52 protein-coding genes (2 of these 52 cut by a window edge) are annotated in these 57671 nt (G+C 32.8%); 11 read left to right on the forward strand and 41 right to left on the reverse strand.

Annotated elements, in window-relative coordinates:
- From HNV10_RS10255 to HNV10_RS10315, 13 genes are all read right to left on the reverse strand, one after another.
- Positions 1-85, reverse strand: the 5' portion of a protein-coding gene (locus tag HNV10_RS10255) for a sugar porter family MFS transporter (RefSeq protein WP_173301259.1). It extends 1475 nt beyond the left edge of the window; 85 of the gene's 1560 nt are visible here — the first part of the coding sequence; its start codon is at positions 83-85; its stop codon lies beyond the left edge, outside the window.
- Positions 86-148: 63 nt separating this feature from the next.
- Positions 149-1018, reverse strand: a complete 870-nt coding sequence (locus tag HNV10_RS10260) for a glycoside hydrolase family 16 protein (protein ID WP_173301260.1) — start codon at positions 1016-1018, stop codon at positions 149-151.
- Positions 1019-1065: 47 nt separating this feature from the next.
- Positions 1066-2121: a glycoside hydrolase family 16 protein gene (locus HNV10_RS10265; RefSeq protein ID WP_173301261.1), complete on the reverse strand. Its 1056-nt coding sequence runs from the start codon at positions 2119-2121 to the stop codon at positions 1066-1068.
- Between the two features lie 65 nt (positions 2122-2186).
- Complete coding sequence (locus HNV10_RS10270) at positions 2187-3671, reverse strand: glycoside hydrolase family 30 protein (RefSeq protein ID WP_173301262.1); 1485 nt, start codon at positions 3669-3671, stop codon at positions 2187-2189.
- Between the two features lie 17 nt (positions 3672-3688).
- Entirely contained in the window at positions 3689-5119 is a 1431-nt protein-coding gene (locus HNV10_RS10275) for a glycoside hydrolase family 30 protein (RefSeq protein ID WP_173301263.1), read from the reverse strand.
- A 163-nt stretch (positions 5120-5282) separates the two neighbouring features.
- Positions 5283-6161 carry a PKD domain-containing protein gene (locus HNV10_RS10280; protein ID WP_173301264.1) on the reverse strand — a complete coding sequence of 293 codons (879 nt, stop codon included), beginning with the start codon at positions 6159-6161 and terminating at the stop codon, positions 5283-5285.
- 17 nt (positions 6162-6178) lie between these two features.
- Entirely contained in the window at positions 6179-7699 is a 1521-nt protein-coding gene (locus tag HNV10_RS10285; RefSeq protein ID WP_241695496.1) for a RagB/SusD family nutrient uptake outer membrane protein, read from the reverse strand.
- A gap of 13 nt (positions 7700-7712) precedes the next feature.
- Positions 7713-10820 carry a SusC/RagA family TonB-linked outer membrane protein gene (locus HNV10_RS10290; protein ID WP_173301265.1) on the reverse strand — a complete coding sequence of 1036 codons (3108 nt, stop codon included), beginning with the start codon at positions 10818-10820 and terminating at the stop codon, positions 7713-7715.
- A gap of 106 nt (positions 10821-10926) precedes the next feature.
- Positions 10927-12543 carry a T9SS type A sorting domain-containing protein gene (locus HNV10_RS10295; protein ID WP_173301266.1) on the reverse strand — a complete coding sequence of 539 codons (1617 nt, stop codon included), beginning with the start codon at positions 12541-12543 and terminating at the stop codon, positions 10927-10929.
- A 247-nt stretch (positions 12544-12790) separates the two neighbouring features.
- A complete protein-coding gene (locus HNV10_RS10300; RefSeq protein ID WP_173301267.1) occupies positions 12791-14461 on the reverse strand; it encodes a DUF6377 domain-containing protein in 1671 nt (556 codons plus the stop codon).
- A gap of 212 nt (positions 14462-14673) precedes the next feature.
- Entirely contained in the window at positions 14674-15729 is a 1056-nt protein-coding gene (locus HNV10_RS10305; protein ID WP_173301268.1) for a serine hydrolase domain-containing protein, read from the reverse strand.
- Positions 15730-15898: 169 nt separating this feature from the next.
- Positions 15899-16384, reverse strand: a complete 486-nt coding sequence (locus HNV10_RS10310; protein ID WP_173301269.1) for an Mpo1 family 2-hydroxy fatty acid dioxygenase — start codon at positions 16382-16384, stop codon at positions 15899-15901.
- A gap of 11 nt (positions 16385-16395) precedes the next feature.
- On the reverse strand, positions 16396-17022 hold the full coding sequence (locus HNV10_RS10315; protein ID WP_173301270.1) for a TetR/AcrR family transcriptional regulator: 627 nt from the start codon (positions 17020-17022) through the stop codon (positions 16396-16398).
- A gap of 220 nt (positions 17023-17242) precedes the next feature.
- Between HNV10_RS10315 and HNV10_RS10320 the strand changes: the two genes are divergently transcribed.
- The 3 genes from HNV10_RS10320 (at position 17243) to HNV10_RS10330 (ending at position 21109) form a co-directional block, all read left to right on the forward strand.
- On the forward strand, positions 17243-19063 hold the full coding sequence (locus tag HNV10_RS10320) for a collagen-binding domain-containing protein (RefSeq protein WP_173301271.1): 1821 nt from the start codon (positions 17243-17245) through the stop codon (positions 19061-19063).
- A gap of 273 nt (positions 19064-19336) precedes the next feature.
- Complete coding sequence (gene meaB / locus HNV10_RS10325; RefSeq protein ID WP_173301272.1) at positions 19337-20341, forward strand: methylmalonyl Co-A mutase-associated GTPase MeaB; 1005 nt, start codon at positions 19337-19339, stop codon at positions 20339-20341.
- Between the two features lie 15 nt (positions 20342-20356).
- Complete coding sequence (locus tag HNV10_RS10330) at positions 20357-21109, forward strand: acyl-[acyl-carrier-protein] thioesterase (protein ID WP_173301273.1); 753 nt, start codon at positions 20357-20359, stop codon at positions 21107-21109.
- 134 nt (positions 21110-21243) lie between these two features.
- Here HNV10_RS10330 and scpA read toward each other — a convergent pair whose 3' ends face one another.
- From scpA to nfsB, 24 genes are all read right to left on the reverse strand, one after another.
- On the reverse strand, positions 21244-23376 hold the full coding sequence (gene scpA / locus HNV10_RS10335) for a methylmalonyl-CoA mutase (protein ID WP_173301274.1): 2133 nt from the start codon (positions 23374-23376) through the stop codon (positions 21244-21246).
- 5 nt (positions 23377-23381) lie between these two features.
- Positions 23382-25172, reverse strand: coding sequence for a methylmalonyl-CoA mutase family protein (locus HNV10_RS10340; RefSeq protein WP_173301275.1), 1791 nt, complete (start codon positions 25170-25172; stop codon positions 23382-23384).
- 31 nt (positions 25173-25203) lie between these two features.
- On the reverse strand, positions 25204-26484 hold the full coding sequence (locus HNV10_RS10345; protein ID WP_173301276.1) for an acetyl-CoA hydrolase/transferase family protein: 1281 nt from the start codon (positions 26482-26484) through the stop codon (positions 25204-25206).
- Positions 26485-26530: 46 nt separating this feature from the next.
- A complete protein-coding gene (locus HNV10_RS10350; protein WP_206675995.1) occupies positions 26531-27850 on the reverse strand; it encodes a sodium ion-translocating decarboxylase subunit beta in 1320 nt (439 codons plus the stop codon).
- 59 nt (positions 27851-27909) lie between these two features.
- Positions 27910-28329, reverse strand: coding sequence for a biotin/lipoyl-containing protein (locus HNV10_RS10355; RefSeq protein WP_173301277.1), 420 nt, complete (start codon positions 28327-28329; stop codon positions 27910-27912).
- Between the two features lie 92 nt (positions 28330-28421).
- The gene (locus tag HNV10_RS10360) at positions 28422-28781 is read right to left on the reverse strand and encodes an OadG family protein (protein ID WP_173301278.1); all 360 of its coding nucleotides are present in this window, start codon (positions 28779-28781) and stop codon (positions 28422-28424) included.
- Positions 28781-30340, reverse strand: a complete 1560-nt coding sequence (locus HNV10_RS10365; protein ID WP_173301279.1) for an acyl-CoA carboxylase subunit beta — start codon at positions 30338-30340, stop codon at positions 28781-28783. Before HNV10_RS10365 ends, HNV10_RS10360 begins: the two co-directional genes overlap by 1 nt.
- A 34-nt stretch (positions 30341-30374) precedes the next feature.
- Positions 30375-30782 (reverse strand): methylmalonyl-CoA epimerase, encoded by a 408-nt coding sequence (mce, locus tag HNV10_RS10370; RefSeq protein WP_173301280.1) that lies wholly within the window; start codon positions 30780-30782, stop codon positions 30375-30377.
- Positions 30783-31332: 550 nt separating this feature from the next.
- The gene (locus tag HNV10_RS10375) at positions 31333-31944 is read right to left on the reverse strand and encodes a ferric reductase-like transmembrane domain-containing protein (RefSeq protein ID WP_173301281.1); all 612 of its coding nucleotides are present in this window, start codon (positions 31942-31944) and stop codon (positions 31333-31335) included.
- Between the two features lie 40 nt (positions 31945-31984).
- Entirely contained in the window at positions 31985-32641 is a 657-nt protein-coding gene (locus HNV10_RS10380) for an aspartate/glutamate racemase family protein (protein WP_173301282.1), read from the reverse strand.
- A complete protein-coding gene (locus HNV10_RS10385) occupies positions 32638-33585 on the reverse strand; it encodes an L-histidine N(alpha)-methyltransferase (protein ID WP_173301283.1) in 948 nt (315 codons plus the stop codon). The genes HNV10_RS10380 and HNV10_RS10385 overlap by 4 nt, the downstream gene beginning before the upstream one ends.
- Before the next feature lie 3 nt (positions 33586-33588).
- A complete protein-coding gene (gene egtB, locus HNV10_RS10390; protein ID WP_173301284.1) occupies positions 33589-34737 on the reverse strand; it encodes an ergothioneine biosynthesis protein EgtB in 1149 nt (382 codons plus the stop codon).
- 4 nt (positions 34738-34741) lie between these two features.
- Positions 34742-35593, reverse strand: a complete 852-nt coding sequence (locus HNV10_RS10395; RefSeq protein WP_173301285.1) for an SDR family oxidoreductase — start codon at positions 35591-35593, stop codon at positions 34742-34744.
- A gap of 4 nt (positions 35594-35597) precedes the next feature.
- Entirely contained in the window at positions 35598-35795 is a 198-nt protein-coding gene (locus HNV10_RS10400) for a hypothetical protein (protein ID WP_173301286.1), read from the reverse strand.
- A 258-nt stretch (positions 35796-36053) separates the two neighbouring features.
- Positions 36054-36935, reverse strand: coding sequence for a nuclear transport factor 2 family protein (locus tag HNV10_RS10405; protein WP_173301287.1), 882 nt, complete (start codon positions 36933-36935; stop codon positions 36054-36056).
- 98 nt (positions 36936-37033) lie between these two features.
- Complete coding sequence (locus tag HNV10_RS10410; protein WP_173301288.1) at positions 37034-37915, reverse strand: helix-turn-helix domain-containing protein; 882 nt, start codon at positions 37913-37915, stop codon at positions 37034-37036.
- Positions 37916-37923: 8 nt separating this feature from the next.
- Positions 37924-38991, reverse strand: coding sequence for an MBL fold metallo-hydrolase (locus tag HNV10_RS10415; RefSeq protein ID WP_241695497.1), 1068 nt, complete (start codon positions 38989-38991; stop codon positions 37924-37926).
- Between the two features lie 55 nt (positions 38992-39046).
- A complete protein-coding gene (locus tag HNV10_RS10420) occupies positions 39047-40936 on the reverse strand; it encodes a monovalent cation:proton antiporter-2 (CPA2) family protein (protein WP_173301289.1) in 1890 nt (629 codons plus the stop codon).
- Between the two features lie 4 nt (positions 40937-40940).
- Positions 40941-41534, reverse strand: a complete 594-nt coding sequence (locus HNV10_RS10425; protein WP_173301290.1) for an NAD(P)H-dependent oxidoreductase — start codon at positions 41532-41534, stop codon at positions 40941-40943.
- Positions 41535-41561: 27 nt separating this feature from the next.
- Positions 41562-42359, reverse strand: coding sequence for an SDR family NAD(P)-dependent oxidoreductase (locus HNV10_RS10430; protein WP_173301291.1), 798 nt, complete (start codon positions 42357-42359; stop codon positions 41562-41564).
- Positions 42360-42452: 93 nt separating this feature from the next.
- Entirely contained in the window at positions 42453-43415 is a 963-nt protein-coding gene (locus HNV10_RS10435) for a 2OG-Fe(II) oxygenase (protein ID WP_173301292.1), read from the reverse strand.
- Positions 43416-43543: 128 nt separating this feature from the next.
- Complete coding sequence (locus HNV10_RS10440; protein ID WP_173301293.1) at positions 43544-44407, reverse strand: helix-turn-helix domain-containing protein; 864 nt, start codon at positions 44405-44407, stop codon at positions 43544-43546.
- A 101-nt stretch (positions 44408-44508) separates the two neighbouring features.
- Complete coding sequence (locus HNV10_RS10445) at positions 44509-45351, reverse strand: DUF4437 domain-containing protein (RefSeq protein ID WP_173301294.1); 843 nt, start codon at positions 45349-45351, stop codon at positions 44509-44511.
- A gap of 20 nt (positions 45352-45371) precedes the next feature.
- Positions 45372-46031 (reverse strand): oxygen-insensitive NAD(P)H nitroreductase, encoded by a 660-nt coding sequence (nfsB, locus tag HNV10_RS10450; protein WP_173301295.1) that lies wholly within the window; start codon positions 46029-46031, stop codon positions 45372-45374.
- Between the two features lie 238 nt (positions 46032-46269).
- Between nfsB and HNV10_RS10455 the strand changes: the two genes are divergently transcribed.
- On the forward strand, positions 46270-46620 hold the full coding sequence (locus HNV10_RS10455) for a winged helix-turn-helix transcriptional regulator (protein ID WP_173301296.1): 351 nt from the start codon (positions 46270-46272) through the stop codon (positions 46618-46620).
- A gap of 9 nt (positions 46621-46629) precedes the next feature.
- On the opposite strand, the gene HNV10_RS10460 is transcribed toward HNV10_RS10455, so the two are convergent.
- Complete coding sequence (locus HNV10_RS10460; protein ID WP_173301297.1) at positions 46630-47973, reverse strand: sensor histidine kinase; 1344 nt, start codon at positions 47971-47973, stop codon at positions 46630-46632.
- Between the two features lie 195 nt (positions 47974-48168).
- Here HNV10_RS10460 and HNV10_RS10465 point away from each other — a divergent pair, with 195 nt between their 5' ends.
- The 5 genes from HNV10_RS10465 (at position 48169) to HNV10_RS10485 (ending at position 52079) form a co-directional block, all read left to right on the forward strand.
- Positions 48169-48753, forward strand: coding sequence for a TetR/AcrR family transcriptional regulator (locus HNV10_RS10465; protein ID WP_173301298.1), 585 nt, complete (start codon positions 48169-48171; stop codon positions 48751-48753).
- Position 48754: 1 nt separating this feature from the next.
- Positions 48755-49420, forward strand: a complete 666-nt coding sequence (locus HNV10_RS10470) for an NAD(P)H-binding protein (protein WP_173301299.1) — start codon at positions 48755-48757, stop codon at positions 49418-49420.
- A 7-nt stretch (positions 49421-49427) separates the two neighbouring features.
- Positions 49428-50060, forward strand: a complete 633-nt coding sequence (locus HNV10_RS10475; protein ID WP_173301300.1) for an NAD(P)H-dependent oxidoreductase — start codon at positions 49428-49430, stop codon at positions 50058-50060.
- A 44-nt stretch (positions 50061-50104) separates the two neighbouring features.
- Positions 50105-51265, forward strand: a complete 1161-nt coding sequence (locus HNV10_RS10480; protein WP_173301301.1) for an iron-containing alcohol dehydrogenase — start codon at positions 50105-50107, stop codon at positions 51263-51265.
- A 136-nt stretch (positions 51266-51401) separates the two neighbouring features.
- Entirely contained in the window at positions 51402-52079 is a 678-nt protein-coding gene (locus HNV10_RS10485; RefSeq protein ID WP_173301302.1) for a type 1 glutamine amidotransferase domain-containing protein, read from the forward strand.
- Between the two features lie 102 nt (positions 52080-52181).
- Here HNV10_RS10485 and HNV10_RS10490 read toward each other — a convergent pair whose 3' ends face one another.
- Positions 52182-54674 carry an ABC transporter permease gene (locus HNV10_RS10490; protein WP_173301528.1) on the reverse strand — a complete coding sequence of 831 codons (2493 nt, stop codon included), beginning with the start codon at positions 54672-54674 and terminating at the stop codon, positions 52182-52184.
- 45 nt (positions 54675-54719) lie between these two features.
- Positions 54720-55409: an ABC transporter ATP-binding protein gene (locus HNV10_RS10495; protein ID WP_173301303.1), complete on the reverse strand. Its 690-nt coding sequence runs from the start codon at positions 55407-55409 to the stop codon at positions 54720-54722.
- Positions 55410-55435: 26 nt separating this feature from the next.
- Here HNV10_RS10495 and HNV10_RS10500 point away from each other — a divergent pair, with 26 nt between their 5' ends.
- Positions 55436-56179, forward strand: a complete 744-nt coding sequence (locus HNV10_RS10500) for an arylesterase (protein ID WP_173301304.1) — start codon at positions 55436-55438, stop codon at positions 56177-56179.
- A 15-nt stretch (positions 56180-56194) separates the two neighbouring features.
- Here the strand turns inward: HNV10_RS10500 and HNV10_RS10505 are convergent, their stop codons facing one another.
- Positions 56195-57055, reverse strand: coding sequence for a hypothetical protein (locus tag HNV10_RS10505; protein WP_173301305.1), 861 nt, complete (start codon positions 57053-57055; stop codon positions 56195-56197).
- A 97-nt stretch (positions 57056-57152) separates the two neighbouring features.
- Here HNV10_RS10505 and HNV10_RS10510 point away from each other — a divergent pair, with 97 nt between their 5' ends.
- On the forward strand, positions 57153-57671 hold the 5' portion of the coding sequence (locus HNV10_RS10510; RefSeq protein ID WP_173301306.1) for a hypothetical protein. 156 nt of this gene lie beyond the right edge of the window; the window shows 519 of its 675 coding nt (coding positions 1-519); the start codon lies at positions 57153-57155; the stop codon falls past the right edge of the window.

The following is a 57671-nucleotide window of genomic DNA, read 5'->3' on the forward strand; positions in this document are numbered from 1 at the left end:
CCGAAATAATACCGGCATCAAAACCAAAAAGAAAACCACCTAAGGCTACAATAAAACTTACAAAAATAGTGTATGCTTTGTTCATTATCTATTTGTTGAAATTCATAGAATGATTAGCGGATAAGGATACAGACCAAATACGATTGTATTAGGATTGCTTTTTAGATTCATGTTTCACCCAGTCTACCTCCATCACCCATTCGCCTTTCATTGCAAAATCGGTAATTTTAGCATAGTTTAAGATAGCAAACATAGGTTCTGGGTATTTATCACCCTCTCCAATATTGCGGTATACTTCTTTACCGTCTAATCTATAAATAAGGTCGCTTCCGTCCCACTCCACACTGTAGTCATGAAATTCATTGAGTGTTGAAGGAAAATTTCTTCGTTTGCTTTGCCAATCACCTTCGCCACATCCACCTAAATTTACAATGGCACCTGTAGTAAATTCATCCTTCATATGGTCTCCATGATGCTCAAAGATATCTATTTCTCCAGAGCCAGTTGTTGGCCAGCATACGTTCTCATTGTCTTCTTGTACAGGTGGTTCATTATTTTGAGCACCCAATAACCACCAAGCAGGAAACATACTAGGTTCTCCATTACTCGATAATTTTAGACGAGCAGTCCATTTACCTTTTATAAATTCTTTGCGGTTTTTAGAACAGATTCGTCCAGCAACATATTCGGTTTCGGGATGTTGGTTTCCTTGTTTGTCAAAATTGTCACAGGTTAACTTTGTTTCTATATTTTTTACTTTCAGTTTTAACGTACCATCGCTGACTTCTCTTGTGCCATATTCTCCATCAGGCACGTAGCATTGCGTTTCATCGTTAACCCAAATACGCTGGTCTTGCCAATTTTCTGGGTTAAATGTGTCAAACTCATCAAGGAAATCTACTTCCCACAAATCGGTTGATGCGACTTTTTGCAAATCTTCTTTACCGTTTGTTTTACAGGATACCGATAAAACTCCTATTAATAAAAATAATAAATAATAATGCGCTGTGTGTTTCATAATTTATTCTTTAAAACATTGATTATAATCCTTTATTTGTTTTATGATTATTGATATACTCTTACATAATCTATCTCCATAGTATCTTGAGTAAAATTAGGGTCTATATCACCACCTAGATTACCACCCATTGCGATATTTAAAATAATAAAGAAATCAGCATTAAAGGGTAAATTACTATGGTTTGAGAACGTTACATAAGTAACATCGTCATATAAAACATTTATTACGTCTGAGGACCATTCTAGTGTATATAAATGAAATTCAGATGTCGATGTAGCTGCTGCAGTACTTTCGCCATAGTGAGAATAAGAGTCACTTGAGCTATCTTGATAATGGAAAGTTCCTAAAACACTATTTTTATCCCAACCGGTTTGCTCCATAATATCCATCTCTCCACAGTGCGGCCAACCCACACTAGAAAAGTTAGAACCCAACATCCAAATAGCTGGCCATGTACCTTGAGAAGAAGGTAATTTAGCGCGTACTTCAATTTTTCCATAGGTAAAAGATTGCAAGCCTTGTGATTTTAGCCTTGCAGATGTATAACCAGTTCCATCAGATTTCGCAACTATTTTTAGTACACCATTTTCTACCTTTGCATTTTCTAAATTGTTTGTATAATTCTGTAACTCATTATTTCCCCAGCCATGGTCACCTAGATCATATCCCCAATTTGATGAATTTGGCGCACCATTGCCGTCAAATTCGTCTGACCAAACAAGCTGTAATTCACCACTATTAGATACATAGACAGTAATTGAATATGTAGTACTGATAAACCCTTCAGAATTATATGCCGAAACAATTACTGAATAATCATTGGTTCCGTTCTCTGTAAAGGTGTAACTAAAGGTGTTTTCTGTAAGTTCTAAAGTTTCATTGTTAATTAAAACACCATAAGAGGTAGCATTGGTAGCTGTAATTGTAAAGTCTACAACACCACTTCCATCACCATTAGGATGACTACCATCTGCTCCAAATTTTACTCCACTTATAGATAAGTCTGTAGGAAGAATAGGGGCGTTATCATTACTATCACTGCTACAAGATAGAAATGCTGATAATATTACAGTGAGAATTAGGAAAATTTTAATTTTCATTGCTTAATTTTTTTAAGATTCGTATTGTTTTATTCTTTGGATTAAGTATTATACTTTTTTATCAATTAGTAAAGTACAGATTGCATTGCATGTGGTTCAATTTTGAGTGAAATTTCACTGTCACCCACAATTAAATTATAGTCAATTGTATCATCGGTTTTGTTCATTACAACGGTAACGATACTACCATCAGGATTTTGGAAAGATGTACTTTCTAAAGTACTTCTGCTTGTGGTTGTACTTACTCTTAAAGCTCCTTTTTTTATGAATTTTGAAAAATGACCGATATAGTAATACGTAGGTGTATAAATCAATTCATTGGTTTTAGTATCGGCATGTATTGGTGCAAAACAAAAATTATTAACATGGTTTGGACCTCCTTTTTCATTTAATAAAATATTCCAATCGGTCCAACCTACAGTACCACTGTTAAAATCATTAATCATTGAATTACCATAGCGTTCTGCATTAGACCAACGCTGATATTGAGTTGCATCGAAGCCTTCTTGGCAGCCTTCAGTGAATAGTAAATTCATTTCAGGGAAAGATGCTTTAATATTCTGTAAGTTGTCATATTTTGGTTCGCCACCAGCCCAGGTTTCGTACCAGTGAAATCCAATTCCCCAAGCATATTTTAAAGCTTCTGGATCTTCAAAAATAGTATTTGCTCTATGCGATATTAAATCTCTGTTATGATCCCATACCACAATGTTCTTATCGCCTAACTCATTGTTTTGGAAAGTAGGTCCTAAATAATTTTTTAAGAAATCTCTTTCTTCTTCTGCCGTATAAATACAAGATTCCCAACGTTGAACTGCCATTGGCTCATTCTGAACGGTAACTCCCCAAACAGGAATACCCTCTGCTTCATAGGCTTCAATAAATTTTACATAATAGTTGGCCCAAGCTTGATTGAATTCTGGTAACAATTTACCGCCTTGTAGCATATTGTTATTGGTTTTCATAAAGGCAGGAGGACTCCAAGGACTAGCATAAAAAACCATATCCTCTTTAATGATTGCCTGAGCTCGCTTAATCATTGGGATGCGCTTTGCCTTGTCTTTTTCTATTGAAAAGGTTTTAAGTTCCTTATCGCCTTCTTCTATATATGTATGACTGCCTAGTCCGAAATCACTGCTGTGAATACTGGTTCTTATAATGTTGTAATTGATACCGTCATCAGAATAATAGGCGCTTAATAATTCCTCTTGTTTGTCTTTACTAAGGGTTGAAAATACCTCTGCTGCTGCATCTGTAATAGCACCACCTATTCCTAAAAACTCTTGAAATTGTTTTGCAGGATTTACAAAAACTGAAATTTCACCTTCAGAAGGTTGCTTTGATTGTTTAAATGTTTTTTTTTGATCTAAAGTTAGCTTTTTATCTGTGTTTTCTGCGGTTGTATATACTTGTACTTCTTTTCCTAATAATGCCACTGCTTCTTCTGTTTTAGGGCTATCTATATCAACTTTGTCATTACTTTTTTTGTCCTTATTACAAGAACAAATTAAAAGTGAAATTGTAAGGGTGAATATTATTTTTTTAATCATCTTAATTTAAATATTAGTTACCAGACATAAGTACCAACTGCACCTGCTTTTAAAGAGGTCGAAATGGATTCGCCTGGCGTTTTTATGTTAAATGCTTTATCTATGGCCGTATTATTAACAACAATAACTACTATAGTACCTTCTGGTGTTTCAAAGGCAACATTTGGTAAGTCTGTTGAATAATTAGAAGCTATTCTATGCGATCCTGGTCGTACAAATTTGGATGCATGCGCAATGATATAATAACCTACATTTCTTTGTACCGTATTTCCATTTATAGTTATTCCACCTAAACACTCTGTACAACCACCAGGTGTATGCGGCTCTAAACTAGCGTTAGAGGATAAATTCCACTCTAATACCGTTTTACTCCAGTTACGGGTTGCTCCTATAATTAATTCTCTAGTGTGCCACAATAAGTTATCTTCAAACGCACTATTTACACCAACCCATTGCTCTGTAAAGTATAAGTTCTTATCAGGATGTAGATTGTGCACAGTAGTAAGATTATTTATAGTACCACTGTATAAATGAAATGCAGAACCATCAATGTATGAATTTGCTTGAGGATCATCTAAAATACTCGTTGCATACCAAGGATTATCTGCGTTATGATCCCATATTATAATTTTAGTATCGATGTTAGCGGCATTAAAAGCTGGGCCTAAATGCGTTTTAATAAATAAAGCCTGATCCGTAGGTTCCATATACATACTAGGATTATTCCCATCATGATGTGGTTCATTTTGTACTGTTATAGCATCGATGGTAATACCTGCTGCTGCATAGGCCTGAATGTACTTTACAAAGTAATTGGCATAGGTTGAAAAATATTCGGGCTTAAGACTTCCGCCAATAGAATTGTTATTAGTTTTCATCCATGATGGTGCAGACCATGGTGATCCCAATATTTTTATGTCTGGATTTATGGCGAGAATTTCATTTAATACAGGGATAAGATGTTCTTCATCTCTCGCTATAGAGAATTGTTCTAAATTCTCATCTGTTTCTCCAGTAGATAAATCATTGTATGTAAATGGTTCTGCATCCAAATCAGATGCTCCAATGCTTACTCGTAAGTAACTTATACCTATATGCTCTTCATTAAATAATTCATCTAAAATTGTTGCCCTTTCGGCAGAGTCCATGTTATTTAAATGCAATGCACTGCCACCCGTTAAAGAAAATCCAAATCCATCCATTTCCTGATATATTACCTCAGGATTAACTGTTATCGAGAAATTTATATTTTCTGAAAACAAAGGCGGATTTGTAGATTGTAAACTTAATAACGCCGATTTATCTGCTTCTGTTACATATAAATCTACATTGCTGTAGGTAATCGTTGATTCTGGGTCTGTTGGATTAGAATCATTAGAGTCAGAATCGTTGGAAGAACAATTTATAAAAATCGTAATTGAAGATATTAGTATTAGGAACTTGCTCATTCTGAATATTTTAAACTTTTCATTTATACGGTCTAACATACTATTTATAATATATAGGTTAATTAAAGTGATTATTTAATTACAGATTAATTAAAGCCCACATCCATAACAGAACATGGGCCTTAAAATCTAAATAAATAAACAAATTCAAATAATTTTCTTCTTAATTTGATGCTCGCATTTCTACATTATCTATAGAAATACCATCTAATAAATTTTCGCCACCACATTTAATAACTAAATAAATAGTACCTGTCGCTTCTGCAATAAATTTTCCTGGCTCGCCTGGGTAAACCGTGTCTCCACATCCTACTTCCGATAATAAACCACTGAATGGCGTATCACCACAACCAGACCAGTAATTTATTGAGGCTAATATGCCTCCTGCAGAATAATCGTTTCCATCAACCGGTTGTGTTGCTGAAGCAAAAACTTCAAACCAGGTATTAATAATTCCTGAAGTAGAACTCGCTAACATATCAATGTTATATGTTTGTCCTTCTACAACCTCAATAGCTTGGTAGATGGCCTTTTGATTCCATCCACCACCTTGTATGGTTGCTTTTCCATCGGCGAAGGTCCATTCTGCACCAGATGCACTTATATTAAGAACCGTCCATTCAGCAATATCATCTGCAGTGTCAAATTTTCCTCCTCTTACAATGTTCCCAAATAATGGGTCCGAAGTTTCAACTTCTATGATTTGAGATACTGTTGACTCGGCACCACCAATACCGGAAACTTTATGTTGAACGGTATAGGTCCCTGCATCCGGATAAAATACTTCTTCACTATTTCCGCCTGTAAAAAAACCAGCGCCAATGCCAAGATTCCAACTTGAAGTAATATAGCTGTTGTTAGATTCTAACATATAAGTATTATTTACTCCTGATACTTCCGTAACAGAAAAACTTGCATCCATATCTGTCGCTGTGAGTCCATTACCATTTCCAATTTCATCTGGTTGACAGGAAAAAGTGACCGTTATTAAAGCAACAGCAATTAGCTTAATAGCCCATTTTAATTTCATATTTAATATCATAATAAATTTTTTAAATATTAATAATTAGGATTTTGTTCCAATAAGGTGTTTTCCAATTCAGCAAGTGGTATAGGTAATATTTCATTTTTACCAGGTGTAAATCCTTTAAACGCCAAAGCTGTTGCTGCATTACCGGTTCTAACTAAATCGTACCATCTGTGCCCTTCTCCTGCGAGTTCTAAACGTCGTTCTTGCATTATGGCGTCTAAAGAAACTGGCACAGAAGGCAATCCTACTCTAGCTCTAACCGCATCTAATAATGCTTGAGCACGTGTACCTGTTCCTCCTAATGCTTCTGCTTCCATTAAATAGGTGTCTGCCAAACGCATCATATAGGTGTGTTGTTTGTAATTTAGTACACTTGCTCCACCTCCTGTAGATACATCTGAGTTAAAAGGCATAAACTTTTTAAGATAATAGCCAGTATATTGATAGCTTTCTTCTAATTGAACTTCACCAGAATCAACATAAGCCTGTAGGTTTTCAATGGTATCGTCAAACCTAGGGTCGCCATCTAACGCATCATATAGGCTTTGAGTAATTATGTTAAATCCCCAACCTGCTGCATAATCAGGGGCTGTTGATCCAGCTGTGCGTACATAGCCTCTTGGACCGCACATTACGTTTAAGCTATTACCTTCATCTGCACCTGATCCCCAAAACCACCAGTCTGCATTACTCTGATCAGAGTGTGCTATTTCAATGATTGATTCCGTATTATAAATATTACTTATGTTCCATAAATCTGAAAAATCATCTAATAATTTATAACCAAATGCACTTGTAGAACCTGGTGTACCATTCACTTCTGCAAATTGAGCTGCTGCTTCACTGTTTTTACCTTGATATAAGTAAACTTTTCCTAAAAGTGCTTTAACTGCACCTTGTGTAAGTCGTCCTGCTTCATTTTCTAAATCTAAGGATACCGGTAATCCAGAAATTGCTTCAGATAAATCCGTCTCTATTTGAGCATATACATCATTTGGGTCGGCTTGCGTTACACTATATATATCATCAGTCCCTAGAGGAGATGTAATTAATGGAATGTTTCTAAACAGTCTTACCAATTCAAAATAATAAATGGCTCGTAACGCTTTTGTTTCGGCTGTAAATCTTGCTTTGGTTGTCGTCGCCATATCAACGCCTGGAAGTTTTAATAGTAACGTATTCGCTCTAAAAATACCTTGGTAAAAATCATTCCAATAACTGGTCGCAATGGTAGATTCGCTAATCGTATAATTAGAAAATGCTTGCAATTGTGAGCCATCTGATGAACTTCCTCCTCCCGTATAATGATCATCAGAACCAGAGTTTAACAGCGAAATCATATTTTCAAAACCTCGAGATTGTTTGCCAATTACATCGTAAACAGCGATTAATCCAGAATAGGCTTCAGATTCATTTCTATAGTAATTATCTTCTAACAATGTACCTGTAGTATCTACTTCAATATAATCAGTATTACAAGAAATAGTAAGAAGCATTATTGGTAAACCAATAAAGAAATACATTTTTCTACTTAATTTGTTTGCTTTCATAATTTTTCTTTTTTTAAAACTGTAGATTAACACCTAATTGGTTTGTAATGGCTTGTGGATAATAACCACGGTCAATTCCAAATATTCCACCTCCTATTTCTGGGTCGTACCCGCTATAATTGGTGAATGTTAATAGGTTTTCTGAGGTTATATATATTCTTAATCTGTCAATACCAAATTTCTTTAAAGTTTCTGACGGTAATGAATATCCAATTTGAATGGTTTTAAATCTTAAATAATCGCCATCTTCTAAATAAAAATCCGATGGATTCGAAAAGTTATTATTAGTATCATTGGTGGTTAATCTCGGATACGTATTTGATGTCCCTTCTCCTACCCATCTTCCCAATGCGGCAGTTTGATAATTAGCATTTTCTATATCAAGTCTTCTTAAACCTTGGAAGATTTTGTTGCCAGTAGCCCCTTGACAAAAGACCATAAAATCAAAATTTTTATAATCTAAATTTAATGTAAATCCGAAAGTAGCTTTAGGTATGGAGCTTCCTAAGAAATCCCTGTCATCAGCGTCAATATTACCATCATCATCTAAATCTTGCCATTTAAAGTCACCTGGCTGTGCATTAGGTTGTATTACTGTCCCTTCCGAATTAACATAATTATCAATTTCTGATTGGTTTTGAAAGATGCCATTAGTTCTAAAACCATAGAAAGAATTTATCGCCTCACCAACTTCTGTTCTTGTAATTGGATATGTACTTGATTGAAAAGATCCATCAGAATAAAAATCAACCGTTCCTAAATTTGTAACCGTATTTTTTAAGAATGAAACATTTCCGTTTAACGACAATCTAAAATCATTAAATGTCTTACTGTAACCAAGCTCTATATCAACTCCCGTATTTTCCATATCACCTACATTCCCTGTTGGACTACCAACAGACCCTACATAACCTGGTAATGGCACTGCGCGTAATATTCCTGAGGTTTCTTTTTTAAACCAATCAAATCCAACCGTTATATTATTTAAAACGCGTGCATCAAAACCAATATTTAGCTGACTAGTTTCTTCCCATTTTAAATCTGGATTTGATGGAGCGTTTGGACTACTACCAATTACAACAGAACCAGAGGTGCCTATCGTATAGTTTCTTCCGTCGCCAATGGTAGCTAAATAAGCATAATCTGCAGAACTATCATTACCTGAGACGCCATAACCACCTCGTATTTTAAGTTGGTTAATAATGTCATTATTCTCTAAAAAACTTTCTTTGGTTGGTACCCAACCTAAAGATACGGATGGAAATACACCATATTTATTATTACTACCAAAACGTGTAGAGCCATCACGTCTTACAATGGCGGTTAATAAATATTTTTCATCATAATCGTAAGTTAATCTAGTAAACAAAGAAGTAACTCTATGCTCTACTCCTGTATATGCAGATGCTGTTATTTGGTCTTCAGGAACTGAGAAATTAAAAGATGCTTCTTGGTAATTATCTACAGGAATACCAAAATACGTAACAGTTTCACCAGAACTTTTATTATCAACATATACACCTTGGCCAAGTAACAAACTAAAGTTATGTTTATTTAAAGATTTTGTATAAGACAGTGTATTTTCAATATTCCAGCCAAAACCTTTATTGGTACTTCTAGAAATATTATTTTGTGTTGTGATAGAAGAGGCATTTAAATAAGATACTGGTGTATAACTCTCAGAGCCCCAATACGCTAATTTACCTGCCAGTGTAGTTCTAAATCTTAAACCTTCTATTGGTTCTACTTCTAAATAGGCATTTCCTACAAAATTATCGGCCCAACCATAATTTCCTAAAAGAGTTTGCTGGTATGCTAATGGATTAGACATTTCCTGTGCTACCAAACTCGAAATACCATAAGGATTTCCGTTAGAATCTCTCCAAATACCAGTATTGGTATATGGTGCTTGGTTGATAAGAACTGGATCGGTTTCTACTGCTGGTGTTAAAGGGTCTAAATTTATTGCAGATGATAACGGACCACCAAATTCACTATTGGTATTCCCTATTCCGATATTTTTTTCATGCGAATACCCAACCGTTTGCCCAAATCTAATTGACTTTGTTATGTTGTGTGTTGAGTTTAAACGAATATTTTTTCTTGTATAATTCGAAATATCGGTCATTACAATACCTTCTTGGTCATTATATCCAAAAGAAGCAAAAAATTTAGAAACCTCATTACCACCACTTAAACTCAATTCATGACTAGTTCTAATAGCACTATCATTAAAGATTTCAGATTGCCAATCCGTGCCTTCTCCATAAGACTCAGGATTAGAAAACAAAATACCACCACCACCATTTACAGATTTTTCATTTAATAAAGTGGCATATTCTGTGGCATTTAACAAATCTAATTTTCTTGCAGCAGTGGATATGCCAGTGTAACCATTGTAATTAACACTCAGTTTACCTGTTTTTCCTTTTTTCGTTGTAATAAGTATTACACCAGTTGCTGCTCTAGAACCATAAATAGCCTGAGAAGCACCATCTTTTAATACCTCTACAGATTCTATATCAGATTGATTTAAAAATCCAATACCACCAGAGTCTACTATTACACCATCAACTACCCATAAAGGTTCATTGTTATTTAAGGTAGTAATACCTCTAACGCGTACAGTTGATGAAGATCCTGGTTGACCTGCATTTGCTGCTATAGTAACACCAGACACTCTACCTTGTAAGGTTTGTTCTACTCTCGTAATTGGTAAATCTTCAAGTTCACTTTGTTTAATTCCAGAAATGGCACCTGTAACAACACTTTTCTTTTGAGTACCATAACCGATAACTACAACCTCGTCTAGTCTAGCAAGGTCCTCAATTAATTGTACAGTAATACTAGACTTGTTTAGTATAACAATGTCTTGTGTAATATATCCTACATAACTAAACGATAATGTAGAGCCGACTTCTGCACTAATGGTAAAAGCGCCATCAAAATCTGTTGTTGTACCAGTACTAGTACCTTTAATAATAATGTTTACGCCAGGAATTGGCAATCCTGTTTCGTCATTAACAACGCCACTTATTGAAATTTCTTGGGCAAAAGAAAACCACGAAGAAATAATAAATAAAATCGTTAATGATTTTAAGATTAATTTGTTGTTTTTCATATTAGTTTAGATTTAATTTTTCGTTTTTGTACCTCTTAAGAAACTTGTAATCTTGTACTGCTGATTTAACAACAAAACCAAATCATATCGTTTCTAGAAATACCGATTATCTTTTTATTAATTTTCGAGTTGCATTTCCTAATTCAGTTGTAATATTTGTAACATAAATTCCTGGTGCTAAACTTGAAGCATCAACATTGGCTTGCAATGCATCTGGTTTTAAAGTAATTACTTTATGTCCTAATAGGTTAAACACTTCTATTAATTTTATTGTTTCATTTTTAGTAGAAATATGCCAAGAATTATTTGTTGGATTTGGGCTGGTCTTAAGTTCAGATATGTCATAAGCATCTACACCCAAAGGTGCGCCTGTATAAAAATACAAGTTATCAACATAGAATGTAGCATTGGTGAATCCTAGAGAACTATTCCCTGTTCCTTGTCCATTGCCATCAAATGTTTCTGTATCAAATTTAAATTGATGAATATCTGCAAAAGAAAAACCAGCATTTATTCCTGTAAAATATGTTAATGGAATATCGACACTTACCCATTGATTTTGTGCCGCAGACGGAATAATATACGCTACTTCTCCTGTAGATGCGCTTATTGGTGAAACTCTAAATTGTGTGCCATCGCCTGTCCAATAATCAAAATGTAAATAGTCTCTGCCTGAAACATCCATTTGATCAAAAGTTATACCTTGGTAATTTAATCCTGCGTATTTTAAAGTATTGTTTGCATTAATGACTTCTTCTGTCATTACCGTAGTTTGTCCCCAACCTGGATTATAATTTGGATTAGCAGGTGGTGTATACATATCGCTGTAAATTGCATCCGCATCAATTTGAGGATATGTAGGGTCAGCTGCGTCTACATTTGGTATTGTAGCTGTGAAAGAAACCATGTAATCCATTGTAGTTGACAAATCTTGTGAAGTTACTGTCACCATAGTTGTTCCTGGGATTCCCGAGGCTGGTGTTATAACCGCATTAGCTCCAGCTGCTGCTGTAGTAACAGTAACCGTTGGAACTGTTGTGGTTCCATAAAGCATATCATAATTATAGTTTGTTGTGCCAGATGCAAAACCAGAAACAGTAATACCATCTACTTGTAAATCACTTAGAGTAGCATTTGTACCATCTGTTGGTGTAACATCCATTAAGGTTAAGTTATCTATAACAACATTTGTAGTTCCATAAGTTTCCCCACCTGATCTAAATATTAAATAATAGGTTCCAGTTGCGGTAACTTCGATTTGATTTGGAGGAGTGCCTGGATCACATCCCGCAGCAGAAGCCAAACCACTATATGTTAATGTACTTCCACAATCCCAAAAATGAAACGCTCTTATTAGTGAAGAAGCACCATCCTCTGCATTATAATCATCGTTTTGAACTGGCTCAGTTTGCCCAATCCAAACTTCACCCCAAGCATTTACAATATTTGTATATGCCATATCCATATCAAATTGATAGGTTTTACCAGCTTCTAAGCTTACTGAAGTATAAATACCCATATGCTTCCATTCTATATTTGAAGTCTCGCTAAAAGTAGCAACACCTCCTGCTATGGTTACAGCCCCAAACGTATTTGAAGCATCATTATGGTTAACAACAGTCCAACCTGTCGCGTCATCAAAAGATCCATTTGAAATTAAGTTTTGAGCGAAAAAATTTGTTGTCCCAAGCAACGCAATAACTAATAATGTAATTTTCCTCATGTTTATTTATTTAGAATTATTTAACAAATTAAACGAAGAGTCCTGGAAAGTACAATGGAAAGTAGACTTAAAGTAGATATTTATTTAAAGATTTTTTTTTTAAATATCTCGTTAAGAGTAATTTGTATTTTAAATACTTAATTAAAAAAGTAGTATTTTTATATGGAATTGGTAGGTTAAAATATCAATATAAGCAACTATTGAGTTAATTTATAGCATAAAATAGAGAAAAAATATGGGTATTTACTTATGTGATTTTCTTAACTTTTTCTTCAAACTCATCTCGGTTTATAGCTATATTTCTAATCTTTACACGATAGTTATATATAGTATTTACAGAATACCTTAATATTTTTGAAATTTGAGAACTGTTGGATATGCCTAATCTAATTAAAGCAAAAATTCGTAGTTCTACTGTTAACGAGTTATCTTCTTTTACAATAATTCTATTTTCTTCTTTTAAGAGCGCATTAAAGCTTTCAACAAAATTTGGATATATGTGGAGAAAGGATTTATCAAAATTATTGTAGAATAGTTTTAATTCCTCATCTACAATATTTTTCGACTTAATCAGTTCAAGTAAATCATTGGTTTTATTGGTTACTATATATTTTCGAACTGTTTTTCTGTAAACGTCTAGTTTATCTATATAATCCGAGTATAAATTTAAAAAAGTCCCTATATATTGTTCTTTTATTAAATCAATAGCTGAAAGTTCTTCATATAATCGTTTAAGGTCTTTATTTGTATAATTTAATTGTTCATTTAAATCCTTGAGCTTCAAATTAGCAGTTGCTAAATATTCTCTTCCTAATTTTATTTTTTTGTATTGTCTAATAATAAAAAACATTGCTATTAGTAATATTATTGATAAAAAACTAATAAACATCAGTTGTTTTTTTAGCTTATTACTTTGTTTAATACTTTCAGTTTCATAAGCTTTTGAAATAACAGGCAATACATTAGATATATCTAAAAATCTTAATTTAGAATTGTAAAATTTGGCGTCTTCAAATGAAAAATCGATATACTTATGAGCTCTTTCTACATCGCCTTCTTCAAATAGAATGACGGCTAAATTGGCCATGGAAGCATTATCTTTTACTGAAGACTGAATATCTGAAATGGCAGACAAAATAAGAAACTTCTTTTGGTTCAATCTGCTTCCATCCATTTCATAACTCATGTAAGACCTATTAAAGGTCACCATCGCATATTCTCGTGTACCCATTTTTGCTAAATCCAGTCGTTTAGCGTTTATATCTAGAGCACTTTTAGTATCTCTGCTATCTCTATAGTTTTGTTCTGTAACTTCTAAATACAACTTAGAATCTTCACCAAGTTGTGATATTTGAATATCTAAGGAGTCTTTATAAGCAAAATACAATTGGTTATATTTAGCACTTATACTATGCACTCTCGAAATGGATCGAAGTTCATAATAACACCTCTTATAAATGATATAATAATCTCTAATTAATTCTTGAGATAATGTTGATGTTTTTATTTCTTCAAGTAATTTTATGGATTCATCATAGCGTCCAGAAGTGGCTAAAAGTTTTGCTAGCCTTAATGTAGATTCTTGTATAAATTGGCTATTATCTAAATCATTAGCCAATTTTAAACTATGTTCTATATAATTTAAAGTAGAATCAAAGCTATAAAACTCATATTCTTCAATTAATCTATTAGTTATATAGTATTCGTTTTCTAAGCTAGCTTCTGGATCTTCAAGTAATTTTTGTAAATTATTAATTCTTTCTTCTTTAGAAGAATCATACGTACTTCGTTTTAACATGGTTTCTTCCAATGTAACAAGCAAAGAATCCATATTTTGACTGTAAGATACAAAGTGTGCAACCCAAAATAATATGGAAAAAAATGGTATAAATCGCGTTGCTGTGTTCTTTTGAATCATTTAAGACAATAATTTAATTTAGATAGGCCGTAAACAAATATCTAAAAAAGTTTAGGAATGATGATCTCTAATTTATAGAAATTGTTAATTGAATTAATAATCAGCATATAGCTTTACTTATAAATCACTTATTCAAAACGTAAGAGCATTTCTAAGAACTTTGTTATATACAAGTGAGGAGAAAGCGCAGAACTTGCTATATTATAATAGGTTTACAGCCCCTTAGATTTACGTAAGATTTTAACAACACGACTATGGGTTATTTGTAGCAGATTCCATTGGTAGCCTTCAAAATCTGTGGTATTCATAAATTGAACCACAACAGCATCAATATCCTTATGGTATTCTGCCAAACATTGGTAGCCAGGCGCTAATCCACCATGGTTAAACTCATAAAGAGATGAGTAAGTTTCCATTTCTTTTTTATTAAGCAATGAGCCATCATTTAAAGCCCTTAAAAATATGCCAACATCTTCTGCAGAAGCTATCATCATTCCGTTATTTTCGGTTTTAAAGTCCTTGTCTACTCCAACATAGTAACCACTCATAACATCATCTAGATTAACATCATTTAGAGAACCAAATGTATGCTCCAACCCAAGTGGATTTAAAATAACTTCCGTGAAATAGTCTTGTCTAGAACCTCCTGTAACTTGTTCAATGATTCTAGAGAGTAACAAATAGTTGGTGTTAGAATAGCCATAGTCTTCATTAGGCTCAAAGTTGGCAGGTAAATCTAGCGCATACTTTAAGACATCTATATTGGTGTTTGGTTGGTTTTTCCAATAATCAGCACTATCCGTGAAGTTTGGAATACCACTACGGTGTTGTACCATCATCCGCAACGTAATTTGGTTTGCATTTTCAATTCTATTAATGAGTTCAGGAAAGTAATCCGCAACTGTTTTATCTAAAGAAATGCGCTTGTCATTTGCTAATTTGGTGATAGCCACAGCAACGTATAACTTACTGATGCTAGCGATTTTAAATAAAGCCTGAGGATTAGCTGGTATTTTAAGTTCGCGGTTATGATATCCAGCTGAATAAAAAGCGGGCGGTTTACCAGCTTCATCTACATAAATAATGACACCATCAAATCCATAACTTTGCGTCTGGTTAACCTGTTCTTGAACCGTATCTGGTAATGGTAATATCCATGCCTTAACCAAAATCCAAGGTACAAACCATAAGGAAACAAAAGTACTTGTTAATAAGACTATTCTAAATATTTGTTTGCCCTTACTGGTGCTTTTTTTATGCGTTTTCATGAAGCCTTATATTTTGTTATTGATAAGGTAACAAAAATATGAAGGAATTTCAAGGGCTTGCCGTTTAACATCCTGAACTGTAAAATACTGTGGATGAATTGGTAAATCTCCACAATAAAGACCTCTTTTTAATTAAGATTTTCCAATACTATTGAGTAACATTTTGTTCTTAAAATTTAATTTTAAAAGCCTCAAATACATGACTCATTGTCCACGCAGGACCAATCATTAAAAACTGTAAATCTTTGAGGAATGAAGGTTTTTTGCCTTCATGATTATGTCCGATAAATTGGCCAATCCAAGCAACTACAAATATGCCAAGCATTATTACCCAAAGTGGTGCCATCTGCAATTGTGCAATTTGATGAATTGTAAAAAGCACCAACGCTGAAAACACCAGCATACCTATAAACAAAACCATAGACAAGCGTAAATAATAGATTAAGCCTAACACAATAACGAGCGTTCCAAAATGGATGTACGATGCAAAAGAATTGGGAAACACACTAACTATGGCCTCTGGCACAGGAATACAGCTTAGTAGACCAATAAGACTAAAAAAGATGAGTGGCACACAAATGTAATGTATAGCAATATTTAATTTGGTTTGATGGCTCTCTGCGTATTCGTTTAATAGTGCTTCAATTTTTCTCATGATTCTCTTATTTATTTAGTCGTTGTTTTAATAAATTTTCGAAGTTCTTGATATTCGCTCATCCCTTTTTCAGTTAAATATGGTAACAGCAGATTCCACTGAATTTCTATACACGGTCGTTTGTTAACCTCATACTGTTCTGTTTTCATTGTTTGTTTTTGGGCTTGCCAAAACGTACTAATCATCCAAATGGTATAAATCACCTGATCGTAATCAATCGTTTGGGTTTCTGGCACCATTCTACCCGATTCAACATAGTAATCAATCAGTTTTCTAGCATCTTTAAAGCGTACTAAATTAGACGCTTCGTATTGTTTTGAAATGCTAGGATAAACCGTAGAAATGTGTACAATGTCTTTAAAGAAAAAGGCATAACGTTGTTGTAGATTATCAAATTTCTGCATCATTTCTTCAAAATGAAACAATGTGATGTACGTGTTCTCAGGAAGAATGTAATCTAAGGTTTCATCATACATTTCTGTATAAATCACCTTTAATAAAGCTTCCTTGTTTAGGTAATGATACCTTAAATTTCCTGCGCTAATTCCAAGTTTATCGGCTATTTGCTTCATAGAAACTACCGAAAATCCCAAAGTATTAAATAAAGAAATTGCTTCTGTTTTAATTTTATGTTTCATTATGATGGTAACGAATATAGAACATTATTACTATAATATAAAAATAATTAGTAAGCACTGACTAAATTAATTTCGTTTCTCATCCATATTATAAAAAAAACAGTCTAGTTTCCTTCCGTTCATCGAAAAATTAGGCTAAACGGACACTTTTCGATGAGTGACATTCTTTTTTAGTTTAAATTATTAATTTTGATATAATTAACCTACAAACCCAAATGTTATGGAAATAAAAAAACTACTATTTAGTTTAGTTATTGGTTGCTCCTATCTTAATGTTACAAGTTATTTAGAAGCCCAATCTAACCCTGTTAATCCAACAGAAGCTGCAACCAATTTTAATATTTTTACCTCTGGTGACGCCATTGCTATTAAGACAGAAACAGAAGGTTCTTGGGCTGTTGGTGGTGATTTCATTTTAGATGGTACAATAAATATTTTTGGTGGCGTAAATTATTATAATCAAGATACGCAACCTACAGCTCTAGTTGTAGCCGGAAAGATTAATTATAATTCTGGACAACTACAAATTCTGCAAAACAACTTTATTAAAATTGGAGATTTATCAACGAGTTCTATTTTTGAAGTTGATCAAAACAATGTGGTGAGCAATACTAGAATTACTGCAAACGGCGCAAATTACGATAGCACACCTAGAATTGCCCTTGCAACTCAGCAAACTGCAAATTCTATTGCAGAAGATCCTCAGGTAGATTTTAGTTCTGCTTTTGTAGAATTTATATCTATTTCAAATTATTTAGGCACGCTAACAACCAATACAACTTGGACTGCAAGTGAATTTAATTATGGTAAATTATGGATTGACTTAACACCAAATGAAACTAATGTTATCAATTTAACTGTTGCGGAATTTAATGCGTTGAGTGAAATTAAATTTAATAATCAAGTGCCATCAACAGATATCCCTTTTGTAATTAACATCACAGATAGTAATGATAGTAGCGAGGTTATTATAGATAGCTGGCCAAATATTGTTGGTAATCCCTTAAGTTATGCACCATACATATTAATTAATTTTCCTGATATTACATCTACCATCAACTATGTTGGAGGTGCTCAAGTTTACGGTACCATCTATGCGCCAGAAGCACGTTTTAATAACAGAAGTAATTTTAATATAGATGGTCAAATTATTGTTGAAAAGTTTGAACAAAACTCCGGAGAAGTTCATCCTTATATTTTTGATTCTACTATAGATATACCTGATGACTCTACACCTGTAGAAATTTGCGACGGTATAGACAATAATGGTGATGGTGTTATAGATGAAGGATTTGCTGACACAGATGGTGATGGTGTTGCCGACTGTATAGATAATTGTGTAGACTCTTACAATCCTAACCAAGTTGATGAAGATGGAAATGGTATTGGTGATGCTTGTGAGATTCAAGAAGCAGTAGAAATTTGTGATGGTATAGATAATAATGGTGATGGTGTTATAGATGAAGGTTTTACAGATACAGATGGCGATGGTATAGCAGATTGTATAGATAATTGCGTAGATACTCACAATCCTGACCAAGTTGATGAAGATGGAAATGGTATTGGTGATAGTTGTGAGGCTCAAGAATTAGAGTGGTTTTGTGATGGTGTAGATAATGATGGAGATGGCCTTATAGATGAAGGTTATACAGATACAGATGGCGATGGTGTTGCAGATTGTATAGATAATTGTCTTGAAACTTTTAATCCTGATCAGTTAGACGAAAACAATAATTATATTGGTGATGTTTGCGAAGGTTTTTTTGAAGATGCTGGTAGAGCTGCTCTCAGCTTAGAGCTTTACCCTGTTCCCTTTAAAGGTATTATAAATTTAAGTTATACTTCTAATATAGATACTACCGCTACAATAGAGATATTTGATATTCACGGTAGTTTACTAAAGACGGTGGATAATTTTGTAGATAAAAATGCGAATATTATAAAATTAGATTTAACTGATATTGAATTAGGAAGTCAGGTTTTATTTGTACGTTTTAAGACAAGTGAAGGTACCATTTACAAAAAGATAATTTCAAAATAATATTTGATTATTTTAATAAAAAATTAATGCTAAAAAAGCCAGATAAATTAAAAAATATCTGGCTTTTTTATAGGGTTAAAACATCGTATTTAGATTTGATAAAGCTTAATTTATGACGTTTTGAAGACTTAAATTTTCAACCTCTAGATTTATTGAGTTTCTTCATTATTTTATTGGCTTTTTAACAGGTAAAAACAGCCTAATTTTATGGTATTATAAGTATCTTTGTTAGGAGCCAAACCTTAAAAAAAATTCAGCTTTTTTATCTCAAAAATGAAAAACTACAAACCAAAAAATAGACTTAGTAAACAGGCATACATCGATGGTATTTTGCGTGGCGATCGGGTTATTTTATCTAGAGCCATAACCGTGATTGAAAGTAATCTAGACAGTGATAAAGTATTAGCCAAAGAAATTGTTCAACAAATATTGCCCAACTCCGGAAACTCTATCCGCATTGGAATTACAGGTGTTCCAGGTGTTGGTAAAAGCACCTTTATTGAAGCCTTTGGATTGTATTTAGTTAAAGAAGGCCATAAAGTTGCAATTTTATCGATAGACCCAAGTAGTCAACGATCTAAAGGCAGTATTTTAGGTGATAAAACCCGAATGGAAGAGTTAGCTAATCTCCAAGAAGCGTATATTAGACCTTCGGCATCTGGTGATACTTTAGGCGGTGTGGCGAACAAAACTGGAGAAACCATGTTACTATGCGAAGCTGCAGGCTATGATGTTATTTTAATTGAAACGGTAGGTGTTGGACAGTCGGAAACAGCGGTTCACGGTATGACAGATTTCTTTCTTTTATTGATGCTTGCAGGTGCTGGTGACGAATTGCAAGGTATTAAAAAAGGTATTATGGAAATGGCAGATATGCTGGTTATCAATAAAGCCGATGGCGATAATATTACCAAGAGTAAAATTGCCAAACGACAATACCAAAATGCCCTTCATATTTTTCCATTAGCAGAATCTGGCTGGAGTCCTGTAGTAAGAACCGCTTCTGCCATAAAAAACATAGGTATATCTAAAGTATGGGAAGAAATATTAAAGTATAAAGCGCATGTTGATGCCAATGGTTATTTTATAAAAAACAGAAACCATCAACAAATAAAATGGATGTACAATAATATTAATGAAGAACTAAAGCAGTTGTTTTACAATTCAAAAGATATTAAAAACGAACTTTCGAGATTAGAAAAAGATGTTATTGCAGCAGAAATTTCTCCTGTTAAAGCTGCTCAACAAATCATAGAGCAATTTAAAAAATCATTCTAGATAAAGCTATTCAAAATGACGTTTGATAATTTTTTTGAACAAGAATTTGAATTACGCTATTTTGAAATGAATGCATTAGGCCATGCTTCACCTGCAATTATGCTTGCCTTATTAGAAGAAACGGCCGCAGACCACTGTTATGTTATTGACTACAGTCTATTTGATTTATTAGAAGAAAATGTGGGTTGGGTATTAGTCTCTGGGGTTTTGCAAATGGAACGCTATCCACGTTATAAAGAAAAAATCACCATTAGAACATGGTTATCTCAATACTCCTCTATTAAAGGCTATAGAGAAAATATCATCTATGACGAACACCGCAATATTATAGGTCGAGCCAAAGGATTATGGGTTTTCTTTGATATAGACAAGCGGCGACCTAAACCCATTTTTAATTCCATTAAAGATAAATGGTCTTTTTATAATGCCGTTTCAATTGACCATAATATAAGGAAAAAACTAAATGTTGTAGAAGACGCTGATTATACCAATGTTTTTAAGGTTAACCGATTTGATACCGATACAAATAAACACGTAAATAATATTAGATATCTTCAATGGGTCATAGAATCTATACCCGAAGACATTGTAGACCATTATTATTTACATACTATAGATGGTCGTTTTATTGCTGAAGCGCAATATGGTGATACTGTTTTGTCTCAAACTAAAATATTAGCATCACCACATAAATTTCAACACACAATAAAAGTTGAAGGCAGTGATAAAGTCTGTGCATCTGCTATTACATATTGGAAGAAATATTAACTTTTAATTGAGTAGGCAATATTATCATTAACGCTATGGGATTAATGGGGAGTTATCATATTTCATTTTTAAACTAAAAAAAGCCCAAACAAGTTAATGTTTGAGCTTTTCTCCTAATATATCAACCAGGTACTCTAATCCTGCTCTAGATATTTCTCCATTATAGTTATAGCCGACTCTGAAATAACAGTACCAGGACCAAAAATGGCTGCTACTTTTCTTTCTAATAAATAATCATAGTCTTGTGCAGGAATAACGCCTCCTGCAAAAACCATAATATCTGGTCGTCCAAGTTTCTCCAATTCCCCAATTAATTGTGGAATTAAAGTTTTATGACCAGCCGCTAAACTTGATGCGCCAATAAAATGCACATCATTTTCTATTGCTTGTTTTGCCACCTCTTCTGGTGTTTGGAATAAGGATCCCATATCTACATCAAAGCCTAAATCTGCAAAACTAGATGCTACAACTTTTGCACCTCTATCGTGACCATCTTGTCCCATTTTTGCAATCATAACTCTAGGTCTACGACCTTCGATATCAGCAAACTTATCTGCTAATTGCTGTGCTTTTGCAAACGTACTATCGTTATCTACTTCTTTACCGTACACTCCACTTATTAATTTAGTATCAGCTTTATGTCTTCCGAAATGAACTTCTAAAGCATCAGATATTTCACCTAATGTTGCAAAATTTTCCGCAGCTTCAACCGCTAATTCCAATAAATTACCTTCACCACCTCCTGCACAATCTTCTAAAGCTTTTAAGTTAGCTGCTACAACCTCAGAATTACGCTCAGCTTTCATTTTGTTTAAACGTTCTATTTGAGAATTTCTAACCACGGTATTATCAACCTCTAAAATTTCAATATTAGATTCTTCCGTAGTTTTAAACTTGTTTACACCAACTAAAATATCTTGACCAGAATCTAAACGCGCTTGTTTACGAGCAGACGCCTCTTCAATTCGTAATTTAGGAACACCAGTTTCAATAGCTTTTGCCATGCCACCAAGTTCTTCTACTTCTTCAATTAGTTTCCAAGCTTTCTTTGCTATTTCTTGAGTTAAGTATTCTACATAGTAAGAACCAGCCCATGGATCCACAGATTTTGTCATCTGCGTTTCATCTTGAATAAATATTTGTGTATTACGTGCAATTCTGGCAGAGAAATCTGTAGGTAAAGCAATTGCTTCATCTAAAGCATTGGTGTGCAATGATTGCGTACCACCTAACGTTGCAGCCATAGCCTCAATACAGGTACGCGCTACGTTATTAAATGGATCTTGCTCACTTAAACTCCAACCAGATGTTTGGCTATGCGTACGCAATGCCATTGATTTTGGGTTCTTTGGATTGAATGATTTTATGATTTTTGCCCAAAGCATACGTGCTGCACGCATTTTGGCAATTTCCATAAAGTGGTTCATTCCTACAGCCCAGAAAAATGATAGTCTTGGTGCAAATTCATCAATTTTTAAACCAGATTTTAAACCAGTTCTAATGTATTCCATACCATCAGCTAAGGTATAAGCTAATTCAATATCAGCGGTTGCACCAGCTTCTTGCATATGGTATCCACTAATAGAAATAGAATTAAACTTCGGCATATTTTTAGTGGTATAATCAAAAATATCACCAATAATTCTCATAGATGGTAATGGTGGATAGATATACGTGTTACGCACCATAAATTCCTTAAGAATATCATTTTGAATTGTACCAGAAAGTTTATCTAAAGCAACGCCTTGTTTTTTTGCTGCGGCTATATAAAAGGCCATAATTGGTAATACGGCACCATTCATTGTCATAGACACTGACATTTTATCTAGTGGAATTTGATCGAACAAAATTTCCATATCTAAAATAGAATCTATGGCTACACCAGCTTTACCAACATCACCAGTAACACGAGGGTGATCAGAATCATAACCTCTATGTGTAGCTAAATCGAATGCTACAGAAAGCCCTTTTTGTCCAGCAGCTAAGTTTCTTCTGTAAAATGCATTAGACTCTTCTGCAGTTGAAAAACCAGCATATTGTCTAATAGTCCAAGGTCGCATTGCATACATAGCACTGTATGGTCCTCTTAAAAATGGAGGTACACCAGCTGAAAAACTTAAGTGTTCTGCAGTAGCAATATCATCTTTTGAAAAATGTTTTTTAACAGGAATGCCTTCAGGCGTATTCCAAACGTCTTTGTTATTTTTGGGTTCAACTGTTTGCTTTACAGTTGAATTTAATTTTATATCTGAAAAATCGGGTTGCATACGTCTTAAGATTTAATGGTTTGTTGAACTTTACTTTGAATGCTAGAGATTGTTGCAATAACATCTGATCTCATATTAACACATCCATCTAATCCAGCTTCGGTTAATTCGTCCATATTTGTTGGTGCACCAGCAATTAGTAAAACTTTAGTGCTATTTAAAGCTCTGAAGGTTTTAATAAATGTCAATGCTGTTTCGTTGTAATCATCATCTGAGCTACACATTACAACAACGTCTGACTCTGATTTTGCACTTAACTCTGCGGCTTTTTCAGCACTTTCAAAACTTTTTTCTTGCAGTACGTTATAACCACTAACACCTATAAAATCATAAGCAAAAGCGGCTCTGGCTTTACGCATGGTTAAGTTACCATAACTAGCCAATTCAACTATTGGACGTTTGTTAGTAGTTGAAACAAACTCCTCTGTTTTTCTTCTAATCGCTTCAATTTCTAAAGATGCTCTTCTAGGTGTTAACACTTTAGGATTTGTTGATTCGCCTTTAGAAAGTAAACTCGCCTCTACAGTTTCCATTAGGTTAGGATATTTATTAATACCCACCATAGGTGTTCTACGTTGACTGATTAGTTTTAGTTTCTGTAAACGAATTTCTGCAATTTGTTGTTGAATGGTTTCGTTTTCAAATGCTTTATAAAATCCGCCTTTAGCTTCAATAGATTTAAATAGCTCTAATGCTTTTTCGGCAATTTTAGAACTCACTTCTTCTATGTAATAAGAACCATCAACTGGATTTGAGACCTTTCCAAAATAAGATTCTTCTTTTAGAATGGTGGTAATATTACCTGCTATTCTATTAGAAAAATCCGAAGCACTTTTAAACTCTTTATCATAAGGATCTATTAAAACACCATCTACATTACCCAAAATAGCTGACATTGCTTCTGTGGTACAACGTAACAAATTGGTTTCGGCATCTGTAATCGATTTGCTCCAGATAGATGTTTTAGCCGTTATAGTCTTGTTATAATCTGTAATACCATATTTGGCAATAACTTCAGCTAAGAGACTATTAAAGGCTCTAAACTTCCCTATTTCAACAAAATATTCTAATCCTATAGCTAAAAGAAAGTTTAAGTTGTTAAATATCTCTTGAACTGCAACACCTTTTTCTTTTAGTTTTTCCGTTAAGAATACCAATGAATTTAATGTATATGCAATTTCTTGTACTTGGTTAGCACCAGAATCTAAATATTCAGTTCCTGAAATAGTTAGTACTTTGAACTTAGGAAAATCTTTAGTTAGTTTAATTACTTCTATAATCAACTCAACTTGGTTGTCATCAAAAGTCCCTGTTGTTACATAGTTTGAAATAACACTTGTATTAAGGTACCCTTTTAGATCCTTACCTTGTGCAAAAGCCACCAAGTCTTTAGTGAAATCAATGGTATTATTGTAAATATCAAAAGCAACCGTAATTTGGTTTAAATCAATATCTTTTAAAAGTTCTGCAACAGGAACTGTATCTAATAATTGAAAAATTAATCCTGAAATACCTTCTTCAATGGCTTTTTTAGCCAAATCATTGCCTGTTTCTGCACAACACACTGGTACTTTACGGTAATTCACTAATGTTTGAGAATTTTCACCTGTATTTTTAAGTTGTGTAATCTTGCTTTCACTATTGTAACATGGCTGAATATTGATGCCATTTAGGTTTTTCCAAACCAATTTTTTATTAAAATCAGCACCTTTTAAATCGGCTGTCACTCTTTCCATCCACTGTTCTGTTGAAACAGGTGGAAATTCAGAAAATAGTGGTTTGTTTTTGTTATTCATAATAATTACTATTATTCAAATTTATATTACATTAAAAACTACTTCCAAATCTTTCAAAAATAGCTTTATCTAATTCTTCTCTACTATCTGGATGTGCAATATCTCTTAATGACTCTGCACGTTCTCTTAAACTTTTACCAAATAATTCTGCAATACCATATTCTGTAGCTACATATCTGGCATGTGCTCTAGTGGTTACAACACCTGCTCCAGGTTTTAACGAAGGTACAATTTTTGAAACACCTTTTAAAGTTCTAGATGTAATGGCAATAATTGGTTTACCGCCTTTAGATAAAGCAGCACCACGCATAAAGTCCATTTGACCACCAACACCAGAAAACATTCGAGTACCAATAGAATCCGCACAAACTTGTCCGGTAAAATCTATTTCTATTGCTGAGTTAATTGCTGTTACTTTAGGGTTTTGACGAATTATAGATGTGTCATTTACATAGGCAATATCGTTCATTTCAATTTCTGGATTATCATCCATAAAATCATATAAACGACGTGTACCCATCGCAAAACCAGAAATTATTTTATGAGGATTTACTTTTTTATGTGCACCATTTACAATGCCTTTTTCTACTAGATCTACGATACCTTCGGAAAACATTTCTGTATGAACACCTAAGTTCTTATGATTTGTTAAATATGTTAATACGGCATTAGGAATACCACCAATTCCCATTTGAAGCGTTGCGCCATCTTCTATAATACCAGCGATATTTTTTCCAATAGCTTGTTCCTCTTTTGATGGCGGTACAAATTTCATTTCATATATCTCTTCATCCACTAAAACGCAGGCATCAAATTTATTTAGATGAACTAAGGCATCTCCAAACGTACGAGGCATTTTTGGATTAATTTGTGCTATGATTTTTTTGCCTTTTTCGATTCCGGCAATTATAATATCAACAGACACACCTAAAGAACAAAAACCATGCTTATCTGGAGGTGATACGTTTACTAAAACCACATCTACATCCATATAACCTTCTCGGAATAAACTTGGGATATCACTTAAGAAAATTGGAATATAATCTACAGTATTACCTACCATTTTTCTAACATTTCCGCCTATAAAAAATGCTTTAGTATGAAAGCTATCTTTTAAATCTGGATTTGTATAACCACTTTCACCTTCGGTATGTAAATGTACTATTTCAACATTTTTTAATTCAGGTGCTCTACCTACCATAGCTTTTATTAAAGTTTGTGGTGTGGCAGAACCGCCTTGAATTAATACACGATCTCCAGATTCTATTAGTTTAACAGCTTCATTTGCTGTCATTATATTTGGTATTTTCATAATGTAAAATTTAGTATTTTGTTTATTCTTAATGATATTTAAAACATTAACCTAAAAAACTTAAAATAATACCTGCAGCAATTGCAGAGCCAATAACACCAGAAACATTTGGTGCCATAGCATGCATTAATAAGAAGTTTGATGGGTCTGATTTTAAACCTTCATGGTGCACTACTCTAGCACTATCTGGTACGGCTGATACTCCTGCTGCACCAATTAATGGATTTATTTTATTATCGCCTTTTAAGAATAGATTCATGAATTTAGCAAATAATAAACCTCCACAAGTTGCAATAACAAATGAGATAGCACCAAGTCCAAAGATTAACATAGAATCTTTGGTAATAAAAATATCGGCTTGTGTAGACGCTCCCACTGTTACCCCTAATAAAATAGTAACTATATCAATTAATTTTGTTCTAGCTGTATCTGCTAAACGTTCTGTTCTACCAGATTCTTTTAATAAATTACCAAAGAATAACATTCCTAATAATGGTAATGCACTTGGTGATATAAACAAGGTTAAGATAAGCGCAACCACAGGGAAAATCATTTTTTCTTTTTGCGTTACCGCTCTAGGTGGCTTCATTTTTATCTTTCTATCCTTTTTAGAAATCAATAAACGCATAAGTGGTGGTTGAATAACTGGTACCAATGCCATGTAAGAATAAGCAGCAATAGCAATAGGGCCAATTAAATTTTTAACTGTTGTGCCATCTGGTAATATGTTAATTCCGTTAGCTAATTTAGAGGATAAGAATATGGCTGTTGGTCCATCTGCTCCACCAATAATCCCAATAGCTCCAGCCTCTTGAAGGTTAAATCCTAAGTATAAAGCTCCTAAAAAGGTAGCAAATACACCAATTTGCGCTGCTCCACCTAAAAGCATTAATTTAGGATTAGCAATAAGAGATGAAAAATCAGTCATGGCACCAATTCCTAAGAAAATAAGCGGTGGATACACCCCTTTTACCACTCCAAAATAGAGGTAATTTAAAACAGAACCCGTTTCATAAATACCTGTTTGGTTACCAGCTACAAAAGGAATATTTCCTAGTATAACACCTGTACCTATTGGGATTAGTAATAAGGGTTCGTAATCGTATTTTATCCCTAAATAGATAAAAACGATACCTATAAATATCATAATTATATTACCTGAACTTGTATTTGCAAATCCGGTATAACTGTAAAACGATTTTATGCCTTCTACGGCTTCATCGATAATACTATCGCCTTCTGTAATATCAACTTGTTCCGCAATTACAGTAGAATTACTAGACGTTGTATTTGCGCCTAAGCCAAGTACTGGTCTGATAAAAACAAGCAATGAGATCGCACTAAATATTATAATTAGTTTCTTCATTTTTAATTTAAAATAATGATTAGTTTTCTTTATTGAATAAGCTTAAATTGAATACAATTTTATTCTAATTCTATTAATAAAGCATCTTGTAACACTTGCTCACCTACTTGAACCTTTATAGAAGTAACAACTCCAGATTTTTCAGCAATAATATTGTTCTCCATTTTCATGGCTTCTAACACTAATAGTAAATCGTTTTCTTTAATAGTATCTCCTACTTTTACATTAAGCGAAAGAATAGTACCTGGAATTGGTGCTACAATTTTTGTTTTTGTCGATTTTGGGTCTACTTTTAAAGGTACAGCTGGTTGTTTTGAAGCTGCACGTACTAAGGTTGGTGTTTTGGTCTTTTTAACGTCTGCTTTTAGGATAACGTCATAGGTTGTTCCATTAACTTCTAAATTAATCACATTGTCTTCGTGTGATTTTATATTAACCGTATATCCGTTTTCGTTAACTTTGAATTTATAACTTTTCATGTGTTATTATTTATTTTGTTTTTATGATTATATGCTGTTCTACTTTAATTTTTTCTTTAATATCTGAAATCTAGAACAAGCTTATATCATATTTATAATCTGTTTTGAACTCCATATATCTTAGAACTCCAAGGCGAATATGATTTTTTAACTTCTTTTATCGTTAAGATTCCACTTTCAATATCATGTTGTTCACTTAAATACATATGTATAGAAGCACCAATAACAGCTGAAAGTTCTCCCGTAAAATTACTGTCTCCTTTTACCTTAATTTCGCTAATCTTTTTGTCTTTTCCTTTTGTAATTATCTTATACGCGTAAAGCATAACAGGTAATCCGAAGTTAAAAAATAAGGCTAGTATAACTAAAGCACTAAATACAATTAATAATCCGGTAATTAGTATAACGTATCCTTGACTTATTGGGTCAGTGTATAATAGTATCTGTGTCATTATAAAGGAATATTAGAGTGTTTTTTAGGTGGATTTAAATCCTTTTTATTTTGAAGTAACTGTAACGCTCTAATGATTCTGAAACGTGTGTTTCTTGGCTCAATTACATCATCAATAAATCCATATTTTGCAGCTTGGTATGGGTTTGCAAATCTTTCTGTATACTCATCTTCTTTCTTATCGATATATTCTTGTTTTTCTTCGGCATCTTCAATTTTTCTAATATTAGAACCTTCTAAAACTTCTACAGCACCTTTAGCACCCATTACAGCAATTTCTGCAGTTGGCCAAGCATAATTAACATCTCCTCGTAGTTGCTTACAACTCATTACATCGTGTGCTCCACCATAAGATTTACGCAGTGTAATAGTTACTTTTGGAACTGTTGCTTCTCCATAGGCAAATAATAATTTTGCACCATGCAATATAATTCCACCATATTCTTGTCCAGTGCCAGGTAAGAAACCAGGAACATCAACCAGTGTTACAATTGGAATATTAAACGCATCACAAAAACGAACAAATCTAGCCGCTTTTCTAGAGGCATCTATATCTAATACACCTGCATAGTATTTAGGCTGGTTAGCTACTATACCAACAGGACGTCCATTAAATCTTGCAAAACCTACACAAATATTTCTAGCATAGTTTCTGTGTACTTCTGTAAACTCACCGTTATCCGCAATAATTGAAATTACCTCAACAATATCATAAGGTTGGTTTGGATTTTCTGGAATAATATCATTTAATGCATCTTCCAATCTATCTATAGGATCGTTACAATCTAATATTGGTGCTTCTTCTAAATTATTAGAAGGCATGTAACTTAAAATTTTACGAATCAATAATAAGTTGGTTTCATCATCTTTGGCTAAAAAGTGCGAAACACCAGAACGTGTAGAATGTATTTTAGCACCACCAAGTTGATCTGCAGTAACTACTTCGCCTGTTACCGATTTTACAACTTTAGGTCCCGTTACAAACATATAACTTGTTTCCTCTGTCATTATAGTAAAATCCGTTAATGCTGGAGAATACACTGCACCACCTGCACAAGGTCCTAAAATTGACGAAATCTGAGGAATAACACCAGATGCCATAATATTACGTTGAAAAATCTCAGCGTATCCAGCTAATGATCTTACACCTTCTTGTATACGTGCTCCACCAGAATCATTTAAACCTATAACTGGAACACCAATTTTCATTGCCATATCCATTACCTTACAAATTTTTAAGGCATAAGTTTCAGATAAGGAACCTCCAAATACTGTAAAATCTTGAGCAAAAAGATAGACCACTCTACCATCAATTGTTCCATGACCAGTGACTACACCATCAGAGAGAAATATTTGTTTATCTAATCCAAAAGACTTTGTTCTGTGTGTTACAAACATGTCGAATTCTTCGAAACTATCATCGTCTAAAAGAATATCAATACGCTCACGAGCGGTTAATTTACCTTTAGCATGTTGAGAATCAATACGTTTTTCTCCGCCTCCCAACTTTGCTTTAGCTCTTTTTTCTATGAGCTCATTAATTTTATCTTGATTTGCCATAATTGTCTTTACTTATCTATAATATTATATCAAATTATTCTGGTTTAGAACATAGTTCTGTAAGCACTCCTAGTGTAGATTTTGGATGTAAAAACCCTATTTCTAAGCCTTCTGCTCCTTTTCTAGACGTTTTATCAATTAATTTTACGCCACGTTCTTCTACTGTTTTTAATGCTTCGTCAGTGTTGTTAACAGCGAATGCTATATGATGTATACCTTGTCCTTTTTTTGCAATAAATTTTCCAATTGGTCCATCTGGTGAAGTACTTTCTAATAATTCAATTTTTGTATTACCAACTAAAAAAAAGGCTGTCTTCACTTTTTGATCGACAACCTCTTCTATAGAATAGCATTTCATTCCTAATACCTGTTCATAGTATTTAATGGCTTCATCTAAATTTTCTACTGCAATGCCTAAATGCTCTATATGCGAAATATTCATAATTAAAATGTTTAATTTTTATACAAATTTAGTAGAGGTATGATTTGAATAATATGATAGATGTCATATTATAGGCAATAAAAATTATTCATTTTCCTTTAAAAGAATGCTTCAATACACCAAGAGTCGCGTAGTTATTGGCCTACGGGTAATAGTGATAATTACAAGTTTAAATTTATTAAAATTAGTACGAGATACGATTTATGATATCCCTATTTTAAGGGTTCTATTTTTGATAATAGTGTAAAATTATTGCGCGATTTTTTATAAAAATGAGATTTATGACCACAATTTTTAGTGTATATGAAGTTAAGACTATAAAATTAGTATGAAATTTATAACAATGGCTCTAAAACAGTACATTACGAAAACGTTATCGTGTTTTTTGATGAAAAAAAATTAAAATATTTTATCAAAAATGAATTCAAAAAACAGCTAAATTTTAGGAAAAAAAAGAGTAAAACATCTGGTTCGTTTCTAAAATTTGTTAACTAATCTTTTTTTTAATAGTAGTTATACTAATTTTTACAAACAATGGTTTTACTAAATTTTATTTCTTTCTGAGCTCAATTATTTTATGTTTTATTATAGGAATTCTAATAATGAAACCAATGCCAACGATTATAGCATAAATTAACCATGTTTTTTGTAATAGTACTACATGGATTATACTTAGAAATACAATTAGATATGCAAAACTCTGAATTTTTTTCCAGTTTCTTTTTAATAGTTTCATTGATTTTCTATTCGATGTTAAAACCAAAGGAATAAGCATTAGAATAGCTATAAAACCCAAAACATAATTAACTTGTGTAAAGGTTTCTAAAAACCCCTCAATGATTACAAACAATATAAAGTGTATAAAACTCCATACTGCAGTGACTATTCCCATGGCTTGACGTACAAATAAATTGTTTACACCAAAGAGTATAAAGAATGGCGTACATGTTAGCACTGCTGTCATCCATCTAATGGCAAACTCTCCAGATATATGATATAGCATATCTGTTGAGGACCTATCTTGGTTGGCTACATTTTTTACCAAACTAACGTTTAAACCGTTAGAAAAATCAATGTGTATAAAATTTAAAAGTGGAATAATTGGAAGAATAGCTAATATTACAACTATCATCCAACCGTAGTTTTTCTTGAGGAATTTCATTTCTATATTTTAAAACTAAATTACTATTTATTTAATTTAATTAAAGCTCATAAATAGCTGTATTTATCTGTATTCTCGCCATATCGTAAACTAAATTATTTTGGTTATTATAAGCTACAGATAGTTCTGTACAAGCGAAAACTACAGCTCCATTTTGAGTATACTTGGCTATTAGACTTCTAAATGTAGCAAGTTGTTCAGTGGTTTCTGTGCCATTATAAATAACTACTCGTAGGTTCTCAATTATTAGCCTATCTTCTTCGGAAGGTTGTAAAACAGATATATGATGTGATTTAAATGCGCTACTAATATAATTGGATTGCATTGTATACAATGACCCAAAAACCGTAACATGTCGGTGATTATCATCTTTTAATTTAATAATCGTTTGAGTTACTGGATGAATTATGTTGCTTGGTATGTTTAATCTGTCTAATGTTTCGTGTAATGTTATATTAGGTACTATTATGGAATGTACATTCAATTGAGCTAGCTTATTTAAAGGATTCAAAACAAGATTGTCTAGATGGTTAGACGTATTTGGAAGCAGATTATTTATAGCATCAAAATTTATGTTTAGCATAGTAAAAGGACAAGTACTAAATCCACCATGTTTTTTATTATATAACGCATTAAGTTCCTTTATATAAAATAAGGTTGAAAAACTACCTAAGCCCAATACTCCTAATTTACTCATACTATTTTTAATATATAGTTTGAAAAATAATTATTACTATCTGTTAATTTGTCTGAAATTTTGAATTTTGTTTTAGCAATGATACTATTTATGATGTCATCGTTATATTTTCTAGACACTTCTAAGTGAATTTTTTCATCTTTATAAAAATGAAACGATTTATTTAATGCTTCAACAAAAACATCTTGGTCTTTTGTACTCACTAAAAAACTTTTTGCAATACCTTCTATTTCATCGTATTCTGGTAGGTGTTTAAAAGTATTAATTGCAAAGTTCCCTTTTAATTCTGTATTAATTCTATTTAATAAATTTAAGTTGAAAGCAGCAGTAATCCCTTTACTATCATTATAAGCTGTAAGTACAATGTCTTTCGCTTTTATTAGATCAACACCTAAAAAAAGTTGATCACCTAACGCTAAACTGGCACTTAAGTTTTGCAAAAATACATTCGCTATATCATCTGTCATATTTCCTATATTAGAACCTAAGAACAATATAACTTTTTGATGTTTACTATCCTTAAATGATTCTAATACCTTAAAATAATCACCTTGTTTTGTTTTTACGGAAAGCGAAGGTATTTCTGTTTGTAGTGTTTTATCTAAGTTATCTAATGCATTTTGAGAAAAGTCTATTGGAAAATAATCAAAATCATAAGCCTCTTTATCTAAAAGCTTTAATAATTCCTTAGTTTTCGTTCCGTCACCAGCTCCTAGTTCTATTAATTCGAAATAGGTATCTTTTTTCAAATTTAAAGATGTAATTATTTTTAAAGTTTGATTTTTAAAAATCTCATATTCAGCTCTTGTTAAATAATATTCAGGCAAATTCATTATTTCTACAAAGAGTGCATCGCCTTTTTTATCATAAAAATACTTTGATGGTAAATTTTTGTTCTTAGCACTTAAGCCTTTATTTACGGCCTCTTTAAACTCTTCTATCATATATTATTTTACTAATCGTATTCCTGTGTATTGCCAACGTTCTAGAGGGTTAAAAAAATTTCTATAGGTATTTCTGCTATGATTTTTTGAAGTTGCTACAGATGCGCCTCTTAAAACCATTTTATTACTCATAAACTTTCCGTTGTACTCTCCTACTGCACCATTTGCTTTTTCAAAATTGGGATATGGTAAATATGCACTTGCTGTCCATTCCCATCGTTTTCCCCAATCTATTTGATTTGAAGCAATTTCCCACTCAAATTCTGTTGGAAGTCTCATTCCTTTCCATTCTGCAAAGGCATTTGCTTCATAAAAATTGATATGACTTAATATAGCATCTTTATCTACTGGTTGCAATCCTGCTAAAGTGTAATAATGCCATGTATTATCAATATTATACCAATATAATGGCGCTTTAACCTTGTTTTTGTTTACCCAAGTCCAACCTTCATCGAGCCATAAATTAAAATCTGAATATCCTCCAGACTCCATAAACTCTAAATAGTCTCCATTTGTGACTAAATGGTTGTTCATTTCAAAATCATCAACAAATACCTTGTGCAATCCTAATTCATTATCGTAACAAAAGTCTTTTCCTTTATACCCAATTATATAAATTCCTTCTTTAAATTTTATACGGTCTTGGTATTGGTTTTTATCTTTTAATAGATTAAACTCTTTTTGATATACTGGAAAAATAGGATTGTGACCAAACATATACTTGACGTCAGTTACTAATAACTCTTGATGTTGTTGCTCATGATTAAGACCTAGAATTATTAAATCCGCTAATTCTTTTGTAGAGTTCTGTTTTAATAATTCTATCATATAAGCATCTACATAATTTCTGTATTCTAGAATTTTGCTCGTCACAGGTCGTGACATATTACCTCTGTTAGCCTGTAAAATCCGAGTACCCAAATTATTATAGTAGCTATTAAATAAGAAATTAAAAGACGTGTTAAATACTTTATAATTAGGAAGAAACGATTTTAAAATAAACTCTTCAAAAAACCAAGTGGTATGAGCTAAGTGCCATTTAGGTGGACTAGCAAATGCAACCACTTGTATTGAATAATCTTCTATATTTAAATGGCTACAAAACGAAACGGTTTGTTCCCTAACCTTAGTAAAGTACTCTATTAAATTCATTCTTTTAATTATGTTGCTTTATGTCTTTTATAATTTCTAAAGTAGACTTATGCGGTCTATTTGTAGCTTTAATATAATCTGATTGCACATTATAAGCGCCTTTTAAAATACCTTCGTAAATACCAGCTATAACGGTACCCATAAAATCACCTAATTGAGCTTTTCGTTCTTTAGCATATGATTCTACTGACACAGAATTAAACGTAAGATTTGTACCATATACCTCATTAATAACATTTGCTAATTGGGCTTGCGTAATTGGTTCTCCAACCAAATTATAGACTTTACCATTATGTTTATCTTCTGTGAGCATTTTAGTATAAGCATAGGCTAATTCCGTTCTACTTGTATACGGACATTTTCCGTTTTCTGCACAATTTCTAATCTCTCCTTCTTTAATATAAGTGTCAATATACTCAATATCTGGTTCAATATAAATTCCGTTTCTACCAATCACCCAATCTAAACCTGAATTTTGAATGTCTTTTTCTGTTTGGCGATTACTTTGTACTATTGGACTAAACGCATTATTTTCTTCTGCACCTACTATACTTGTATAAACTATCTTTTTTACATTATTAGATTTTGCTGCTTCAATGACATTTCGGTGTTGCTGAATTCGTTTTTGAGGTTCATCCATACCAGACACTAACAATACAGCGTCTACGTCTTTAAGGGCTTTATCAAATTCTTCGCGATTATTATAGTCTCCACTTCTAACTTCAATGTTTAAATGTTTTGCTTTTTTTGGTGTACGCGCAATACCTATAACATTTTCACTTCCTATTATTTGAATCAACTTTGTTGCTATTGCAGCACCTAATTGTCCGCTAACTGATGTCACTGCTATTTTCATAATTCTATTTTGTTTGTTTTAATTCTGCTAATTCTTTTTCTAAGGCCTCAGCTTTATCCTTAAATTTTTGCATTGCTTTTTTCATCTGACCAATTTTTTTAAAAGCCTCTTCATCTTGCACTGCAGTAAAGGATTCTACACCTCCTTTTTCTTTGTATTTTGCTTTTGCACCGCACGTTGGGCACGTTCTTATATCTGACATATTATTTTATTATTAAGTTTTAAAAATGAAAAGACCATATTAAGTGATAACCTTTTCAACTATTAACCTGTTCTGTTGATAATTTTTCAATAATCCTTTTCTTTTTCCATGGTCGTCCATTTTGCAACTACTAAAATTTCATTTGTTTTGTTATTAAAAGCACTATGTCTACTTAGATAACTAGATTAATTAATACTGTTTTTAGCATCTACTTTTGCATCTTCTTTCCAGAATTTTTGCGCATATGATGGGTAGCTTTTAAAAATTAAATTTTCCGTTTGTGTTTTTTCTATTGGCTTCTGGTAAAATAGTTTCAATCACATCCCAATGTTCTACAATTTTCCCATTCTCTAACCTAAATAAATCGTAATATGAGGTTGGCTCACCTGCAAAACGACCCTCACTAATAGTTAATACAAAATTACCTTGTCCTAATACTTTGTGTACCGTCTCAAATTCCATATGTATACCTTGTTTAGCCATCGCTTCTAATGCTTGTCCGAAACCAGATAAACCATCTGCAATATTGGGATTGTGTTGTATATAATTATCGCCATCAAAATAGTTTTGAAGCTTATCCATTTTACCATTTATTAATACAGTATTTAAAAAACTTTCAACTTGTGTTTTGTTGGCTTCCGTTTTATCTAAATCGGTAATCGTTGTGGTACCATCAATTTGTGTGTGACCACTTGGATTTAATGGTTTAATTTCTATTAAGTTATCCCAATGCTCTACAATTAGACCTTCTTCGAATCTAAAGACATCAAATCCTATTTTCGGTCCGTAGAAATCGTATTCTGTTTGCGAAAAAACATAATCACCATCTTCGAATAATCGAACTGTACTTACTTTAAAACCACCTTCTGGTGCATTTTGTAGTACAGCACCAAAGCCAGCTAACCCATCTGCTACAGCTAAGTTATGTTGAATATATTTTTCTGGGTTAATGTAACTTGCAGGTATTTGGTTTCGAGTTTCCATACTCTTTAAAAGTGCACCTACTTTAGCTTTATTAGATAGTTTTATTCCTGTTTCCATTTGTTCTTTGTTGTTCTGTTCTTTAGACTTATTTTGTTGTTCTGACTTGCATGATGTTACTAATATTAGTAAGGCCATTGTTAATCCTAAATGTTTCATTTTTTTAGTATTTTAATTACAAGACAAAATTATCTTAGAACTACATAATAGTAAAGATGAATTACAGTACAAAAATGGTAAATATCGAACCTGAGGTGTTAGATGTAATCTTTTTTGAATGAATTTGGGGTAAATCCTGTATGTTTTTTAAAGTACTTAACGAAGTTAGTTGGTTCTTCAAACCCCAAATTATATGCTAATTCAGTACTTTTTATTTCAGAATTTATAAGTAAGCGTTTGGCTTCTAATATTATAAACTGGTCAATGAATTGTTTAGCGGTAATCCCAACTGTGGTCTTACAAATAGTGTTTAGGTGCTTGTAAGTTATATGTAACCTATTTGCATAAAAATCAGCATTTCTACTAACTTTATAATGCTGTTCTAACAAGGATTTAAAATTTAAAAAGGTATTGAGTTGGTTAGAATGTTTAAGATGAAATGTCTGGTATTGCTTTAAGCGTTCTAATTTCGAAAAAATAATAGAATGCAATGCTTTATAGGTGTTTTCTTGATTGTAATCCTCTTTAAGGTTGTTAAATTCATTATAAAATAATTCAAAATACTGCAAAACATTTGAATCGATTGGCACCTGAATAATTGGTGAAAATAAATGTGCATTAAATAACCTAACTATTTCATTCTTGGGTAAGCTATTTATTTGTTTTTGCAAATAATCTGTAGTAAATAATAAAATATAGCCTTTTAAACCTTTGGTAAATTTAAACGCATTAATCTGTCCTTTAGAAATGTGTATAATGGTGTGTTTTTTAACAGGATGCCATACAAAGTCTACCAACTGTTTACTTTCTCCTTCTGTATAATAGACTATCATATTAAAGGCAACTTGGTGGACTTTTTCTGGATGATGATTATCTAACAAATCGGTACGACTCGCCAATTTTTCTATGGTAAGAATATCAATACCCGAATTATTTGTTTTTTTAGCATTAAAGGCAATATTTGGAATATCTTTTGGCATACAATATACTATTTCCACCAGGTTTTAACTGTATATGTACTATCTTTTGGATAGATTAGTTCACCAATTTTAGGTGTTACAATTCTCAAATCAAATTCTTCAGCTGTTTTGGTAAAACGCTCAATTGGATCAGTCCAAGTATGCATTGCTAATTTAAATGCGCCCCAATGTATAGGCATTATTTTTTTAGCTTTCACATCTATTCCGGCTTGTACGGTTTCTTCAGGAAACATATGAATATCTGGCCACATTTCGTTATACTGACCACATTCTATCATTGCAAAATCAAACGGTCCATAGATCTCACCAATGGTTTTAAAATGGTTGGCATAACCACTATCACCACTAAAGAAAATATTATCTGTTTTAGATTGTACAATCCAAGATGACCAAAGCGTTTTAGCTCTATCTGACAACCCACGACCAGAAAAATGTTGAGCTGGTGTACAGATCAATTTTAAATCTTTAAAGTATGTTTCTTGCCACCAATCTAGCTCGGTAATTTTAGTTTTATCAACGTTCCATTTTTGCAAATGCGCACCAACACCAAGTGGAGTGTAAAAATGGTCTACTTTATTTTTTAATGCTATAATAGACTTATAATCGAGATGATCGTAATGGTCGTGCGATATAATTACTGCATCAATTTTGGGCAATTTATCAATAGAAATAGGCAACTCTTCATTAAAACGTTTACTGCCCAAACTAGGATGTGGTGCAGGTACATTACCCAACATGGGATCTATTAATATCGTTTTTTTATCAGTTTGAAGCAAAAAAGTAGAATGCCCAAACCAAACTAGTCGTGTTTCGCCTTTATAATCAGCAATATTTAATGAATCTATTTTAGAGAATGGTAAAATTTCTTCTGGTTTAGTATTTGGTTGACTTTTAAAAAATCCCACTAGTGCTTTTCCCATATCTTTCGCACTCATATCTAGTTTAACCTCAGTGCTATTTACAAAAATATCATCTTTATAGTTTTTAGACTTTTTATATTCTGCGATGGCTTCATCTGAAGCTTTTCCGCCGAATTGTGGGTTAAAATATAGAAATAACACTATTGTCAGTATCATTGCTCCTAATATTATTCCAATGCTTAACACCATTCGTTTTAAAAATTTTAAAAGTTTAACTTTCATTAGATTTTCCTAATTGTTTCCTAATATATTCACTATCCCAATGATTATCATAAGCCACTATGCCTCGTTTAAAATCATCTTCTAGTAATTTTTCTTGTTGTTCTAACTCTTTTCGTGCTTTAAAAATATAATTATCATCTCGATTCGGTTCTGTTGCTAGACGTCTTAAACTTGCTTCGTCATATTTAATGAAATTTTGAACCTGACGATTTAAAGTGTATTTTCTAAAACCCAATTTATTTAAAGCATCACTAGCTAGAGCTAACGAAGTGTCTAAAGTTTCACGATAAATATTTTTGACGTCTAGATTGAGTAATTCGTACGCATCGTATCTATTTTTAGTACGCACCAAAAGTTCTACGTTAGGATATTTCTCCTTAACTATTTTAGTAATTGCTTTGGCTACAGATACTTTATTAGTGGCACAAATCAATAATTTAGCTTCTGCAATGCCTGCAGATTCTAATAAATCTTCTCTGGTGGCATCACCATAATAGACTTCAAATCCCATTTTACGAAGAAAATCAACACGATTAGAATCGAAATCTAAAATAGTTGCCTCAACACCATGTGAGCGGAGAAAACGACCAACTGTACTACCAAAATGCCCAAAGCCAACCAATATAACCTTTTGTGATTTAGCAATATGATCCATTGGTCGTTTTATGGATTCTTTAGTACCAACCTTTGGAAGAATAAATCGTTCGTTTACCAAAGCTAAAATTGGTGTTAACGACATAGATACTGCGGTAACTACCAACATCATATCCATTTGTTCTTGCTCTAAAATATTAAGCTGAAATGCGAACGATAGCAATACAAAAGCAAACTCACCAACTTGAGCTAAACTAAAAGTTAACAATACATTCTGGTCTATTTTTAGTTTAAATATACGCCCTGTAATAAACAATACTAACGCTTTTATAGCAATGATGGCAAGTAAAATAACACCAATAGTTAATGGACTATTGGCAATGACCACAAAGTTGATGGATGCACCAACTGCCATAAAAAAGAGCCCTAATAATAAATTTTTAAAGGGCTCTAAGGTGCTCTCCAGTTCGTGTTTAAACTCACTTGTAGATAAAACAACACCACCTAAAAATGCACCTAATGCTGGACTCAAACCAACAAATTCCATTACGTATGAAATTCCGAATACGATTAAAAACGCAGCTGCAATCAATAACTCTCTAACACCTGTTTTTGCTACTTTTCTGAGTATTGGCACTACCACAAATCGTCCTGCCAATACAATTAAAACTACTGAAAGAATAATCGCTAAAGTTTGAAAACCTATAGGTAAATTTTCAATTAATGTTGCAGTTGAATGTGTATCTGTACTGCCTGCCTTTTCTTCAGAATTACTTAATAATGGTAATGCACCAATCATAAATATAACAATGATATCTTGAAACAATAAGATTGAAAAAGCACTTGAACCAAAGGTCGTATTCATCAAGCCTTTTTCTTTAATAGTTTGTAATGCAATTGCTGTTGATGATAGCGCTACAGCCATACCTATGGCTAATGACACTTGCCATTGGTATCCTAAAAACGCGAACAAAATGTACGTTAAACCAACGGTTAATGCGACTTGAATTCCACCCATACCAAGGATGGATTTTCGCATGTTCCAGAAGTTTTTAGGTTCAATTTCTAGTCCGATTAAAAACAGCATCACTACAACACCAAACTCTGCAAAATGCAGAATATCCTCACCTTCTTCACCAATAAATCCTAATACATAAGGGCCAATAAGTACACCTGCCAATAAATACCCAATAACCGAGCTTAGACCAAATCGTTTAGCCAAAGACACACAAATGATGGCACCAGCCAAAAACACAATTGCTTGAAACAATAAACTTCCGGACATAGGCTTACCTGGTTAAAAGATTTAAATCGTTAAGAAAAAAGCAATTTGACAACTGGGTTGCCTCAAAGTCACCTTGAAGCAAATCTATAAGCTGCTCGTATTGATTGGCGTAATTAACCAAATCTTCATCAGATAAATTATGTGTACCCATAACTGCAAATGGTGGTAAATAGTTCATTCCACATAAAGTGGCCGTTTGTTCATAAGGTTTTAAAAACTCATTTATAGTATATGTGTTATATCCTTGAGAACAATATACTTCTCTAGAGCCACCAGTGGTAATAACATTAAAAACTGTTTTATTATGTAATACTTTTCCTTTTGGTCCATAAGCCCAATTAAACTCTAATACCATATCCTTCCATTGCTTTAAAATAGCAGGACTACTATACCAATATAACGGATGATGCCAAATAATAATATCATGTTGCAGAAGCAATTCTTGCTCACGTTGTACATTGATATGAAAATTTGGATAATGCTCATATAAATCGTTAAAAGTTACATGCGCTTTATCTTTTAAGCGGTTTATTAATGCAGCATTAGCTCTCGATTTTTCAAACTTTGGATGTGCAAAAAGAATAAGTACTTTTTTCATTGGCTATTTTGATTGGTATTGAAAGCTCTAGTTGCTAATGATGGATTCTGTTAAAGTTAGTAATAATTTAATTTTATTGTCATTATATGCATCTGGATGTGCATTACTATAACTTCCTCTATCATTGTCAAAATATGTGCCTGAATGGTTTTTATGACGTTCTGACACTGCCAAGTCGTAAAGAATATCTACACCCTTTTCTGCAGGTGACCAATGCTGCCCATACGCTTCTTTTGCCATTTTTGTATTTAATAAAGAACCAGGGTTTACAGCTATCGTTACTATTTTTGAATGATTTTTAGCAAAGTAGAACGACCACATGGTCAAGGCCAACTTACTCTGTGCATAGCTCTCACTAGCGTTTACCTTAGCATCGCCAGTTAACACCCCTTTTTGGACTGTAGATTGTGCTGCCGAACTTAAATTGATAATTCTTGTTGCTGAGCCTTTTTGTAACACGGGTAAAATAGTTTCAGTTAAAATATATGACGCTAAATAATTTACAGCAATTCTAATATCTAAGCCGTCTATTGTTTTTTCAGAAGGACTTTTATAAATACCAGCATTATTTATTAAAATATCTAAACTTGATACTTCCTTTTTAATTTGCGCAGCCATTTGTTTAACAGCATTTAAATCTGAAAAATCAGCTACAAATCCTTTTATATTGTCGTTTTTTGAAGCTTCTTTTATCTCTTTTATTACATTGTTTACTTTAGTTTCACTTCTACCGTGAATATAGACTGTATTTCCATCTTTTGCCAGTTTTAAAGCAGTAAGTTTTCCTATACCATCTGTACTTCCTGTTATCAATATATGTTTCATTGTATTTTTTATGTTGATGAAAACTGGCAATACAACTATTGCCAGTTTTATAATTTTATTTTTGTTTAATATAATAAACTACGCCTGCCATAATTAGAATGGTGCAACGGTATCTTTAGGACCATCAGGCAAACTCCAACGTTGGCGAGCGGTAACGCTTTCCAATGCAACATCTTTAATGGTATCACTGCTACTATTTCCGTAACTGCTAGTACTACCACGTGGTATTTGCATACGGTCACCATACAGCCAAACTACTAAATTACTACGTTGTCCGCTTGTAATTGGGTGTGTTGCGTGTGGCACATTACCTCTATGGATGATGGCTTTACCTGGTTCAAAAATAGCTTGTACGGTTTTTCCTGAAGCTTTATCATAAAAATCTACCTCAGATCCTGTAAACTTTTCATCCGGTAAGTTAATATTAATATTTAAAGTTGCTGAAGATGCATCGGTATGTGCGTGTAAATCTTTGTCTTTATCTGGATTGTATTGTATTGAAAATCCAAAGGTCTGATTATCATAACCGTAGGTTCCCAATAACAAACGTGCAATCGGACGCATAAAACGGTCCATCATATCGTTATAAAAGGCTTGAAAATTAGGTGCAGCCAAATGCCCTTCAGAACGAGGATCTAGCATCATTCCATATCGGTTTAACTGTATGCCATAAGGTGCACGTTTTGGTACTCTTGAGTTTGCAACAGCTTCTAAATAGTTGCGAAAATCCGCTAAGCGATCTAAATCAAAAAACTGTGCGACATAAACACCAGGTATAATTTCTTCCCATAAATCGGCAACAGCAGATTCTTTTTCCGGGTTTTCCCAAGCGTCTTTAATAGCTTTACGTAAGCGTGGGTCAAGCAAAGTTTCGTCAGGAACTAGTAAATCGTCTTTGTTTTCTATTTCCCACTCTGCCCAAGCAGCTTCTAACAATTTACGGTTTTCATTCCAAAATTGAGCAACTGATGGATCGCGTCTTAAGGATAATTCTCTTGATGGTACTTCTAAAGCACGAGCTTCTGCAAGTGCATTGGTATGTTCTATTGTTTTCATAATTATATGTTTTAAGTATAGCTACTGCTATTGTATTTTTTATCTATAACAAAATTACGCACAAGCGGCTGTTCTGCTTTGGTAGAAAACAAAGTGGTATTAGTAAAAAAAGAGGTTTTAGTAAAAATTTAGGCTAAATTGGCTCTAAAGGTACTTAAACTAGTGCCTTTATAACTTTGAAACGTTTTGTTTAAATGACTAGAATCTGTAAAACCAAGTTCGGCAGCAATTTCGGAATATTGTAAATCGGTATATTTTAAACGTGTTTCAACCAATTTTAATTTGTAGTTGATGATGTATTTTTTTAGCGACACATCTGTATGTTTTTTAAAATATTCACTGATGTAATTATCTGCCATGTGAAACTCTTCAGCTAAACTTTTAGTAGATAATAAATCTGAATTATAAATATTAGAATGAATATAATTTATGATTTGCTGAATTTTGGACGATTTCACTTCTTTTACAGAATCTGAAGTATTTATAAATTGAATATTGCGTGCAATAAGATGCAAAATGACGGATAATGAATTTTGAATGATAAAAATATCGAAAGACTGTTTGTTTAAATATTCAGTTGCTACCATATTTACTAACGCTACCAAATGCGCTCGATCAGCATCAGTTTCGAACTGCATTTCACGAAGTTCGTGACTTTCACTATTTAAGATTTCTTCTATTTTACGAAACCAATCGTTAACGGGTAATGTTTCATTTTGTGAAGCTGTATTTCTAAAAAAACTCTTTAAAAACTTAATAGCTACAGTTGTTGTTTCTGTTTCTGGATTTACAATATAAATGTCATCTGGAATAAATACAAAAATACTTTTTGCAGAATAAGTTACTGTTTTGCCATTAATTTTTATGGTTCCATTACCTTTTTTAAAATATAGAATTTCGAAAAAACGAATAGTAGTATACTTACAAAACTCAAAAAATGTTTGGTCTTTGTATTGAGCAATCACAATGTTTTCGATAATGGTTCTTGGCATATAAATTTTTTTAAAGTTACTAAATATAATAAAAAGTAGAAGCCACGTATTGAAGTGGCTTCTTATTGCTATAAATCAATATTTACTAATTAATTACAGTTTTATTTATAAGTAACCTCATACTTTCCATTTGCTCTAATGTAAATGACAGCCTCTTGGTCATCTTTTACAGTAATTTTATGAGTTGAATCTTCAGCCGCTCCAAAATAACTACCTGCTTCTAAAAGATTAACAAATTCATTACCTGAAGCTTGGTGAGCAATAGTACCTTGAATAATAACTGCTCTAAAATTTGGACTTAAATTCTTTATTTCACCTTCAAAACCGGCTGGTAATTTTAACATGCTTGCGCTTAGTTCACTTTCTTTATGGCTTCCCCATAAAAATGCAGTTTCTACTTTAGACTCGTCAGTAACCCAAGTAATATCTGAAGCGTTTAACCAAACTAGATTAGATTTATCTATGTTTATAGGACGCTCACCATTATCAAAAGCTTCGTCAGTAGGTTTTACTAAATAAGGTCCTTCTTGAATTTCAATGTATGCCATATTTGCTTCGCCAGATGCAGCTGTTATATGTGCCTCACCTGCTGGTTGCTGCCAAAACGAGCCAGCTGGCAACCATTGCTCTTGTGCATTTTCATCATCATTATGCAATAAACCTTGAATTACGACACCACGATACGTTACATTGTGTATGTGTGGTGGTGATGAAAATCCTTTATTAAATTTCACTAGAAATCCAGAAGCTAAAGTATCTGTACGGTCACCCCAAAGGTTTCCTGCGGCTGGACTTTTATCACCTCGTAAGGGATTTAACCAACCCCATTCTACATTGTCTGCGGTTACTACTTCGTTTCTAGATTTTGCATCATCTGTTTTTGGTGTTTGTGCATTTACTCCAATTGCTAAGAATAACAAAACAACCATTATAATTTTTTTCATCACTATGGTTTTAACATGATTTATATTTCAGTAAAAATTTCACTTTCTGGCAATCTAGATTTTGGTGTTTTTTCGGTTGAATTGAAATCAGATTCCGATCTATATCCTAAAGAAACTGCAACTAAAGAAGTATATCCTTTTTCTCTTAATCCGAATTCTTCATCTAAAGCTTTTACGTCAATTCCTTCCATTGGTGTAGCATCGATTCCTAAACTCGCAACACCTAACAAAAAGCTACCAATATTAAGATATACTTGCTTTTCCATCCAGTGTTGCAAGTCTTTTAAATCGTATTTATGAATACCTGCAAAAGTTTTTACAGCACCTATAAAACCGTTTTTAATGTCTTCATTTGGAAATCTTCCACTTTTATCTTCTGTATTAGCAATGTGCTCAAAATATGCATTGTCTGCGTCAATTTTAGAACAAAATAAAACTACAGCAGAAGCATTAGTAACTTTGGGTTCGTTGAAACTAAAAAAACCTTGTGTTCCTTTTGCTATACGTGCTTTTCCTTCTGTAGTTTCAGCAACTATAAAATGCCAAGGTTGAAGGTTTACGCTAGAAGGACTCATTCTTAATAAGTTTTTTACTTCTGCCATATTTGCATCAGATATTTTTTTAGTTGGGTCAAATTCTTTTGTTGTATATCTCCAGTTTAACGTTTCTTTTAAATTCATTTGTATATGTTTTTTTGAGTTGATTAATAATGCACTATAAAAAGTATAGCGCAAATGTAGTTTTAGTGTACATTGTATACAATAACGGTCAAAAAGGATAGTATAAAATTACAATCATAAATTAACCGTATCTATCTAAATGCGTGTTTTTTACGCAAATGTTAAATATACTATAAAAAGTATAGTTGTGTAATTTATGATAGTATTATACCTTTGCCGTAATTTAATTAAAATATATATGTATAATTTTAATGGAAAAAAATACCCTTGTTGTGCAAGTTTAACAATGGGACTTATTGGCGGAAAATGGAAAACGGTAATTCTATTTCATCTCAGAGATAAAACGCTTCGATATAACGAACTGCGTAAGGAAATGCCTTCCGTTACAGAACGCACATTGAGTTTGCAATTAAAAACTTTGGAAGAAGATGGCTTAGTTAAACGTAAAGTTTATACCTCTAAACCACCTTTAAAAGTTGAATATTCATTAACCGATTTTGGTAAAACACTAATTCCTGTTGTACAAGCCATTGCTGATTGGGGCGTTTTTGCTGTTGAGCAAAAAGGCGCCATTATTGCGGTTAAATAATTAGTTGATTCAATGGTCTTTTAAAAACGTAAAGTAGAATGTTGTGCCAACACCTTCTTCACTTTCTAACCAAATTGAACCTTTATAGAAATTCACTATTTTTTTAACAATAGACAAGCCAATTCCCGATGACGACCCAGTACTTTCTAATTTAGTAAATACTTTAAAAATTTTATCGAAATAATTTGAATTAATCCCAATACCATTGTCTCTTACAAAAAACTCATAAACATCACTTTTTTCAGTATAACCAACATCTACTTTTCCTTGGTCTTTGTCGCTATACTTTATAGCATTTTGAATTAAGTTCTGAAAAACTTGCTTATATCGCCAAGCATTTCCATATAAGCTTGGTAAATTGTCTTGTATGGTTATGTTAATATGGCTTGGTAATAACATAGTTTGAAGCACTTCTTCTATTATTACATTAAAATTAATCAATGAATCTTGTGTTTCTAATTTGTTAATTGTAGAATAATCTAAAATTCCTTTTATTAAAAAATCCATTTTTTCTACATTAAACAATACTTGAGATAATGGATATAAATCTTTTTCTTCAAGTTTATCTTTATGATCATCCATAAACCAGCTCACTAACGTATGAATATTTATAAGTGGTGCTTTTAGATCGTGAGAAACAACATGTGCATATTCATTTAATTGCTCGTTTTGAAATGATAAATTTTCTAATAGTTTCTCTTTCTTAAGTTCTTGAGCTTTTAACTCTTCTTCTTGTTCTTTTCTCTGAATTACATTAACCAACATATTGGCAAAAACAAAAAGTATATCTTGTTCGTTATCGTTATACTTATTAATTTTCTTTACGGAATCAAAACCCACAAAGCCAATTAATTCATTATTCTTTAATTTAGGAATAACTATTAAACTCTTAATGCCTTGCGGTTCTAAAATGGCACGTAATCCAAATTCGCCATCATGCGGTAAAAGACTTACATCTTCAACATAAAATGCCTCACCTTTTTTGTGTGCGTCTAACCAATGTGTAATATAATCTATTGGTATATTTTGTAAATTATTAATTTCTGGTTCAATACCTTCTGCACACCATTCATAGGTATTAGATGTTGTATTATTAACAAAATCATAAGAAAAAATATAGCTTCTATCCGATTCTACAAATTCACCAATTTGTTTTAAAGATTGGTTAATTAGTTTATTCATATCAGATAAATCTGAATTAATATATTGTGTAGATATGCTAATTAATAAATCTTGAAAACGTAGCTGTCTCTCAATTATTTTATCTTTTTCTGCTTGGCTAATAGCATTATAATTAGAATCCTGTTGAAGATTTAATTCATTATTTTCAGATTTTAAATTATGTTCATCCATTTGAATAATAGTGATTTGAGATAATAATTTTGTTAGTTAGGTAAGATACTATTAACATTTTAATTATAAAAATTAACAATGATAAAACAGAATATTCTATAAAGTTTTTTGAATCTATATTATTAATGATAAACGTTTGTTAAAAAAAAGAATGAACGTTCATTTTTACGTATCTTTGTGTATCAAATTATAATTATGGCCAAACTTCAAAAAAGTATAGACAAACGGAATGCCCTCATAAAAGCAACCATAGAACTTGTAAATAATAATGGTTTTCATGCTACACCAATGAGTAAAATTGCTAAAATGGCCAATGTTTCGCCTGCAACGATTTACTTGTATTTTGAAAACAAGCAAGATTTGGTTAATAAGACTTATATAGAAGTAAAAGCCGAATACACTAAATATGCTTTTGCTACTTATAAAGACTCTATGTCTGTTGAAGACGGATTTAAACTGATTTGGCAACGTATTGCCGACTTTAAACTTAAAGAATGTGAAAACGCCATGTTTTTAGCTCAATGTGACAACACACCAATGATAGATGAGGAAAGCAGACAAGAAGGCATAAAACACTTACAACCACTTCTCGACCTCTGGGAGCGTGGAAAACAAGAAGGAATTATAAAACCGTTGTCTGACTATTTATTATATGCCTACGCCATTAATCCTTTATCCTTTTTAATGATTATACAAAAACGTGGTGTATTTCAATTAGATAAAACACATTTAGAAGAAGCCTATCAAGCTGCATGGAACAGTATAAAAGTATCTCTATAATATGAAAAAAACTGCAATTATTTTAGGTGCAACTGGCTTAACAGGTGGTTTATTATTAGACCTTTTAATTAAGGATGAACGCTACCAAAGCATAAAGTTGTTTTCACGTTCAAAAATAGAAGGTTTACCAACTAAAGTCACTCAATATATTGGTGACTTATTACAATTAGATCAATTTAAATTAGATTTTACTGCAGACCAAGTCTTTTGCTGTATTGGTACTACTAAATCAAAAACGCCCAACAAGGAATTGTATAAAAAAATAGATTATGGTATTCCTGTAGCTGCGGCAAAATTAGCTAAAGCTAATAAAATTGATACTTTTTTAGTGATTTCGGCTTTAGGAGCAAATGCAAAAAGTAGCGTGTTTTACAACAGAACAAAAGGTGAAATGGAACGTGATGTCTTAAAACAAAACATTGAAAATACGTTTATTTTACAACCTTCTTTAATTGGAGGTGAACGAAAAGAAAGTCGCACGTTAGAAAATATTGGTATAGTAATCTTTAAAATGATACAGCCTTTATTCATTGGAAAATTAAAACAATATAAAATTACAAATCCAAAAAACATGGCTCAAAGCATGATAAATTTAGCAAACAACACAAGTCATGAAGAAGTTATAATTACATCAAACGATATAAAAAGAATCACAAATAATAATTAAAATAAATATGGAATTAATAGATAAATTAAATTGGAGATACGCAGCAAAAGCTATGAATGGTAAAAAAGTACCAGAAGAAAAAATTGAACGTATTCTGGAAGCTGCGCGTTTAGCACCTACATCAAGTGGTTTACAACCGTTTGAAATTATAGTGATTAAAAATCAAGAGATAAAAGAACAAATAAAACCCGTAGCTTGGAATCAATCCGTTATAACAGATTGTTCTCACCTACTCGTATTTGCAGCTTGGGATACTTATACGGTAGATAGAATCAATTATATGTTTGATTTAACTAACGACATAAGAGGCTTTAAAAATGAAGGTTGGGAAAATTACCGCCAAATGTTATTAAATGCATACCCTCAAAAAGATGCTGAAGAAAACTTTAATCATGCAGCAAAACAAGCTTACATCGCTTTTTCTCAAGCTATTGTAGCCGCTGCGTTTGAAGGCGTAGATGCCACTCCAATAGAAGGTTTTGATCCTGCGGCTGTAGATAAAATTTTAGGACTGCGTGAAAAAGGATTACGTAGTGCTGTTTTACTTCCTATTGGCTACAGAAAAGCTGATGAAGATTGGTTAGTAGACCTTGTAAAAGTTAGAAAGCCAATGGAAGATTTAGTTACTGTGATTGAGTAATTCTTATTTTGTAAACAACATAATATCAACTAAAACAAAAGAAAATGAACAATTTTGAATTTAAAAATCCTACCAAAATTATTTTTGGAAAGGATACCATAGAAAAAGTAAAAGAAGAAATTCCTCAAGACGCCAAAGTATTACTACTTTATGGTGGCGGAAGTATCAAGAAAAACGGTATTTACGACCAAGTAAAAACAGCTTTAACAGGTGTTGATGTTACTGAGTTTGGTGGTATTCCTGCAAATCCAGAATATGCAACATTGATGGACGCTTTAAAAGTTATTAAAGACCAAAATATTACATATTTACTAGCTGTTGGTGGTGGATCTGTAATTGACGGAACTAAATTTTTATCTGCAGCTGCAGTTTACGAAGGCGACACACCATGGGATATTTTAACTAAACACATTAGAACAAAAAAAGGAATGCCTTTTGGTACTGTATTGACTTTACCAGCAACAGGATCAGAAATGAATTCTGGTGCCGTAATTACAAGAGCAGAAACTAAAGAAAAATTGGCAATGGGTGGACCTGGTTTATTTCCTGAGTTTTCAATTCTTGATCCAGAAGTGATTACTTCTATCCCACAACGTCAATTGGCAAATGGCTTAACAGACGCTTTTACACATGTTTTAGAGCAATATATGACGTATCCAATTGGAGCCTTATTACAAGACCGTTTTGCTGAAAGTATTTTGCAAACGTTAATTGAAGTAGCACCAAAGGTTTTAAAAGACCCAACAGATTACAATGCTGCTGCAAACTTTATGTGGAGTTGTACAATGGCTTTAAATGGATTAATACAAAAAGGAGTACCAACGGATTGGGCTGTTCATGCCATGGGACACGAGTTAACTGCTTTATTTGGTATTGATCACGCACGTACATTAGCTGTAATTGCACCAAGCCATTACAAGTTTAATTTTGAAGCTAAAAAGGAAAAATTGGCGCAATATGCAGAACGTGTATGGAATATTACTGAAGGTAGTATAGACGATAAAGCCTATGCTGCAATTGAAAAAACAGTAGACTTTTTCCATGAATTAGGAATTGATACAAAATTATCGGATTACACTAAAGACTATGAAGGTACAGCTGAAGAAATTGCAAAACGTTTTACAAATCGTGGATGGTTAGGGTTAGGAGAACACCAATCCTTATCACCAGATAAAGTTGAAAAGATTGTAAAAATGGCTTACTAGTTTTAATATGAAATTTATTAAAACAATTGCAATTGAATTGATTCTCATTGCTGCTTCAAATTGAAAAAACCAAGTAAGCAAAACACCTTCCGAAACCATTTCAGAAGGCATAACAACACTTAAAAAAGAAATAGAAATGAAAGTATTATTTATATTAACATCTCATGATAAATTAGGAGAAACAGGAAAAAAAACAGGATTTTGGGTAGAAGAATTTGCGAGTCCTTATTACACATTATTAGATAAAGGGGCAAATATCACTTTGGCAACTCCAAAAGGAGGCGCTGCACCAATTGACCCAAGTAGTGATTCTCCAGATGCTGCAACAGAAGCAACAGAACGTTTTAATAAGGATGAGAAAACTAAAGCATTAATAGCAAACACTAAAGTTTTAGCTGATATGAATGCAGATGATTTTGATGCCGTATTTTATCCTGGTGGTCATGGACCATTATGGGATTTAGCAAACGATAAAAATTCAATTGCTTTAATTGAAAAATTCAATACTCAGAAAAAACCAATTGCTTTTGTATGTCACGCACCAGCTGCATTAAAAGACGTAAAAAACGAAGATGGAACGCGTTTAGTAAAAGGTAAAAAAGTAACCGGATTTTCTAATCACGAAGAAGCTGCTGTTGGTTTAACAGAAGTTGTACCAATTTTAGTTGAAGACATGCTAATTGAAAATGGTGGCCACTACTCTAACGCAGATGCTTGGCAAGCTTATGCATTGCAAGATGGCAACTTAATTACAGGTCAAAATCCTGCGTCATCAGAGTTAGTAGCCGAAAAGTTATTAGAAGCATTAAAATAAATTGCGCTTATTGATTGATAGCGAAAGCCTGTATAACATTATGTTTGCAGGCTTTTATTTTTTTGCTATTTCTATAAATAAGTCATTAATATGCAATCAGCTCTACCCTTCTCTACGTAATACTTCTAAAGGCGAACTCTTTAAAACTGATCTAATATTACTTAACCCAATAGCTAAGACTAACAACGTAATACCTGGTATAAACACCAGAAACGGAATTAATGAAGGCGTAAAAGGTTCTTTAAAGACCATGAGTGCCAAGCACACACTGCTAAATAAAGCCAATAAAACACCAACTAAACTGCCAAGTAATCCTAGAAACAAATATTCAAAAGCAGATATTTGTAAAATTTGTTTGTTTTTAGCACCAAGTGTTCGTAGCAATACACTTTCTTTTATGCGCTGGTATTTACTCGTTCTAACAGAGCCAATTAATACAATAATACCAGTAACTATACTAAAGAAAGCCATGAAATTAATAATCCATGATACCTTATTCAAAATATCTTCAATAATTGTGTAAACCTGTCTTAAATCTATAATAGATATATTTGGGTGTTTTGCCACCAAATCGCGCTGTAAATCTGCCGAACCAGCTTCGTCTGGCACTGAAGTTAAAATTATATTAAACTGTGGTGCTTGTTCTAGCACACCTTTTGGAAACACAATATTAAAGTTGGGTTGTAATTGTTTCCAATCGACTTCTCTTATGCTTCCTACGGTAGTTTCCATTAAAACGCCTTGTATATTAAAAACAATAACATCACCAACGGTAACTTTAGTTGATTCGGCTAAATTATCTGAAATTGAAATAAAAACAGAACTATTAGGCTTTAACTCATTTATCCATTTGCCTTCTACAACTTTTTCTGAGTCAATTAGCGAATCTCGATACGTACTTCTAAACTCATGATTTAAAAATCCTCGACGTGATTTTGTAGAATCTCGGCGCAAATCATTTACTAAATCTCCTTTTATTTTATGCATTCGCATTGTTACAATAGGTATGTTATTTAGAATCGGTAAGTTTTTAGCCTTTATATTACTTTCTACAGCGTCACGTTGTTCTGCTTGCACATCCATAATAATAATATTGGCATTTTTAGAACTTTGTTCAATGTCTGTCTTAGCTAACAAAATATCTTTTGAAAAGTACAAAGTGCCTATTAAGCTTGTTCCCAAACCAATAGCAACAATTAAAACTACGGTTTGATTATTTGGCCTAAACAAGTTTAATAAACTTTGTCTGGCTGTAAATCCCCAACTTTTAGGAAAATAACGTCTAATTGCTCTAATACATAATAAAGCTACGCCTGCTAAAACGGCAAAAGCCACAAAAGTGACAACAATAAAGCCTAAGGCATACATCACATTATTCAACAACCAAAACGAAAATAAAAATAGAAATACTAATATGGCAGTAAACACTAACAATCTTACTTTTAATGGCTCTTTTGAAGCCTGTTCATCTACACGCAACACTTCTAAAGGTGATACATACCAAGTTCTTAATAATGGTAATAATGCAAATAATACAGACATAAATAGGCCAAGTAAAATACCCATAATTATCGGCTGAGCAGAGATCGAAATATCTACTGTAAATGGTAAAAAGTCTTTTAAAAATAAAGGAAATAGCTCTTGAAGTCCTACACCAATCAAGGCTCCAATTAAACCACCAACAATACCTATACCAGCAATTTGAATAAGATAAATAAGGAAACTTTGTTTTCTAGAAGCTCCCATACATTTTAAAACAGCAATAGCTCTTAGTTTTTCTTTAATGTAAATATGTACCGAACTCGCAATACCAATACAACCTAACAATAAAGCGATAAAAGCTGCTAAATTTAGAAATTTACCCACATTCTCATACCGATTTCCTAAACGTTCACTGGTTCTAATATGTGTATTTAGTGAGGCACTTTCAGCTTTTAATTTTGCCTGTAGCCTTTTATCTAGTGCAATTAAATCTAGAGTTTCTGACACTTTAAAAAAGAATTTGTATTCTTTTCTGCTTCCAAATTGTAAAAGTTCTGTGTCTTTTATAAACCTATAAGGTATTACTATTGGTGGTGCAACAGAAGTTGATATTGCCGTACTACCAGGAATTGCTTTTAGGCTTCCTGAAATAGGCAAAATAACATTACCTACTTTTATAGAATCTCCAGGTTTTACATTAAATTGAAGCATTAAAGTAGCATCAACTAATGCACCACCTAATTCTTGGTAAGTAGCTGCTGCAGAAGCAGGTTGCGTATCTATAGTTCCATAAAAAGGAAAGTCCCCTTCTAAACCTCGCACTTCTACTAATTTAGTACCACCATTCTTAGGGAAAGCAATCATGGAAACAAAGTTGACTTCGGTTGCATTAGGCTGTAAAGAGTCTACAATAGCTTGTGCACGTTCTGTAGGCACTTGTCTGGTTTCTATAACATAATCTGCACCCATTAGGGCTTTAGATTGGCGTTTAATATTATCTATAAGATTAGTACTGAATAGTTGAATGGATACCACAGCAGCTATACCTAAAATAATAGAAGCCACAAACAACAACAAGCGTACTCTACTTGCTTTGGCATCTCGCCATGCCATTTTAAAAAGCCAGTTTGTATTATGATTCATGTTTAAAATGAAGATTTACTGAACTAAAGTCTGTTCGTTGGTTAAAATTTGTCCGCCTTTAAGCCTTAAGATTTGTTGTGTTCGGTTAGCTAAATCCATATCGTGCGTAATAATAACTAACGTGGTTCCTGCTTCTTTATTCAATTCAAACAACAACTGAATCACTTTTTCACCCGTTTCTTCATCTAAATTCCCTGTGGGTTCATCAGCAAATAATATAGAAGGTGCATTTGCAAAAGCACGTGCTAAAGCCACACGTTGTTGCTCGCCTCCAGATAACTGTGATGGATAATGATGATAACGATCTGCCAAACCTACTTTTTCTAATAATGCCATACTCTTATTAACAGCATCTTTATTGCCTTGTAATTCTAATGGCACACTTACATTTTCAAGTGCTGTAAGTGTTGGTAATAATTGAAAATTCTGAAATATAAAACCAACATTCTTATTTCGTAACTGAGCGCGTTGATCTTCATTTAAGCTATTTAAATCTTCACCACAAAGCGCTACACTTCCTGCATTTGGCACATCCAAACCAGCACACAATCCCAATAAGGTAGTTTTACCACTTCCTGATGGCCCAACAATAGAAAAGGTTTGCCCTTTTTCTACGTCGAACGAAATATTATGTAATACCGTTAATTGTTTGTTACCGCTAGAATATGTCTTTTCTAGACCACTTATCTTTAATATCTTTGGCATATTAATTTTAATTTATAGAACGTCTTATGTCGAAGGCTCAAAATAATCAATTGGTTTCAATTTCTCCTATCTCATCACTATCTAAATTCTTAAAATTTTGTTATTTTATATTGGGCTTTTTATTGTTGGCTTGTGGTAATGATAAATCTGATAAAACAACAGTTGACGCTGAATCTACAACAGATATAGAACAAACCGCAACTACTAAAACAGAAACTAAAACCATTTTGTGTTTTGGAGATAGCATCACAGCTGGTTATGGTTTAGACGATAGCAATGACGCTTTTCCTGCGGTAGTACAACAAAAAATAGATTCTTTAGCATTGAATTACACAGTAATAAATTCTGGTTTAAGTGGAGAAACTACGGCAGGTGGAAAAAGTAGAATCAGCTGGATTTTAAATCAACCGATTGATGTTTTCATACTAGAATTAGGTGCTAATGATGGGCTTCGTGGTGTTCCTTTAACTGAAACCAGAGCAAATCTACAAGGAATTATAGACGCTGTAAAAACTAAAAGTCCTGAAACTAAAATTATCCTTGCTGGTATGCAATTACCACCAAATATGGGACGAGATTATACCACAGAATTCAAGCAAATATTCATTGATTTAGCAGAAAAGAACGAATTAGAATTTATTCCTTTTATTTTGAAAGACGTTGGTGGTATTGCTGAATTAAATCAAAAAGATGGTATTCATCCAACGGTTGAAGGACATAAAATACTTGCGAATACAGTTTGGGAAGTTTTAGAACCGTTAATTAAGTAAATTTAGTTTCCAAAACTAATCATCGCAACTAGCAAAAAATAGATTTTTTTCTGAAACCACAACATCTTTTGAAGATTCAATAGTAAACTCTAATCGCTTAAACGGTATAAGGTCATTATCTGTTGGATCTTCTATATGCGGAAAAAACTCGTTACCATATTCTAAAATATCTGGGAGAATTTCTGATTGCGTATGTGAGTATACAAAATCGAGTGTTTCTTTATCTATATCGTCAATTTCTGCACGTTTATTCAGTTTGTTTCGTTCATCTAAAACTAAAAATCCATCATTATATGTTGCATAAAATATGCCACCTTGTGAGTATTCTTCAGATAAACCTGCAATGATATAGTCATTATAATCTTCATTAATTTCAAATTTGTAAAAACCTGGTAAATCATCTAATTTTCCATCTCTAAAATTTCTATAATCTGGTGAAAATGCATCTAAACTAGTTAGTTTTTCTGTTTGTTTATAAATGTATGGATAACTGAAGCAATTGGCATTTTTATTAAACATCGGTGTAAAAGAATCATTTTTCTTTCCATTAATACGAAATGCAATTCCTCTACTACGATCAACCGCAAAACTTATGGCAACTGAATCTTTAAACTGTGGGTTTTGTCTTCCATATAAAACAAATTTAGGTTCTGAGTGATATTTAAATTCATAGGTATTATTATCTACCAATTTCCAGGTTCCCTTTTGTACACCTCCAAAATAGGCTACTACAAAGTGATTATTAGGTAAGACTATAAAAGTGGTTCCGCCTTCAGGGTTTCCACTACTTTGATAATAAGAACCTGTAATTGAATCGTTCTGTGCATGCATCACTAATGAGAAAAAGATTAATGCTATAGTTGTAAAAGACTTCATTGAAATACATTTAAAGAATTAAAGATAGTTTTATTGTAACGCTATTTATAATGGATTTCATTTTTTTTGATTGAAAATTGAATTTAAAATCTTCTTTTTGAAATCATTTTACACTTTTTTGACATTTAAAAAACACGACATCACTACTTTTACAAGTACAAATAAAGAAGTTATGTCTAAGCTGCTTTCAAAATGTTTTATTCTATTAATTCTATTACCTCTGTCGTTTACCGCTATGTCTCAAGATAGCATACAGAAATCAATTGTAAAAGCAGATAGTACATGGAGCACTGAAATTATTCCTTTTCCTGTTGATTGGTTACCAAAACTTACTTTTGAAGGTTTTGAGGAATTACGATTCTCACCAAATTGGAACAACCCAGAACATGAAGAATTTTGGTCAATCGTTATGGCATGGCAAGTAGAAACCACCTCAAAAATTCCATTAGAAGCTATTGCATTTAATTTTAATCACTACTTTACAGAACTAATGCATCCTAATCATTGGTCTCAGGAATTTCCTGACCCAAAACTCGAGTTAAAAGCTTTAGAAACTCCAGAAAATGGTGCACAATTTAAAGGACACATCACCATATTTGATGGTTTTCATACAGGT

Source organism: Winogradskyella litoriviva, assembly GCF_013249065.1.
In the GTDB taxonomy this organism is placed as follows: domain Bacteria; phylum Bacteroidota; class Bacteroidia; order Flavobacteriales; family Flavobacteriaceae; genus Winogradskyella; species Winogradskyella litoriviva.

Coding starts and splice junctions, on each gene's coding strand:
- HNV10_RS10265 (WP_173301261.1), bottom strand. CDS start 2,121: ATGAAAATTAAAATTTTCCTAATTCTCACTGTAATATTATCAGCATTT.
- HNV10_RS10440 (WP_173301293.1), bottom strand. CDS start 44,407: ATGCCAAGAACCATTATCGAAAACATTGTGATTGCTCAATACAAAGAC.
- HNV10_RS10270 (WP_173301262.1), bottom strand. CDS start 3,671: ATGATTAAAAAAATAATATTCACCCTTACAATTTCACTTTTAATTTGT.
- HNV10_RS10420 (WP_173301289.1), bottom strand. CDS start 40,936: ATGTCCGGAAGTTTATTGTTTCAAGCAATTGTGTTTTTGGCTGGTGCC.
- HNV10_RS10285 (WP_241695496.1), bottom strand. CDS start 7,699: ATGAAAGCAAACAAATTAAGTAGAAAAATGTATTTCTTTATTGGTTTA.
- HNV10_RS10405 (WP_173301287.1), bottom strand. CDS start 36,935: ATGAAACATTTAGGATTAACAATGGCCTTACTAATATTAGTAACATCA.
- HNV10_RS10395 (WP_173301285.1), bottom strand. CDS start 35,593: ATGAAAATAGCAGTGACATCAGTTAGCGGACAATTAGGTGCTGCAATA.
- HNV10_RS10315 (WP_173301270.1), bottom strand. CDS start 17,022: ATGAAACATAAAATTAAAACAGAAGCAATTTCTTTATTTAATACTTTG.
- scpA (WP_173301274.1), bottom strand. CDS start 23,376: ATGCAACCCGATTTTTCAGATATAAAATTAAATTCAACTGTAAAGCAA.
- HNV10_RS10425 (WP_173301290.1), bottom strand. CDS start 41,534: ATGAAAAAAGTACTTATTCTTTTTGCACATCCAAAGTTTGAAAAATCG.
- HNV10_RS10345 (WP_173301276.1), bottom strand. CDS start 26,484: ATGAAAATACCAAATATAATGACAGCAAATGAAGCTGTTAAACTAATA.
- HNV10_RS10435 (WP_173301292.1), bottom strand. CDS start 43,415: ATGAAAACAATAGAACATACCAATGCACTTGCAGAAGCTCGTGCTTTA.
- HNV10_RS10260 (WP_173301260.1), bottom strand. CDS start 1,018: ATGAAACACACAGCGCATTATTATTTATTATTTTTATTAATAGGAGTT.
- meaB (WP_173301272.1), top strand. CDS start 19,337: ATGAAAAACTACAAACCAAAAAATAGACTTAGTAAACAGGCATACATC.
- HNV10_RS10505 (WP_173301305.1), bottom strand. CDS start 57,055: ATGAAGTCTTTTACAACTATAGCATTAATCTTTTTCTCATTAGTGATG.
- HNV10_RS10415 (WP_241695497.1), bottom strand. CDS start 38,991: ATGATACTGACAATAGTGTTATTTCTATATTTTAACCCACAATTCGGC.
- HNV10_RS10430 (WP_173301291.1), bottom strand. CDS start 42,359: ATGAAACATATATTGATAACAGGAAGTACAGATGGTATAGGAAAACTT.
- HNV10_RS10310 (WP_173301269.1), bottom strand. CDS start 16,384: ATGAGAAAAATTGAAGCACTATTAAACGAATACGCAGAGAGCCATCAA.
- HNV10_RS10465 (WP_173301298.1), top strand. CDS start 48,169: ATGGCCAAACTTCAAAAAAGTATAGACAAACGGAATGCCCTCATAAAA.
- HNV10_RS10455 (WP_173301296.1), top strand. CDS start 46,270: ATGTATAATTTTAATGGAAAAAAATACCCTTGTTGTGCAAGTTTAACA.
- HNV10_RS10375 (WP_173301281.1), bottom strand. CDS start 31,944: ATGAAATTCCTCAAGAAAAACTACGGTTGGATGATAGTTGTAATATTA.
- HNV10_RS10365 (WP_173301279.1), bottom strand. CDS start 30,340: ATGGCAAATCAAGATAAAATTAATGAGCTCATAGAAAAAAGAGCTAAA.
- HNV10_RS10280 (WP_173301264.1), bottom strand. CDS start 6,161: ATGATATTAAATATGAAATTAAAATGGGCTATTAAGCTAATTGCTGTT.
- HNV10_RS10385 (WP_173301283.1), bottom strand. CDS start 33,585: ATGATAGAAGAGTTTAAAGAGGCCGTAAATAAAGGCTTAAGTGCTAAG.
- HNV10_RS10330 (WP_173301273.1), top strand. CDS start 20,357: ATGACGTTTGATAATTTTTTTGAACAAGAATTTGAATTACGCTATTTT.
- HNV10_RS10460 (WP_173301297.1), bottom strand. CDS start 47,973: ATGGATGAACATAATTTAAAATCTGAAAATAATGAATTAAATCTTCAA.
- HNV10_RS10275 (WP_173301263.1), bottom strand. CDS start 5,119: ATGAGCAAGTTCCTAATACTAATATCTTCAATTACGATTTTTATAAAT.
- HNV10_RS10495 (WP_173301303.1), bottom strand. CDS start 55,409: ATGCCAAAGATATTAAAGATAAGTGGTCTAGAAAAGACATATTCTAGC.
- HNV10_RS10470 (WP_173301299.1), top strand. CDS start 48,755: ATGAAAAAAACTGCAATTATTTTAGGTGCAACTGGCTTAACAGGTGGT.
- egtB (WP_173301284.1), bottom strand. CDS start 34,737: ATGAATTTAATAGAGTACTTTACTAAGGTTAGGGAACAAACCGTTTCG.
- HNV10_RS10485 (WP_173301302.1), top strand. CDS start 51,402: ATGAAAGTATTATTTATATTAACATCTCATGATAAATTAGGAGAAACA.
- nfsB (WP_173301295.1), bottom strand. CDS start 46,031: ATGAATTTAAAAGAAACGTTAAACTGGAGATATACAACAAAAGAATTT.
- HNV10_RS10445 (WP_173301294.1), bottom strand. CDS start 45,351: ATGAAAAAAATTATAATGGTTGTTTTGTTATTCTTAGCAATTGGAGTA.
- HNV10_RS10400 (WP_173301286.1), bottom strand. CDS start 35,795: ATGTCAGATATAAGAACGTGCCCAACGTGCGGTGCAAAAGCAAAATAC.
- HNV10_RS10480 (WP_173301301.1), top strand. CDS start 50,105: ATGAACAATTTTGAATTTAAAAATCCTACCAAAATTATTTTTGGAAAG.
- HNV10_RS10490 (WP_173301528.1), bottom strand. CDS start 54,674: ATGGCATGGCGAGATGCCAAAGCAAGTAGAGTACGCTTGTTGTTGTTT.
- HNV10_RS10300 (WP_173301267.1), bottom strand. CDS start 14,461: ATGATTCAAAAGAACACAGCAACGCGATTTATACCATTTTTTTCCATA.
- HNV10_RS10355 (WP_173301277.1), bottom strand. CDS start 28,329: ATGAAAAGTTATAAATTCAAAGTTAACGAAAACGGATATACGGTTAAT.
- mce (WP_173301280.1), bottom strand. CDS start 30,782: ATGAATATTTCGCATATAGAGCATTTAGGCATTGCAGTAGAAAATTTA.
- HNV10_RS10295 (WP_173301266.1), bottom strand. CDS start 12,543: ATGAGGAAAATTACATTATTAGTTATTGCGTTGCTTGGGACAACAAAT.
- HNV10_RS10340 (WP_173301275.1), bottom strand. CDS start 25,172: ATGAATAACAAAAACAAACCACTATTTTCTGAATTTCCACCTGTTTCA.
- HNV10_RS10320 (WP_173301271.1), top strand. CDS start 17,243: ATGGAAATAAAAAAACTACTATTTAGTTTAGTTATTGGTTGCTCCTAT.
- HNV10_RS10290 (WP_173301265.1), bottom strand. CDS start 10,820: ATGAAAAACAACAAATTAATCTTAAAATCATTAACGATTTTATTTATT.
- HNV10_RS10360 (WP_173301278.1), bottom strand. CDS start 28,781: ATGACACAGATACTATTATACACTGACCCAATAAGTCAAGGATACGTT.
- HNV10_RS10380 (WP_173301282.1), bottom strand. CDS start 32,641: ATGAGTAAATTAGGAGTATTGGGCTTAGGTAGTTTTTCAACCTTATTT.
- HNV10_RS10350 (WP_206675995.1), bottom strand. CDS start 27,850: ATGAAGAAACTAATTATAATATTTAGTGCGATCTCATTGCTTGTTTTT.
- HNV10_RS10410 (WP_173301288.1), bottom strand. CDS start 37,915: ATGCCAAAAGATATTCCAAATATTGCCTTTAATGCTAAAAAAACAAAT.
- HNV10_RS10305 (WP_173301268.1), bottom strand. CDS start 15,729: ATGAAAACGCATAAAAAAAGCACCAGTAAGGGCAAACAAATATTTAGA.
- HNV10_RS10500 (WP_173301304.1), top strand. CDS start 55,436: ATGTCGAAGGCTCAAAATAATCAATTGGTTTCAATTTCTCCTATCTCA.
- HNV10_RS10475 (WP_173301300.1), top strand. CDS start 49,428: ATGGAATTAATAGATAAATTAAATTGGAGATACGCAGCAAAAGCTATG.